At 74.4% G+C, this 56030-nt stretch carries 54 protein-coding genes and 1 pseudogene (2 of these 55 cut by a window edge); 29 read left to right on the forward strand and 26 right to left on the reverse strand.

The window, feature by feature from the left end:
- On the forward strand, positions 1–616 hold the 3' portion of the coding sequence (locus tag JYK04_RS05755; RefSeq protein WP_189742549.1) for a LysR family transcriptional regulator. It extends 308 nt beyond the left edge of the window; only the last 616 of its 924 coding nucleotides appear in the window; its start codon lies off the left edge, out of view; the stop codon is at positions 614–616.
- A gap of 40 nt (positions 617–656) precedes the next feature.
- Here JYK04_RS05755 and JYK04_RS05760 read toward each other — a convergent pair whose 3' ends face one another.
- Complete coding sequence (locus JYK04_RS05760; RefSeq protein ID WP_189742551.1) at positions 657–1397, reverse strand: response regulator; 741 nt, start codon at positions 1395–1397, stop codon at positions 657–659.
- Positions 1394–2233: a sensor histidine kinase gene (locus JYK04_RS05765; protein ID WP_229876274.1), complete on the reverse strand. Its 840-nt coding sequence runs from the start codon at positions 2231–2233 to the stop codon at positions 1394–1396. The genes JYK04_RS05760 and JYK04_RS05765 overlap by 4 nt, the downstream gene beginning before the upstream one ends.
- Positions 2234–2353: 120 nt before the next feature.
- Between JYK04_RS05765 and JYK04_RS05770 the strand changes: the two genes are divergently transcribed.
- The 3 genes from JYK04_RS05770 (at position 2354) to JYK04_RS05780 (ending at position 6969) form a co-directional block, all read left to right on the forward strand.
- The gene (locus JYK04_RS05770; RefSeq protein WP_189742555.1) at positions 2354–3064 is read left to right on the forward strand and encodes an ABC transporter ATP-binding protein; all 711 of its coding nucleotides are present in this window, start codon (positions 2354–2356) and stop codon (positions 3062–3064) included.
- On the forward strand, positions 3061–5370 hold the full coding sequence (locus JYK04_RS05775; protein ID WP_189742557.1) for an ABC transporter permease: 2310 nt from the start codon (positions 3061–3063) through the stop codon (positions 5368–5370). The genes JYK04_RS05770 and JYK04_RS05775 overlap by 4 nt, the downstream gene beginning before the upstream one ends.
- Before the next feature lie 120 nt (positions 5371–5490).
- The gene (locus JYK04_RS05780; RefSeq protein ID WP_189742559.1) at positions 5491–6969 is read left to right on the forward strand and encodes a condensation domain-containing protein; all 1479 of its coding nucleotides are present in this window, start codon (positions 5491–5493) and stop codon (positions 6967–6969) included.
- Positions 6970–7164: 195 nt separating this feature from the next.
- On the opposite strand, the gene JYK04_RS05785 is transcribed toward JYK04_RS05780, so the two are convergent.
- Both JYK04_RS05785 and JYK04_RS05790 read right to left on the reverse strand, forming a co-directional pair.
- Positions 7165–8385: an RNA polymerase sigma factor gene (locus JYK04_RS05785; RefSeq protein WP_189742785.1), complete on the reverse strand. Its 1221-nt coding sequence runs from the start codon at positions 8383–8385 to the stop codon at positions 7165–7167.
- A gap of 68 nt (positions 8386–8453) precedes the next feature.
- On the reverse strand, positions 8454–8810 hold the full coding sequence (locus tag JYK04_RS05790; protein ID WP_189742561.1) for a YciI family protein: 357 nt from the start codon (positions 8808–8810) through the stop codon (positions 8454–8456).
- Positions 8811–9068: 258 nt separating this feature from the next.
- On the opposite strand from JYK04_RS05790, the gene JYK04_RS05795 reads away from it, so the two are divergent.
- Positions 9069–9434: a DoxX family protein gene (locus JYK04_RS05795; protein ID WP_189742563.1), complete on the forward strand. Its 366-nt coding sequence runs from the start codon at positions 9069–9071 to the stop codon at positions 9432–9434.
- Between the two features lie 23 nt (positions 9435–9457).
- Here JYK04_RS05795 and JYK04_RS05800 read toward each other — a convergent pair whose 3' ends face one another.
- Entirely contained in the window at positions 9458–9727 is a 270-nt protein-coding gene (locus tag JYK04_RS05800) for a hypothetical protein (RefSeq protein ID WP_189742566.1), read from the reverse strand.
- Positions 9728–9845: 118 nt separating this feature from the next.
- Here JYK04_RS05800 and JYK04_RS05805 point away from each other — a divergent pair, with 118 nt between their 5' ends.
- Positions 9846–10184 carry a thioredoxin family protein gene (locus tag JYK04_RS05805; protein WP_189742568.1) on the forward strand — a complete coding sequence of 113 codons (339 nt, stop codon included), beginning with the start codon at positions 9846–9848 and terminating at the stop codon, positions 10182–10184.
- Between the two features lie 37 nt (positions 10185–10221).
- On the opposite strand, the gene JYK04_RS05810 is transcribed toward JYK04_RS05805, so the two are convergent.
- The gene (locus JYK04_RS05810) at positions 10222–11241 is read right to left on the reverse strand and encodes a BtrH N-terminal domain-containing protein (protein WP_189742570.1); all 1020 of its coding nucleotides are present in this window, start codon (positions 11239–11241) and stop codon (positions 10222–10224) included.
- 88 nt (positions 11242–11329) lie between these two features.
- Here JYK04_RS05810 and JYK04_RS05815 point away from each other — a divergent pair, with 88 nt between their 5' ends.
- Together JYK04_RS05815 and JYK04_RS05820 are read left to right on the forward strand one after the other, a co-directional pair.
- Positions 11330–11683, forward strand: a complete 354-nt coding sequence (locus tag JYK04_RS05815; protein ID WP_189742572.1) for a DUF1304 domain-containing protein — start codon at positions 11330–11332, stop codon at positions 11681–11683.
- Positions 11680–12309, forward strand: coding sequence for a TetR/AcrR family transcriptional regulator (locus JYK04_RS05820; protein WP_189742574.1), 630 nt, complete (start codon positions 11680–11682; stop codon positions 12307–12309). Before JYK04_RS05815 ends, JYK04_RS05820 begins: the two co-directional genes overlap by 4 nt.
- Before the next feature lie 92 nt (positions 12310–12401).
- On the opposite strand, the gene JYK04_RS05825 is transcribed toward JYK04_RS05820, so the two are convergent.
- Complete coding sequence (locus JYK04_RS05825) at positions 12402–12608, reverse strand: cold-shock protein (protein WP_033213830.1); 207 nt, start codon at positions 12606–12608, stop codon at positions 12402–12404.
- Between the two features lie 170 nt (positions 12609–12778).
- Positions 12779–13147: an HGxxPAAW family protein gene (locus JYK04_RS05830; RefSeq protein WP_189742576.1), complete on the reverse strand. Its 369-nt coding sequence runs from the start codon at positions 13145–13147 to the stop codon at positions 12779–12781.
- Positions 13148–13253: 106 nt separating this feature from the next.
- On the opposite strand from JYK04_RS05830, the gene JYK04_RS05835 reads away from it, so the two are divergent.
- Together JYK04_RS05835 and JYK04_RS05840 are read left to right on the forward strand one after the other, a co-directional pair.
- On the forward strand, positions 13254–13748 hold the full coding sequence (locus JYK04_RS05835) for a MarR family winged helix-turn-helix transcriptional regulator (protein ID WP_189742578.1): 495 nt from the start codon (positions 13254–13256) through the stop codon (positions 13746–13748).
- Between the two features lie 75 nt (positions 13749–13823).
- Positions 13824–15302: a DEAD/DEAH box helicase gene (locus JYK04_RS05840; RefSeq protein WP_189742580.1), complete on the forward strand. Its 1479-nt coding sequence runs from the start codon at positions 13824–13826 to the stop codon at positions 15300–15302.
- A 56-nt stretch (positions 15303–15358) separates the two neighbouring features.
- Here JYK04_RS05840 and JYK04_RS05845 read toward each other — a convergent pair whose 3' ends face one another.
- From JYK04_RS05845 to JYK04_RS05885, 9 genes are all read right to left on the reverse strand, one after another.
- A complete protein-coding gene (locus JYK04_RS05845) occupies positions 15359–16294 on the reverse strand; it encodes a class I SAM-dependent methyltransferase (RefSeq protein ID WP_189742582.1) in 936 nt (311 codons plus the stop codon).
- 261 nt (positions 16295–16555) lie between these two features.
- Positions 16556–16885, reverse strand: coding sequence for a GNAT family N-acetyltransferase (locus tag JYK04_RS05850; RefSeq protein WP_189742584.1), 330 nt, complete (start codon positions 16883–16885; stop codon positions 16556–16558).
- Positions 16886–16901: 16 nt separating this feature from the next.
- Positions 16902–17798: a hypothetical protein gene (locus JYK04_RS05855; RefSeq protein WP_189742586.1), complete on the reverse strand. Its 897-nt coding sequence runs from the start codon at positions 17796–17798 to the stop codon at positions 16902–16904.
- Between the two features lie 78 nt (positions 17799–17876).
- Entirely contained in the window at positions 17877–18410 is a 534-nt protein-coding gene (locus tag JYK04_RS05860) for a hypothetical protein (protein ID WP_229876275.1), read from the reverse strand.
- A gap of 60 nt (positions 18411–18470) precedes the next feature.
- On the reverse strand, positions 18471–19118 hold the full coding sequence (locus JYK04_RS05865; RefSeq protein WP_189742588.1) for a GNAT family protein: 648 nt from the start codon (positions 19116–19118) through the stop codon (positions 18471–18473).
- A gap of 5 nt (positions 19119–19123) precedes the next feature.
- Positions 19124–19858, reverse strand: coding sequence for an SDR family oxidoreductase (locus JYK04_RS05870; protein WP_189742590.1), 735 nt, complete (start codon positions 19856–19858; stop codon positions 19124–19126).
- 138 nt (positions 19859–19996) lie between these two features.
- Positions 19997–20500, reverse strand: a complete 504-nt coding sequence (locus tag JYK04_RS05875; protein ID WP_189742592.1) for an SRPBCC family protein — start codon at positions 20498–20500, stop codon at positions 19997–19999.
- Positions 20501–20564: 64 nt separating this feature from the next.
- Positions 20565–21173, reverse strand: a complete 609-nt coding sequence (locus JYK04_RS05880; RefSeq protein WP_189742594.1) for a hypothetical protein — start codon at positions 21171–21173, stop codon at positions 20565–20567.
- A 55-nt stretch (positions 21174–21228) separates the two neighbouring features.
- Complete coding sequence (locus JYK04_RS05885; RefSeq protein ID WP_229876277.1) at positions 21229–22266, reverse strand: NUDIX domain-containing protein; 1038 nt, start codon at positions 22264–22266, stop codon at positions 21229–21231.
- Positions 22267–22505: 239 nt separating this feature from the next.
- Between JYK04_RS05885 and JYK04_RS05890 the strand changes: the two genes are divergently transcribed.
- The 6 genes from JYK04_RS05890 (at position 22506) to JYK04_RS05915 (ending at position 31839) form a co-directional block, all read left to right on the forward strand.
- The gene (locus tag JYK04_RS05890) at positions 22506–23777 is read left to right on the forward strand and encodes a DUF418 domain-containing protein (RefSeq protein WP_189742596.1); all 1272 of its coding nucleotides are present in this window, start codon (positions 22506–22508) and stop codon (positions 23775–23777) included.
- Positions 23778–23845: 68 nt separating this feature from the next.
- Entirely contained in the window at positions 23846–24328 is a 483-nt protein-coding gene (locus tag JYK04_RS05895; protein WP_189742598.1) for a hypothetical protein, read from the forward strand.
- A 274-nt stretch (positions 24329–24602) separates the two neighbouring features.
- Positions 24603–25460 (forward strand): hypothetical protein, encoded by an 858-nt coding sequence (locus JYK04_RS05900; protein ID WP_189742600.1) that lies wholly within the window; start codon positions 24603–24605, stop codon positions 25458–25460.
- A gap of 74 nt (positions 25461–25534) precedes the next feature.
- Positions 25535–27067 carry a hypothetical protein gene (locus JYK04_RS05905; protein ID WP_189742602.1) on the forward strand — a complete coding sequence of 511 codons (1533 nt, stop codon included), beginning with the start codon at positions 25535–25537 and terminating at the stop codon, positions 27065–27067.
- Positions 27068–27154: 87 nt separating this feature from the next.
- The gene (locus tag JYK04_RS05910; protein ID WP_189742604.1) at positions 27155–28957 is read left to right on the forward strand and encodes an RNA ligase family protein; all 1803 of its coding nucleotides are present in this window, start codon (positions 27155–27157) and stop codon (positions 28955–28957) included.
- The gene (locus JYK04_RS05915) at positions 28957–31839 is read left to right on the forward strand and encodes a poly(A) polymerase (protein ID WP_189742606.1); all 2883 of its coding nucleotides are present in this window, start codon (positions 28957–28959) and stop codon (positions 31837–31839) included. Before JYK04_RS05910 ends, JYK04_RS05915 begins: the two co-directional genes overlap by 1 nt.
- Positions 31840–31889: 50 nt before the next feature.
- Here JYK04_RS05915 and JYK04_RS05920 read toward each other — a convergent pair whose 3' ends face one another.
- Both JYK04_RS05920 and JYK04_RS05925 read right to left on the reverse strand, forming a co-directional pair.
- Entirely contained in the window at positions 31890–32807 is a 918-nt protein-coding gene (locus tag JYK04_RS05920; protein ID WP_308431084.1) for an NADP-dependent oxidoreductase, read from the reverse strand.
- A 169-nt stretch (positions 32808–32976) separates the two neighbouring features.
- The gene (locus JYK04_RS05925; RefSeq protein WP_189742607.1) at positions 32977–34053 is read right to left on the reverse strand and encodes an RNA ligase (ATP); all 1077 of its coding nucleotides are present in this window, start codon (positions 34051–34053) and stop codon (positions 32977–32979) included.
- Positions 34054–34260: 207 nt separating this feature from the next.
- Between JYK04_RS05925 and JYK04_RS05930 the strand changes: the two genes are divergently transcribed.
- Positions 34261–35004, forward strand: a complete 744-nt coding sequence (locus tag JYK04_RS05930; protein ID WP_189742609.1) for an SDR family NAD(P)-dependent oxidoreductase — start codon at positions 34261–34263, stop codon at positions 35002–35004.
- A gap of 19 nt (positions 35005–35023) precedes the next feature.
- Here the strand turns inward: JYK04_RS05930 and JYK04_RS05935 are convergent, their stop codons facing one another.
- Both JYK04_RS05935 and JYK04_RS05940 read right to left on the reverse strand, forming a co-directional pair.
- Positions 35024–35794: a peptidoglycan-binding domain-containing protein gene (locus JYK04_RS05935; protein ID WP_189742611.1), complete on the reverse strand. Its 771-nt coding sequence runs from the start codon at positions 35792–35794 to the stop codon at positions 35024–35026.
- A 380-nt stretch (positions 35795–36174) separates the two neighbouring features.
- Complete coding sequence (locus JYK04_RS05940; protein WP_189742793.1) at positions 36175–37386, reverse strand: MFS transporter; 1212 nt, start codon at positions 37384–37386, stop codon at positions 36175–36177.
- A gap of 266 nt (positions 37387–37652) precedes the next feature.
- Between JYK04_RS05940 and JYK04_RS05945 the strand changes: the two genes are divergently transcribed.
- Complete coding sequence (locus tag JYK04_RS05945) at positions 37653–38111, forward strand: hypothetical protein (RefSeq protein ID WP_189742613.1); 459 nt, start codon at positions 37653–37655, stop codon at positions 38109–38111.
- Between the two features lie 68 nt (positions 38112–38179).
- Positions 38180–39022, forward strand: a complete 843-nt coding sequence (locus JYK04_RS05950) for a MerR family transcriptional regulator (protein WP_189742795.1) — start codon at positions 38180–38182, stop codon at positions 39020–39022.
- Positions 39023–39058: 36 nt separating this feature from the next.
- Here JYK04_RS05950 and JYK04_RS05955 read toward each other — a convergent pair whose 3' ends face one another.
- A complete protein-coding gene (locus tag JYK04_RS05955) occupies positions 39059–39355 on the reverse strand; it encodes a hypothetical protein (RefSeq protein ID WP_189742615.1) in 297 nt (98 codons plus the stop codon).
- 97 nt (positions 39356–39452) lie between these two features.
- On the opposite strand from JYK04_RS05955, the gene JYK04_RS05960 reads away from it, so the two are divergent.
- Positions 39453–39935, forward strand: coding sequence for a hypothetical protein (locus JYK04_RS05960; protein ID WP_189742617.1), 483 nt, complete (start codon positions 39453–39455; stop codon positions 39933–39935).
- On the opposite strand, the gene JYK04_RS05965 is transcribed toward JYK04_RS05960, so the two are convergent.
- Positions 39922–40392 carry a GNAT family N-acetyltransferase gene (locus JYK04_RS05965; RefSeq protein WP_189742619.1) on the reverse strand — a complete coding sequence of 157 codons (471 nt, stop codon included), beginning with the start codon at positions 40390–40392 and terminating at the stop codon, positions 39922–39924. The two genes, JYK04_RS05960 and JYK04_RS05965, sit on opposite strands and share 14 nt — an antisense overlap.
- A gap of 78 nt (positions 40393–40470) precedes the next feature.
- The gene (locus JYK04_RS05970; protein ID WP_189742621.1) at positions 40471–41469 is read right to left on the reverse strand and encodes a helix-turn-helix transcriptional regulator; all 999 of its coding nucleotides are present in this window, start codon (positions 41467–41469) and stop codon (positions 40471–40473) included.
- 101 nt (positions 41470–41570) lie between these two features.
- Here JYK04_RS05970 and JYK04_RS05975 point away from each other — a divergent pair, with 101 nt between their 5' ends.
- Positions 41571–41981, forward strand: coding sequence for a DUF3224 domain-containing protein (locus JYK04_RS05975; protein WP_189742623.1), 411 nt, complete (start codon positions 41571–41573; stop codon positions 41979–41981).
- 223 nt (positions 41982–42204) lie between these two features.
- Positions 42205–42918, forward strand: coding sequence for an alpha/beta fold hydrolase (locus tag JYK04_RS05980; RefSeq protein WP_189742625.1), 714 nt, complete (start codon positions 42205–42207; stop codon positions 42916–42918).
- Between the two features lie 21 nt (positions 42919–42939).
- Here JYK04_RS05980 and JYK04_RS05985 read toward each other — a convergent pair.
- Positions 42940–43530: pseudogene (locus tag JYK04_RS05985) on the reverse strand (transposase); the annotation flags it as partial.
- A gap of 121 nt (positions 43531–43651) precedes the next feature.
- On the opposite strand from JYK04_RS05985, the gene JYK04_RS05990 reads away from it, so the two are divergent.
- From JYK04_RS05990 to JYK04_RS06020, 7 genes are all read left to right on the forward strand, one after another.
- Positions 43652–45070, forward strand: coding sequence for an SWIM zinc finger family protein (locus JYK04_RS05990; protein ID WP_189742628.1), 1419 nt, complete (start codon positions 43652–43654; stop codon positions 45068–45070).
- Positions 45067–47712 (forward strand): DUF7824 domain-containing protein, encoded by a 2646-nt coding sequence (locus JYK04_RS05995; protein ID WP_189742630.1) that lies wholly within the window; start codon positions 45067–45069, stop codon positions 47710–47712. Before JYK04_RS05990 ends, JYK04_RS05995 begins: the two co-directional genes overlap by 4 nt.
- A 250-nt stretch (positions 47713–47962) precedes the next feature.
- A complete protein-coding gene (locus JYK04_RS06000; protein ID WP_189742632.1) occupies positions 47963–49246 on the forward strand; it encodes a phenylacetate--CoA ligase family protein in 1284 nt (427 codons plus the stop codon).
- Positions 49243–50544, forward strand: a complete 1302-nt coding sequence (locus JYK04_RS06005) for an MFS transporter (protein WP_229876292.1) — start codon at positions 49243–49245, stop codon at positions 50542–50544. Before JYK04_RS06000 ends, JYK04_RS06005 begins: the two co-directional genes overlap by 4 nt.
- On the forward strand, positions 50541–51686 hold the full coding sequence (locus JYK04_RS06010) for a GNAT family N-acetyltransferase (protein ID WP_229876295.1): 1146 nt from the start codon (positions 50541–50543) through the stop codon (positions 51684–51686). The genes JYK04_RS06005 and JYK04_RS06010 overlap by 4 nt, the downstream gene beginning before the upstream one ends.
- 14 nt (positions 51687–51700) lie before the next feature.
- Positions 51701–52849: a LuxE/PaaK family acyltransferase gene (locus tag JYK04_RS06015; protein WP_189742797.1), complete on the forward strand. Its 1149-nt coding sequence runs from the start codon at positions 51701–51703 to the stop codon at positions 52847–52849.
- A gap of 2 nt (positions 52850–52851) precedes the next feature.
- Positions 52852–55362 (forward strand): acyl-CoA reductase, encoded by a 2511-nt coding sequence (locus JYK04_RS06020; RefSeq protein WP_189742634.1) that lies wholly within the window; start codon positions 52852–52854, stop codon positions 55360–55362.
- Between the two features lie 64 nt (positions 55363–55426).
- Here the strand turns inward: JYK04_RS06020 and JYK04_RS06025 are convergent, their stop codons facing one another.
- Positions 55427–56030, reverse strand: the end of a protein-coding gene (locus JYK04_RS06025; RefSeq protein WP_189742636.1) for a DNRLRE domain-containing protein. It continues 2129 nt past the right edge of the window; only the last 604 of its 2733 coding nucleotides appear in the window; the start codon falls outside the window, past its right edge — the gene reads right to left on this strand; the stop codon is at positions 55427–55429.

The following is a 56030-nucleotide window of genomic DNA, read 5'->3' on the forward strand; positions in this document are numbered from 1 at the left end:
ACACCTGCTGCCCGCGGCTCTCGCCCGGTTCGTGGAGGCGCATCCGGAGGTGGAGCTGACGGTGCTGGAGAGCGAGCCGGAGGGCGCGGCGGCGATGGTGCGCGGCGGTGCGGCCGATCTCGCGCTGGCCTACCACTTCGACGGGCCGCCGCCCGTGCGCCCGGGTGAGCGCCCGGGGCTCGACTGGGTTCCCCTGATGGAGGATCCGCTGTGGCTGGTGCTGCCGCCCGGCCACCGCCTCGCGGACCGGCCGACGGTGGACCTGGCCGAACTGGGCGCCGACCGCTGGGTGCTGGGCTGCCTCAGGACGGAGGCCTACCTGCGCCGGTACGCGGAGCTCGCCGGCTTCGACCTCCGGGTGGCGGCCTCCACCACCGACTACTTCTTCGCGCAGACCCTGGTCGCGGCCGGGGTCGGGGTCTCCCTGATCCCGCACGTCTCGCTCACCGGGGCAGGGGAGTCGACCGCGGTCCGCGTCGAACCTCCGCGTCCCGCCCGGCACTTCGGGCTGGTCCTCCCCCGCCTGCGCCGCCCGCACCTCCATACCCAGGCGCTGGCCGCCGCCCTGACCGCTGCCGCCACCTCGCCCCACACCCCGACCGGAGAGCGCCCTTGAACCACCTCCTGTGCGGGCCTCGCCGACGAGGAGCGGCGGGTCATCCCGCAGGTGCCGGAGGGGGGCCCGGGCGCGGAGCGGTGGCCGATCCGGGGGTCACCAGGCCCGTCTCGTAGGCGAGGACGACGGCCTGGGCCCGGTCGCGCAGCGACAGCTTCGCGAAGATGCGGGCCACATGGGTCTTCACCGTGGCCTCGCTCAGCGTGAACTCGCGTGCCAGCTCGGCGTTGGAGAGCCCGTGCCCCATCAGGGTCAGCACCTCGCGTTCGCGCGGGGTCAGCGCGGCCAGCTCCTGGTGGACGGCGTCCACGGCGACCCGGTCCGCGGCGGCCGCGCCCGGGCCGCAGCGCTCCACCAGGCGGCGGGTGATCGACGGGGCGAGCAGCGCGTCGCCGGTGCCGACCAGGCGGACGGCGGCGGCGAGGTGTTCGGGGGTGACGTCCTTGAGCAGGAAGCCGCTGGCCCCGGCGGCGAGGGCGGCGTACACGTACTGGTCGAGGTCGAAGGTGGTCAGCATGATCACCCGGCAGTACGGGGCCTCGGCGAGGATGCGGCGGGCGGCCTCCAGGCCGTCCATGTTCGGCATCCGGATGTCGAGCAGCACGACGTCGGGGCGCAGTCGGCGCACCGCGGCGACGGCCTCCACGCCGTCGGCGGCCACGCCGACCACGTCGATCCCGCGGGCGGTCAGGATCAGCCGGAAGCCGGTCCGGACCAGGTCCTGGTCGTCGGCGATCACCACACGGGGCGCGGGCCCGGCCGTCTCGTCCGGCGTGGTCACGGCCGCTCCAGCGGAAGCCGGGCGCGCACCCGGTAGCCGCCCCCGAGGCGGCGGCGGGCGTCGAGGTCGCCGCCGTAGACGGCGACGCGCTCACGCAGGCCGATCAGTCCGCGGCCGGTGCCCTCGGCCTTCGGCCCGGGTGCGCCTCCCGTCAGCACGCTGGGGCCGCCGCCCAGCACCTCCACCCGCAGCGCGTGCTCCTGGTACCGCACCGTCACCTCGGTCCTGCCTCCGTCCCCGTGTTTGAGCGCGTTCGTGAGCGCCTCCTGGATGATCCGGTACGCCGTGACGTCGATCCCGGCCGGGAGCGGGCGCGGCTCCCCGGATATCCGTACCTCCACCCGCAGGCCGGCGAAGGCGAACCGGTCGATCAGCGGGCTCAGCCGGGCGAGGCTCGGCTGCGGCGCCAACCGGGTGGCGCCCGAGGCCTCGTACGGTTCGTCCGCGCCGTCCTGGGCGGGGGCGAGCAGGCCCAGCAGGTGCCGCAGTTCGGTCATCGTGTTCCGCCCGGCCCGCTCCACGGCGCCCATCGCCGCCTCGGCCTCCTCGGGCAGCGTGGCGAGCACCTCGCGGGCGGCCCCGGCCTGGACCACCATCAGGCTCACGTTGTGGCTGACGATGTCGTGGAGCTCCGCCGCGATCCTGGCCCGTTCGGCGTCGACGGCGCTGCGGGCGGCGCCCTCGCGCTCCCGCTCCAGCAGCCAGCCGCGCTCCTCGAGCGCCTGGCGGTGGCCGCGCCGGGCGCGCAGCAGGGCCACGCCGAGCGCGCCGGCCACGGCCGCCGACACGCAGGCCGCGACCGCGGCGATGACCGTCCCCACCTCGAACTCCCCCACCCCGTAAGCCTTGGACGCCATTGTGCCGGACGGCCCGCGTACATCCCCAGGATGACCTGCTCGTACGGTTACATCCGGGGGCCGACGCCGGGCCCGCGGGCTCCGCCTTAGGTTCTGGCCATGACAACTGATCACGACACTGCGCGGCAGGTCGTCGTACGGCTGGACGGTGTGCACAAGGAGTACGGCGACGCCAAGGCCCTGGACGGCCTGTCGCTGGAGATCCGGGCCGGGGACGCGGTGGCCGTGATGGGCCCGTCCGGCTGCGGCAAGTCCACGCTGCTCAACATGGTGGCCGGGCTCGACCGGCCGACCTCGGGCACCGTCGAGGTGCAGGGCCAGGACCTCGGCGGGCTGAACGAGACCGGGCTGGCGCTCTTCCGGCGCCGGCACATCGGCATGATCTTCCAGTTCTTCAACCTGATCGACGACCTGCCGGTCCTGGACAACGTGGCGCTGGCCGCCCAGCTGACGGGCACCCCGGCCCGGCAGGCGCGCCGCCGGGCCCTGGAGCTCCTCGACGAGCTCGGTGTGGCGGACCGCCGCAACAACTATCCGGCGACGCTCAGCGGCGGCGAGCGCCAACGGGTGGCCGTGGCCCGCGCCCTGATGAACCGTCCGGCGCTGCTGCTCGCGGACGAACCGACCGGCGCCCTCGACAGCCGTTCGGGCGAGCAGGTGATGGACCTGCTGATCGACCTCAACCAGATCGGCCAGACCCTGCTGATCGTCACGCACGACCCGCAGTTGGCCACCCGGTGCGCGAGCCGTCTGGTCGAGGTCGCCGACGGCCGGGTCGCCCGGCAGAGCGCGCTGGAGGCGAGCGCGTGAGCGCCGTGTGGCGGGCCTCGCGCGCGGCGGTGCGGCGCCGCCGGCTCCAGACGTTCGTCATCGGACTCGTCGTGCTCTGCTCGACCACGACCGTCCTGCTCGCGCTGGCGCTGCTCGACGCCGCCTCCAGCCCCTTCGACAGGGCGTACGCCGCCCAGCGCGGCCCGCACACCGTGGCGACCTTCGACACGGCGAAGGCGTCGCCGGAGCAGCTCGCGCGGACCGCCCGCCGGCCCGGGGTGGAGGCCGCGGCCGGGCCGTTCGAGCAGCGTGTCCTGGACGTTCCCGCAGGCTGGCTGTGGATGGCGGGCGGCTCGCTCACGGTGGTGGGCCGGGCCGACCCGGGGGGCCCGGTGGACCGGATCGAGCTCCTGGAGGGCCACTGGGCGACGGCGCCCGGCGAGATCGTCGTCGGCTGGAACTCGGGCGGCTCCCCCGAACCCCGGGTGCTGGGAACCAGGCTGGAAGTCCCCGGATCCGCCCCGCTGACCGTCGTCGGGGTCGCGGCCGGGGTGAGCAGGTCGGCGGGCGCCTGGGTCTCGCCCGAGCAGATGACCGCGCTGCGTCCGTCCGCCGCGCAGATGCTCTACCGCTTCACGCACTCCTCGACGGACGCCGAGCTGGCCGCCGCGCTGGCCGGGGCCACCGCCGAACTGCCCGAGGGGGCGGTGACCGGCACGCAGACCCATCTCGCCCTGCAGCAGGCCTTCTCGTCGCTGGCCGACGCCTACCTCCCCTTCATAACGCTGTTCGGTGTGCTCGGCCTCCTGGTGTCCGCCCTGATCGTCGGGAACGTCGTCAGCGGGGCGGTGGTGTCCGGGTACCGGCACATCGGTGTGCTCAAGGCACTGGGCTTCACCCCGAACCAGGTCGTCACCGTGTACCTGACGATGACGGCCGTGCCCGCGGTCGCCGGCGCCGTCCTCGGCACCCTGCTCGGCAACGCACTGGCCGTGCCCGTCCTCAGGGTCGCGTTCTCGGGTATCGAGACGGGCCGGGCCGCCGTCGGCGAGGTCGGTGCGTGGGTGTCCGTCGTCTGCCTGCTGGGGATGCCCGCCCTCGTCCTGCTCACCGCCCTGATTCCCGCGCTGCGGGCGCACCGGCTCCCGGCGGCCCGGGCGATCAGCGCGGGCGGCGCCCAGCGGACCGGGCGCGGACTGCGCGTGCAGCGCCTGCTCGGCGGCACCCGGCTGCCGCGCGCGGTCAGCATGGGCCTGGGCCAGCCGTTCGCCCGGCCCGGCCGCACCCTCATGACGATGGCGGCCATCGTCCTCGGAGTCACCACGGTGACCCTGGCGACCGGGCTGACCAGCACCATGCTCGCGTTCGGCGAGGCCGGCCGGGGCGGCGGCGGTGCCCGGATCCATGTGGAGGCGGGCGGCCCGCTCAACGACCGGCCCGCTCCCGCGCTCGGTGACGGCCCGACCGAGGAACGGCTGAGGTCCCTGCCCGGTGCGACCGGGGTACGGGCCCGCGGGCTGGCCCAGGTGAGCCTGGTCGGGCAGGTCCGGCCCGTCTTCGCCAACTTCTACCGCGGGGACGACCCCGCGGCCGCGGGCCGGATCGCCCGGGGCCGGGAGGTGCGGGCGGCCGGCGAGATCACGGCCGGGCCCGCCTTCCTGACGCAGAACGGGCTGAAGGTCGGCGACCGGGTCACCCTGGAGCTGAACGGCAGGCAGGTGGCGGCGACCGTCGTGGGTGAGCTCGTGGAGGGCAACGCGCGGGCCCTGGACGCCGGCTGGCAGACCTTCCGCCAGCTGTCACCACAGGCCGGCGCCACCGAGTACGAGGTGCGCCTCGCGGCCGGGGCCGACGTGTCGGCGTACGTGGCGGCGGCCGAGGCGATCGATCCCGGCCTGCGCGTGTCGGTGCTGGACAGCGCGAACGCCGGCACCGTCACCGTCGTCGCCTTCTCGTCGGTGTTCACCGTCCTGCTGAGCATCGTGGCGGCGCTCGGCGTCTTCAACACGGTCCTCCTGAGCGTCCGGGAGCGCCGCCGGGACCTCGGCATGCTCAAGTCGATCGGGATGACCCCGCGGCAGGTCGTGGCGATGACCGTGACCTCGGTGGCGGGTGTGGGCGCGGTCGGCGGGCTGCTCGGCGTCCCGCTCGGGCTGGTCGCGCACCGGCTGATCGTGGACAACGTCGGGGTGGTCACCTTCCCGGAGTCGATGAAGGACGTCTGGGACGGCCCGCTCTTGGCCGGTCTGCTGTCGGCGGGGGTCGCGATCGCGGTGCTCGGCGCGCTGGTACCGGCCAGGGCGGCGGCCCGCATGACGATCGCGTCGGCCCTGCACACCGAATAGGGCCGCGCTCCGGGGTGCCGCCGACGACCCGTCCCGGCCCGTCCCGGGTGAATTCGTCACCTCCCCGGGCCGGGGGTCGTTAGGGCCTGGGGGTTGACTCGGGGGCGAAGGGATGACGGAATGCGGCAGTTTCCTCTGGAGATGCACCACATGGCACCCGGCCGGGTGGTCGAGTGGCGGCTCAGGTCCTCGGCGGCGGAGGCCGCCGACACGGGTGACCCGGTGGGCAGGAAGGCGTCCTTCAACCAGGACAAGCACTTCACCGTCGCCGAGGAGAGCAGGGCCGCCGACGACCCGGTCGCGTCCTGGGTCGCGGTGACCTTCGAAGTGACCGGGCTGCTCGACGAGCAGGCCCTGGCGCAGTCCCTGCTCTCCTTCGTGCAGCGGCACGAGGTCCTGCGGTGTGCGTTCCGCCGACTGGCGGGCGAGGTGGCCTGCGAGCCGTACGACCCCGCCGGACTGACCCTCGAACCCCGGCAGGTGGGCACGTTCGAGACCTCCGGCCTGCTGCGCGAATTCCTCGTCGAGCGGTTCAAGCGGAGCATCGACACCCTCTCCTGGCCGCTGTTCATCATGGGTGCGGTGGAGCGCGAGGACTCCGCGACGGTCTACCTCGCCTTCGACCACATCGTCTGCGACGGCATGTCGATGCCGATCGTGGCCCGCGAGGTGTCCACCCGCTACGAGGCCCTGTGCCGCGGCGAGGGCGTCGAACTGCCGCCCGCCCCCAGCTACCTCGACTTCGCGGAGGAGCAGCGCCGCCGCTACCTGTCCATCGACCCGAGCGACGAACGCCTGGGCTACTGGAAGGCGTTCATGGGGCAGGCCGGCGAGTTCTTCCCGCGCTTCCCCCTCGACCTCGGCGTCGAGGAGGGCCAGATGTACCCGATCGTCAACGAGGCCTCCACCCTCCTGGACGCCGCCGAGGCCGAGGTGTTCGAGAAGACCTGCCTGGCGGCCGACGGCAAGCCGTTCATGGGGGTGCTCGCCTCGGTCGCCGTCTGCCTGCGCGAGGCCGGCGGCCCGGGCGTCTACCGCGGCCTCATGCCGGTCAGTGAGCGCGGCCGGGACACCTGGGCGCATTCGGTGGGCTGGTTCGTCAACACCCTGCCCATCGAGTTCGATGCCTCGCCCGGCCGGGACTTCGCCCAGGTCATGGCCTCCGTCCGGGCGGGCTTCAGCGAGATGATGAGCCATCTCGACGTGCCGTTCGTCCGGGCGTGGCAGTTGCTGGCGCCCGAGGAGTTCGCCGCCCGCTCCTGGCCGTACCCGGTGAATTTCTTCTCGTACATCGACATGCGCAAGTGCCCGGGGGCCGAGCGCCACGACGAGTGGCGTCCCACCACCCACGTGTGGTCGGCGCGTGCCAACGGGGCCTGTTCGTGGTTCCAGCGGGACAGGGACGGGATGCACATGAACTCGATCTACGTCGACACCCCGGCGGCCCGCCGGACCATGGGCGACTTCCAGGAGGCGCTGCGCCTCACCGTCCAGGAGATCGCCCGGTCCGGCGGGTTCCGCCGGCCCATCGCGCTGACCACGCCGCGGCGGCCCCTGCAAACCCCGCTGGACGTGGCCGCGTTCGCCCGCCGCGGCTGATCCGCCGCCCCGGCATCAGACCGGCCGGGCCGCCGCCCGCAGACCGGCCGCCGAGGTGCGCCGCAACACGGCGATCCCCACGGCGAAGGCCCAGCAGACGAGGAGGGCGGCGGTCAGCGGACGGGCGGCCGAGTCGGCTTAAACCCACCGGGCGAGGGATGGGGGATCCGGGACGCCCCCGGACTGCCGCGGCGCTCAGAGGCGGGCCGCGCGGCCCAGCAGCAGGGTGCGTTCCTGCGCGTTGTGCGTGAGGGAGGCCGCCCGCTCGAACTCCGCGCGGGCCTCCCCGGTCCGGCCCAGCCGCTCCAGCAGGTCTCCCCGTACGCTCGGCAGCAAGTGGTAGGCGCGCAGGGCCGGTTCCCGGGCCAGGGCGTCGACCAGCGGCAGGGCCGCCTCCGGCCCCTCGGCCATCGAGACGGCCACCGCCCGGTTGAGCTCCACCACCGGGGACGGGACCAGCTGGACGAGCCGCCCGTACAGGGCGGCGATCCTCGGCCAGTCCGTGTCCTCGTAGCGGACCGCCGCCGCGTGGCAGCCGGCGATCGCGGCCTGGACGGAGTACGGGCCGTTCCCCGCGCGGCCCAGCGCCCGGGCGCCCCGGTGGATGAGCATGCGGTTCCATCGGGCCCGGTTCTGGTCGGCGAGCAGCACCGGTTCCCCGTCGGGGCCGGTGCGGGCGGCGATCCGGGAGGCCTGGAACTCCAGCAGCGCGGCCAGCCCGTGCGCCTCGGGCTCCTCGGGCATCAGGGCGGCCAGTACGCGGGCCAGGCGCAGGGCGTCCTCGCACAGGGCGGGGCGGACGAGGTCGTCCCCGGCGGTGGCCGCGTACCCCTCGTTGAAGACGAGGTAGATGACCTCCAGTACCGAGGAGAGCCGGGCTTCGCGCTCGGCGCCGTAGGGGACCTCGAAGGGCACCCCCGCCTTGGCCAGGGCCCGCTTCGCCCGGACGATGCGCTGGGCGACGGTGGCCTCGGAGGTGAGGAACGCGCGGGCGATCTCCTGGGTGGTCAGCCCGCCCATCAGGCGCAGGGTGAGCGCGATCCGGGCCTCGGTGGCGAGGACGGGGTGGCAGGAGGTGAAGATCAGGCGCAGCAGGTCGTCGTCGATGTCCTCGGGGTCGGCCGGCTCGTCGGGCGGCGGCACGTCCTCCAGGCTCCGGCCGACCTCCGCGAGCTTGCGCGCGTAGGTCTCCCTGCGGCGGACGAGGTCGATCGCGCGGTGTTTGGCGGTGGTCATGAGCCAGGCGCCCGGGCGGTCCGGGACGCCCGCCTGCGGCCACTGCTCCAGCGCCGCGACGAGGGCGTCCTGGGCGATCTCCTCGGCGATGCCGACGTCCCGCACGACGCGGGCGACACCGGCGATGATCCTCGCGGATTCGATCCTGAACACCGCTTCGACCGCCTGGGCCGCACTCACTGCCGTCACGGCCACCCATCAGAGCAGCCGTGACGGGGCAGGGCAAACGCGGCGCGGGCGCGCCGGGATCACATCTCCTGGATCTCCCGTACCTCGGCGCTCACCTTCCATTCCACCGGGTGGATCTCGAGGAACCGCCGGGTCCACTCGATGGCCTCGGCCTTGTCCTTGCACTGGGTGAGGGAGTAGCCGCCGACGACCTCCTTGGTCTCGGTGAAGGGGCCGTCGGTGTAGCTGATCTTCCCGCCGGACCAGCTGAGGCGGGTCCCCGCGGAGGTGGGGAGCAGCCCGGCGGTGTCGAGCATGACCCCGGCCTTGGTGATCTCCTCCAGCAGCGCGCCCATGCGCTGCTCGAACTCGGGCGGGAACTCGTCGCTGGGCAGGTCCTGCTCGTCGATGCGGATCATCGTCAGGAAGCGCGGCATGGTGACTCCTCGGTCAGGAGGGCGGGGACTCTCCCCGCCTCTCACCCCTGCGTCGAACGGGAGACGCCCGGATCGACAGCCTCCGCGAAATTCTTCGGAGATTTTCCCGGGGCGGCCACCTCGGTCCCCCATCCGGCCGACGCACCGGGGCGCCGGGCGGCCGGACGGGATTTCGCCGCCGGACCTCACGAAGCCCACCCACACCTCGCTACTCACGAGTAGGATCGCGGGCCCGGACACCTTCGAGAGGATCCCCCGATGCCCCGCGTCTCCTCCCCCCACCTGCTGGCCGGCCTCCTGGCCACGATGGCGGTCGCCCACGCGGCCGTGCCCGGGAAGTTCGACGCGACCATCCCCCGTTCGCTGCCGGGCAGCCCGCGGGCGTGGACGTACGGAAGCGGGGTGGCCGAACTGGCCCTCGCCGCCGGGGTCGCCCACCCGCGCACCCGCCGGGTGGCCGCGCTGGCCACGGCGGCGTTCTTCGTCGGCGTGTTCCCGGCGAACGTGAAGATGGCCGCCGACGCGCGCCGCGCCTCCCCCGCCGTCCGGGCGGTGACACTGGGCCGGCTGCCCCTGCAGGTGCCGCTGGTGCTCTGGGCCCGCAAGGTGAGCCGGGGCGCCTGAGGCCGCCGGGACGGACCTTGCCGTCAGCGGCTGTCGCCCGTCCAGTCCCAGTGGCCCGGGTCCCCCGCGCGGCGGCGGTAGTGGGCGCGGCCGCCCGCTCCGTAGCGCCCTATCTCCGTGGGGAGCCTGGCCTCTTCGGCGAGCTGGGGCGCACTCCAGCCCGTGATGTCCAGGAGGAGCCCGTCGAGCGGCCCGCCGACCAGCTCGCCGTAGGTGTGTCCGGATCGCGGTCCGGGGTCGGTGTCCTCGTGGTCGGCGCCGTAGACCCGGCGCCGGAGCATCCTGTCGTCCATACCGCTCAGCTTCACAGCCACCACTGACAACGGCCCGGGCGGCCGCGGTCCGGTGCGGCGGCGATGATGGGGGCCGCCCTCCCGATCCGGGGAGGCGCACGAGAGAGGAGCGACACGCATGGCACGTCGGGTGCACCAGCCACTGGAGGACCAGGAGTTCGACTTCATCCTCTCGATGACGACCGGGCCCGTTCTCGCGTACTTCTGCGGCTCCTGGCCCAAGGCCGTCGAGGCGTGCCGCGCGATGGACGCCGTCGTCGGGGACCTGGCCGAGGAGTACGGGACGCGGTTCACCGCCGTCCGCACCGACATGACCCGCTGCCCCGGGCCGACCAGGCGTTACGGGGTGGCGGGCGCGCCGACCGCCGTGCTCATCAAGGACGGCGAGGCGGTCGCGAGCCAGGCGGGGCCGATGACGCACGTGGAGTTCCGGGCGTTCCTGGACGCCCACCTCTGAGGGTTCCGGGGTTCTGGAGTTCCGCGGTTCCGAGGGCTCAGAGCAGGGCGACGGCGCGGCGTTCCCGTGCGAGGGAGCCGTCCACCAGGCCGGCGAGCTCGTCGAAGAGGGCGCGCCGCCCCGGGGCGTCCGTGTCCGGGCCGGCCGCGCGCGCCAGTTCCGCGAGCCGGGACCAGTTGCCGGCCGAGTCGCGGAACAGAGCGGCCGCCTGCGGCCGTCCGGCGAGGTCGAGGAAGTCCGCGTAGAGCGGGCGGGTGGCGCCGGGTGCGGTCCACTCCTCCTCCAGGCACGCGTACAGCCGCCGGGTCCCCGCGAGGAAGGCCTCCGGGGAGCCGAAGCGGCGCTCCCAGCCGGTCCGGGTGCGGCCGTCGCGCAGCTGGGCGGCGAGCTTCTCCATCCCGGAGAAGCCGAAGTTGACGTCGAACCTGTTGCCCAGCACCGGGCCGGTGAGACGGGCCGCGGTGGCGGCCACGGCCCCGTCGACGTCGGGGGCGCCGGCGGCGGGGCCGGTGGGTACGAGCATCCGGTGACGGCCCTTGCGGTGGCCGGCCCAGGCCTCGCCGAACTCCCGCGCCGCGATCCGGTACGCGGCCGGGGCCCCGTCCTCGACGTACAGGCTGTCGCCCTCGTACCCGGCGAGGACCACGGTGTACCGATCGGCTCCGGCCCTCTCGTCCGGGGTACCGCCGTGCCAGGGGAGCCGGGACCGGTCGACGGTGCAGAACACCGGCCGGCCCGCGTCGAGGGCGGCGTGCACACGGTCCCAGCGGGGCCGCGCGCCGTGGGTGACCTCGTAGGGGACGCGGAGCCGGTCGAGGGCGGCTTCCACCCAGGGATCGGGGTGGGCCTGCGCGACGATCGTCGGCAGGGGCGGGTGCCCGGCGTACTCGAACACGAAGTACATGAAGCCGATCCCGCCCGCGAGGCCCGCGACCAGTTCCTCCGCGTGCACGCTGCCGAGTGCGTGCCGGACGAGTGAGCTCTCGCGGTGCCGCCCGGTGCCGAAGTCGGCGTACAGGAGTCCGGTGGGCTTCGGCCGGGGTGCCTGCTCGGTCATCGGGCCGGCGAAGCCGCCGGCCCGACAGCGGACTTCCTGTACAGTTGTCCAGGAAATACGCCATCGACCCTGAGAAGTGGAGGCGGCCATGCACACGGTCGCATCGATCCTGATCGGCCTCGTGGCCGCGCTGCACGTGTACTTCATGGTCCTGGAGATGTTCCTGTGGCAGCGGCCCCCGGGCCGCGCGCTGTCCGGCTTCGACGCGGACACCGCCCGTCTCACTGCGCCGCTCGCCGCCAACCAGGGCCTCTACAACGGCTTCCTCGCCGCCGGACTGGTCTGGTCGCTCGTGATCGACTCGCTCGCCACCCAGATCTTCTTCCTCGTCTGCGTGATCGTCGCCGGGATCTACGGCGCCGCGACCGCCAACCGCCGGATCCTCGTGGCCCAGGCCCTGCCCGGCGCCCTCGCCCTCGGCGCGGCGCTGCTGGCCGCGTGAGCCCGGAGGACCCGCGCGCGGACGACCCCCGCGCGCAGGACCCGCGCACGGCCCGGACGAAGGGGCGGCTGCGCGAAAGCCTGCTGGCCGAGTGCGCGGACCGGCCGCTCGCCGAGGTCAGCGTCTCGGCGGTGGTCCGCCGGGCCGGCGTCGGCCGCGCCACCTTCTACCTGCACTACGAGGACCTCACCGCGCTCGCCGTGGACGCGTGCGCGGACGTGGTGCACGCGGCGGTCGACGCCCTGCACGCCTGGCAGACCGGCCCGTCGCCGCTCCCCCCGGCCCGGCCGCCCGCCGCGCTTGCCGGCTTCCTGGCGGCGGCGGCCGACCGGGCGCCGCTCTACCGCACCCTGCTGCTCCCGGGCGGCGGCGGCCCGCTCGGCCGGCGCCTCCACCGGGAGCTGCGCGCCCGGGCGCGTGCGGAACGGGCGGCAGTGGGCGCCCCGCACCCCGAGCTGGTCGCGTCGGCGGTCGCGGCCGCGTTCACCGGCGTCCTCGCGGACTGGCTGCACGAGGACATCCGGGCGGATCCCGAGGCCCTGGCGGACCACCTGTGGCGGCTGCTCCTGGCCCTCCACCGGGCGATCGGACCCGGCGGCGCGCCGGAGGCGGCCAGGACCCGGTAGCGCTCGCCGGGGGCGGCGCGGCCCGGAACGCGCGAAGCCCCGCCGGGCCGACCGGCGGGGCTTCACGTCACGGGCCCGGCCCGTGAAGTGGACTACCTGAGGGGAACCACCTTCTCAGCCTGCGGGCCCTTGGGGCCCTGGGAGACGGAGTATTCGACGCGCGCGTTCTCCTCCAGCGACTTGAACCCGGTGGTCTCGATCGCGGAGAAGTGCACGAACACGTCGGGGCCGCCGTCGTCCTGCTGGATGAAGCCGAACCCCTTCTCCGAGTTGAACCACTTCACGATGCCTGTTGCCATCTGGCTGATCCTTCACAACGTTCCACTGCGGGCCGCACACGCGGCCGTCTCGATCCTGCCCAAGCGTCCCCCGGAGCACACGCCGAACGCGGCCAACCGGGGCGCGGCGCGCATTCGAACTTCTGACCGTCTTGTCAGTGAAAAGAGGGATCGGCTCCGCCCGAAGCCGTTCACGCACCGCCGTCCGCGGCGGGCAGCGATGCGGTCGACCGCGGCCGCGGCGCTGCCGCGAGGGCACGCCGCGGCCCGCTGACGCGGCAGCCGAGGCAGTCGGCGTGCCCCGCACGGGCGCCGGTGTCCCGGGTGCGCCAGTCCCAGTCGGCCTCCGGCCGGGGGCCGCTCGGCTTGCCCCACCCGGCGAGGTGCAGCAGCCAGGTGACGATCCCGGCCACGGCGACGACGCCGAGGCCGATCCAGATCCCGGGGATCCAGGCGGCGCACACGGCTCCGCCCGCTCCCGCGAAGCCCACCAGGGCCAGGGCGGTCCCGGTCCAGCCGGCCACCGTGTGGCCGAGATCTACGTGGCCGTGCGCGCTCATGATTCTCCCTGGTCGGACCGGCAGCAGTACGCTCGGAAGCGGGAAGCTTATTTCGCGAGGTAAGCATCTCACTTACTAAGTAACTTAGATCCTAAGGAGTATGTGGGTGCAGGGCAAGACCCGCCCCCCGGCCACGGCCGGCGAGGCGATTGCGCGCATGGACCAGTACGTCGCCCTGGGCATCGTCGGCCAGCAGGAGGTGGCACAGCTGCTCGGGCTCAACGTCACCGATCTGACCTGCCTGGGGCACATCCTGGGCGCCGGGGACGCCCCGCTCGCCGCCGGTGACCTCGCCGGGCTGCTGGACCTCACCACCGGGGCCGTCACCGGGGTGCTCAACCGCCTCGAACGCGCCGGATACGCGCGGCGCGTCCCCGATCCGGCCGACCGGCGCCGGGTCCGGGTGGTGGCCGACCCCACGGCGGCCGCGCGGGTCGTCGCCGTGTACCAGCCGATGTACGACCGGCTGGCCACCCTCTTCGCCGACTACACCCCCGACGAGATCGCCGTGATCGCCGACTGGTTCGGCCGCGCGGCGGTCGAGATCCGCGCACACTGCGCGCAGGTGCGGTCAGGGGAACTGACCGCCGGGGAGTCCTAGCCCCCGCTGGTACCATGGGCGGTTGACCATCTACTTCTTTCTCCCCCGCTTTCTCTCTGCTTCGAAAGGTCCTGCATGAGGAACCCGTCAGCTCATGGGCGCTTCGGTGTGAAGGGCGGTGCCAAGGCCGGTGCCCGGACCCCCGCCAAGGCCCCCCGGACCCTCGGCCCGCAGGGTGAGTTCACGATGCACGCGCCGAAGGAGCCGGCGCTGGCGCCGGTGGCGTCCTTCGCCGAGCTCGACCTGCCCCTTGAGCTGGTGGAGACCATGGCCTCGCTGGCCGTGACGGAGCCGTTCCCGATCCAGGCCGCGACGCTCCCGAACGCCCTGGCGGGCCGGGACGTCCTCGGCCGCGGCCGGACCGGCTCGGGCAAGACCCTCGCCTTCGGCCTGGCGCTGCTGGCCCGTACGGCGGGGCAGCAGGCGGACCCGAAGCGCCCGCTGGCGCTGGTCCTCGTACCGACGCGCGAGCTGGCGCAGCAGGTGACCGAGGCGCTGGAGCCGTACGCCGCGGCCCTGAAGCTGCGGATGGCCACCGTGGTCGGCGGGCTGTCCATCGGCCGCCAGGTGAGCTCCCTGCGCACCGGCGCCGAGGTCGTGGTGGCCACCCCCGGGCGGCTCAGCGACCTGGTGGGGCGGCGGGACGTACACCTGGAGCGCGTGAAGATCACCGTGCTCGACGAGGCCGACCAGATGTGCGACATGGGCTTCATGCCGCAGGTCACCGAGATCCTGGACCAGGTGCACCACGCGGGACAGCGGATGCTGTTCTCCGCGACCCTGGACCGCAATGTCGACCAGCTCGTCCGGAAGTACCTGAAGGACCCGGTCTCCCACTCCGTCGACCCGCAGGCGGGCGCGGTGTCCACGATGGACCACCACGTGCTGCACATCCACGCGGCCGACAAGGTCTCGGCGGCGACCGAGATCGCGGCGCGGGACAACCGTGTGCTGATGTTCCTCGACACCAAGCACGGGGTCGACCAGTTCGTGAAGCACCTGCGGGCCATGGGCGTGCGGGCGGAGGGCCTGCACAGCGGGAAGTCGCAGCCGCAGCGCACCCGGACCCTGGCGCAGTTCAAGAGCGGGGCCGTCACCGTCCTGGTCGCGACGAACGTCGCCGCGCGCGGCATCCACATCGACGACCTCGACCTCGTGGTCAACGTCGACCCGCCCGCCGACCACAAGGACTACCTGCACCGGGGTGGTCGCACCGCGCGGGCCGGCGAGTCCGGCCGGGTCGTCACCCTCGTCACCCCGAACCAGCGCCGGGACATGGTCCGCCTGCTCTCCGACGCCCGGATCCGGCCGACGATCACGCAGGTGCGCTCCGGCGAGGCGGCACTGACCCGCATCACCGGCGCCAAGGCCCCCTCCGGAGTCCCGCTGGCGGGCTCCGCGCCGACCGACGCCAAGGGCAGGCCCTCGGGCTCGGACCTGGCGTTCCGCGGCATGGGCACCCGCCCGGGCCGCGGCAAGGAGTCCCGCAAGACGATCGAGGCCCGCCAGCAGGCCGAGGCCCGCCGCGCGGCCCGGGTACGCCGGGGCGCCTGACACGCGTACACCCCACCGCGCCCCCGGACCGGCTCGGTCCGGGGGCGCGGTCCGTGTCAGGCCCTGCGGCGGCGGTTCCGCGCCACGATCGCGCGGGTGACCACGGGCGGGAGCAGGTCCTTGGCCAGCTTGCGCCAGCGGACACCGGGCCTGCGCGCGGCGGCGGGAGCGGGGACCGGCGCCGGTTCCACCCGCGGCGCGGGGTGCAGGGGCTGCGGGGACGCCGACGCGACCACGCCCTGGTCCGTGAGGCGCACCAGGGGGCGCCCGTCGATCATGTCCACGTCATGTCGGAGGTCGGTGCGCTCCTCCAGCCACGCGAGCAGCGCCGCCTGGTGGGGCGCCGGGTCGCCCCAGGTCGCGTACAGCTTCATGGCCGAGGTGCATATGGGGTGCAGTTCGCCCGTGACCACCGCGGCCCACACCGCGGCCGCCACGCCGGGGGTGTGCTCGGAGCGGTAGTCGTCGAAGACCACCACGGCATCCGGGGCCGCGACGAGACGCGAGGACGCGATGTCCGTGACGACGTGCTCGTACAGGTGCGAGGCGTCGATGTGCACGAACCGGCAGCTCGCCGGCTTGACCTCGTCGGCGACGACCGAGGTGGGGGCCTGGATCAGCGTCGGCAGCGCCTCGTGGAAGGCCAGGTAGTTCGTCTCGAAGCCGCGCCGCGTGAGCGTGGGGTAGGACTCGCGGTTCTCGGCGATGTTGAAGTCGTCCGTCGCGGGCGAGTCGAAGAGGTCGCACACGGTGAATTCCTCACCGGGCCGGAGGTACCCGCCGAGAAAGATCGCACTCTTCCCCATGAAGGCGCCGAGCTCCAGCAGGTCGCCCAGCTGCCCCTCGCCGCTGTTCTGACGCGTCAGGAACCAGTCGAAGAGCACCTGGTCGTACGCCGAGAACCAGCCTTTGACCTCGTCGTACGTGGTGGGGACGAGCGGAGCGGGCTCACCGTCGGTGGTCGTGACGGAAGCTTGTGAAACGTGCGACACGGAGAGTCATCCTCCAGCGAAGTGGCATCGGTCTTCACGCTGATACCCGGCCGGGTAACGGCACCCTAAGCCCTGGACGGACGTGTGACGAGACGTGCGCGGGATTGGCCAGTTATTTGCTCTGCGTACCCCGTGCGGTGTGCTGGACCTCGCTCCGGCGATGCAGCCGCCCGCCGACGGGCGCCGCGGTGAGCCGGGCGGCGGACCAGGGCTCTCGGCGCCGGTGCCCGGGAGGCGCGGCGTCATCGGAAGCGGATCTCATCACGTGTCGAGCGGCAGCTCCAACAGCTCTTCCGGTGACCGGAAACCGGAGCGCCGGTAGAGCGGGCTGCTGCGGTCCGACGGCCAGACGACCAGGGTGTCGAATCCGGCGCTGCGCGCGTGCAGTTCGAGCGCTTCGAGGAGCGCCGAGCCGATTCCCCCGTTCCGTCGGGGCGGCGTGACGAAGAAGTTCGTCACGGCCTCCTCCAGGGGCCGAACCGGAACCGGCGGCTGCCCCTCGTGGCCCTCCTGCTTGAACGCCCAGCGCAGTTCGGCCAGTCGGCGCGCATCGTCGGGCCTGGCCGGCCGCACGGTGAAGTCCGTGGTCATCGGAGACGTCCCCCCGTCACCCGAGGGGCTTCCCGTCGGGCTCGTCATCGTCGGCGGCCCGGTAGTGGTACGCGTCCGCCCACCAGTCGTCGTCCAAGTCGTCCTCCAGGTCGTCCTCCAGGTCGTCGTCCTCGTCGACGGCACCGCGCCACATTCGGTCGTCGTCGGCGCTCCGGCGGATGCGCAGCCGCTGCCGCTCGTCCAGCGCGGCGAGAGCCGGATGGCACTGCGTACGGACCCGGTCCCCCAGCGGGTCCTCGCAGGCCGTGCGCGCGCGGACCGCCCGGCCCGCGACCTCGGCGTACCCGAGCGCCGCGAGGCACCCGGCGGCCACCACGGCGGCGGCCCACCCCCGGACGCCGTGCGGGCGGGCCAGCACCAGCAGCATGCCCACCGCACACCAGAAACCGACCAGCAGGACGATGCCGACGCAGCCGCAGCAGTTCATCAGCCGCCCGGGCTCCCCCGGATCCCGCGGGATCCGCGGGATCGGGGGCAACAGGGCGTCCTGTTCCCTCTCGTACGCTTGGCGCCGTATCTGGTACTCCGCGTCGTACCGGTTGATCCAGCCGATCGACACCGGCTCGGGATCGTACCGGCGTACGGCTTCCAGCAGGGCGGCGGGCAGCGGGTGGGCCGGCGGCGGCCGGCCGGGCTCGCGGCCCTCCTCGGTCAGCCGCGCCGCCCCGGGCCCGTCGATGTCGAGGTACCCGCCGAGCAGCAGCTCGGCGGCCGCCGCCTCGACCTCCTCGGACTTCAACGCGGAGGCGTGGTACGGCTCCAGGTCCAGGGCGGCGACCAGTGCGAGGACCGCGCGCCGCTTCCGCGCCCGACGCCACCACCGCAGGCCGATGACCGCGTACACGGCGGTGGCCACGGTGAACGCGGATACGGCGAGGACCAGTTGGAGCACGCCCCGAGGCTACGTCCGCGAACGCCGGGGCGGACACGTGTTTTCCGGCGGCCGGCTCATCGGAACGTCCCTTGGTCCTCAGAACGCGGAGCTGCGGCGCAGGCGTTCGGCGGCTGCGTTGCGGACGCGGCGGGTGCGGGCGTCGGTGGCCAGCAGGGTCAGGGCCTCGTACGAGGTCAGCAGGCTGACGGCGGTGCGCTGGCACCAGTCGGAGGCGGCCGCTAGCTCCTCGGCGGACCAGGGCTCGCCGCGGGTGACGGCCTTGAGCAGGTTCCACTCCCGCAGCCGGCGCTCGGGGAAGGCCCGGCCGGCGAGGGCGGCGGCGATGGCCCGGGACCAGGCGGGGAACTCCTCGGCTGCAAGCAGTCGTACGGCTCGCCGGTCGAGGTGGGTGACCACCGCGCTCTCGGCCATCACCCGGTCGGGGTCGCGCAGCACCTCGGCGACGACCTCCGCCTCGGACTCCGCCCCCGGGCCCGGCGCCGCGGCAAGGGACTCCAGGTGGCGGGCGTAGCGCCAGTGCTCGCGGGGCGCGTCCGCATCGGGGCCGCTCATCGCGTCCCGCGCCGGTATGCCTGTGGCGGGTCGCTGCTGGTCGTTTCCACTCCGCATGGCACCCATTCCACACGACCTCCACGCGCGGCCGGCGGTCAGGGTGCCGTCAGGGCCTGTTCAGCGGTGCGGAGCCAGCATCAGGGCCTCCGCACCGACCGGTCGGTAGCCCGCGGCCTGGAAGGCCCGGATGCTGCGCGCGTTTCCGGTGGCCTGCTGGGACCAGACCGGCTGCCCGCCGGGGACGAGGTGGCGGGCGGCGCGGGCCAGTTCGCGGCCCAGTCCGCGGTGGCGCACGCCCTCGTCGACCTCGATCGCCGCCTCCCAGCGGCCCGCGACGCCGCGGCCGAGGACGAGCACTCCCCCGGCCGCCGACCAGACGCGTACGTCGTGACGGCGGCGCAGGGCCCTGCGGACGCGGGGGTGGTCGGGGTCGGTCGTCTCCACGAGTTCCAGTGCGGGTGCGCCGGGCAGCGGGCCGGCGACGGTGAGCAGGTCGATCGTGTCGGTGCCGCGTCCCGTGCGGTCGAGGAGCGCGGCCAGGAACCGGGGGTTCATGGTGGCGGCCAGCGCATCGCAGTCGAGGGCGGCGAGGGTGGCGTGGACCCAGTCCGGGTCCTCGTCGGTGAAGACCACGGAGTGCGCGGTGAAGGCGATGACGCCCGCGTCGCGCCGGTGCTCCTGCGGGACCACGGTCGTGCGGCCGTCAGGTGGCGGGAACCGCCCCTCGGCCGCCGCGTCCAGGATCTCCGTCAGTGTCCGTCCCATGACCGTCAGACCTGCTCGAAGTGGAAGGACTTGATGAAACAGTCGCGGGGCTGGCCGATCGCGAAGAAGATGCAGTCCACCAGCGACTGCGACGTGAGCGGGTCCTTGGCCGTGCGCGGCGCGCCCTCCCAGGACTCCGACAGCGGGTCGTGGTTGTCGAAGTCCGGTGGGTACAGGGAGATCACGCGGACGCCCTGGTCGCGCAGCCTGCGGGAGAGGATCTCGGTGAAACCGGCCTGGGCGCTCTTGGCGGCGTAGAAGGCCGCATGGGCGTCGGACCGGTGGTGGCCGGCGTCCCCGCAACCGGAGACCATGGTGACGATGTCCGGCTTGGCCGACTTCAGGAGCAGCGGGAGGAAGGCCTTGGTGGCCAGGACGGTGCCGGTGGCGCCGGAGGCGAGGGTGTCGGTCACGTCCTCGTCGGAGGCGGACAGCAGGTCCGTGCCGTGCTGGTAGCGGGAGCCGTTGTTGACGAGCACGTCCACGTGATCGGTGCGGGCGGCGACCGCGGCGGCGAACTCCCGTACGGAGGCGGGATCGGTGAGGTCGCAGGCGTAGGCGTGGACACGGTCCGCGTCGTGGCCCTGGGCGCGGATCTCCTCGCGGACGCGCTCGGCGGCTTCGAGCGTGCGGGCGGAGAGGTGGATTTCGGCGCCCCGGCTCGCGAAACGGAGGGCGAGGGTACGCCCGAAGTCGCGGCCGGCGGCGGTGATGACGACGCGGTGGTGCTCCAGTGCCATGTCTGCGCTCCTGATTCGTGGTCTATACACATGATCTCAGGTGCGGTGCGGGGCGGTGCGGGGTGGTCGGACCGGGGGACCGGGGCGCGGAGGGCACGGCCGCGGACGCGGACGCGTACCGGCTCTCCGCGCCCTGCCTCAGGCCTCGCCCGCCTCCTGCTCCGCCTCCGGCAGCGGAGCCCCGGTTTCCAGCAGGGTCTTGAGGCTGGACGCGAGCATCGGCCAGGCCCGTCCGCACATGCCGATCAGGGTGCCGCCGGGTTCGAAGTCCTCGTGCAGGATGGTCAGCCGTGCGAGGGTGTCGCCGACGGGCTCGATCTCGTACGTGACCTTCGTACGGCGCTCCTTCGCCAGTTCGGCCCGCAGCTCCTCGCCGATCCCGACCGAGGCCGCCCACTGCGGGGTGAAGGTGTGCCAGGTGTAGGAGAGCAGGCGGTCCGGGACGCAGCCGAGGACCACCTGTTCGGGGTCGCTGGTACGGGCCCCCCGCTCGACCCAGTCCATCGGCGAGCCCACCGCCCAGTCGGTCTCGAAGCTCAGGCCCCAGTACCGGCGGGTGAAGGCGGGCTCGGTGAGGGCCTGCCAGACCCTGGCGGGATCGGCCTGGATGTACAGGGTGTAGGTGATCGCGCTGTCGCTCATGGCCCCATGCTGCGGGACCGCGGACCGCGGACGCCGGATTTCCCGATCATGGCGGTGGCCGCGGTCACTCCACGTGGAAGGCGAGCCCGCACAGCCCGAGGCCGGCCCGCGCCGCCGCCCGCCAGGCACGGAGCGGGCCGTCCAGGACGCTTTCGCGGGGCTCGGAATCCAGCCAGATCTGCCGCTGCGCCCGCGCCCGCTCCTCCGGGCCGAATCCGAGAGCCCGCTCCACCGCGGGCAGCGCCCCGCGCACCTCGGCGGCGGTCAGCACGAAGTTCCCGCACCAGCCGGGCAGCAGGGCCGCGCGTTCGGGGCCGATGGCGTGGAACAGGGCGCTGACCGGGTACGCCTTGCTGTGCACCGACACGAACATGAGCTCCTGGTCCGGCTGCCGGTCCCAGATCTCGTCCACGAACGGGAACGTGCACAGGTCGTCGACGTGGCGGCCGGGGCGGGTCAGGTCCTGGAAGGAGCGGATCGCCTCGTCCTCGGCCGGGGTGCCGGTCCACCAGGTGCGGTGGTCGGGGAGCGGCGCACGCTGCCAGGCCGCCCAGCGGCGGCGGGCCCGCGGGCAGGTGCGGTCGGCCTCCACGGCCGCCGCGGTCCGCTGCGCGAGGTCCGCGATCACGGAGTCCTCGTGGCAGCTGATCGACCAGGCGCTGGTGAATCCCATGCCGCCGACGGTAGGAGGCGCCACTGACATCGCCGCGGCCGGCGTCACCGGCACCTCACCGGCGGGCGCCCTCACCGGGGAGTTCCGTGGGCGGGGTGCGGACGGGCGCGGGAAGGCCGAAACGGGCGCGGGCGGCGTGGACCGCGGCGAGCTCGTCGTCGCCCGCCCGCCCCCAGTCGCTGAGTTCGCGTACCTGTTCGGGGGTGGCCAGCAGGTGCGCGAACTCCGGGTCCGCGCCCGCCGGGAGGACGGTGGGGCCGGTGAGCCGGGCCGTGGTGCGGGCGTGGACGCCCTGCTCGCCGTGCCGGTAGCCGAGCGGGACGGCGTCCTCGGTGGATCCGGCCGTCGGGGGCGGCAGGTGCGCGGCGCCGGTGGCCCGGGAGACCAGCAGCAGGACCCGGCCGTCCGGGGCGAACAGCCAGGCCGACCGGTCCCGTACGGGCAGCCGCTCCGGGACCGGGCCCGGGTGCCAGGCACCGTGCTGCGGGACCCGCCGGGTGCGCAGGACCCCGAGCCGGTCGAGGGCGGTCGGCGCGGTGGGACGGCCGTCCTCCAGCAGGGCGGCGCCGGAGCCGTTGACGCGGGCACGCAGGGCGGACAGGGCGCGGCGGGCGTCGCCGGGGTCCATCAGGGCGGGCAGGTCGGCCGGTTCGGCGAAGTGGATGCCGGTGATCTCCTGGGCCGGGAGGCGGACGGCACCGATCCGGTCGGGGGTCCAGGTGCCGCCGTCGTAGACGTGCAGGATCTCCCCGGGGAAGCCCATCTCGGGCGGGAAGCCGGGGGTGTCGGCCGGAATCCAGTCCACGGCGAGGCCGCGCGGGTAGCGGCCGTCGACGCCGAGTTCCTCGCGCAGCTCGCGGGCGGCCGCCGCGGACGGCGCCTCGCCGGCGTCCACAGCCCCGCCGGGGAGCAGCCGGTCGGTGCGGTAGTCGACGCTCTGGACGAGGATCCGGCCGCAAATGTCGGTGACGAGGACGACGGCCGCGGTCCACACGGCGGCCCGGGAGGCCCCGTACTCCGCCGGGGTCATCCAGGTACCCGTCCGCTCCCGCTCGTGTTCGTCGATCGCGCCCTGGTCGGTCAGCTGCGGCATCGGACTCCGTTCACCGTGGGTGGACCTGCCGGCCTGTGCAACAGCGGGCACGGCTCCCGGGTTACGGCGACCCGCCCGCCCTCCCCGACACCCCACGTCTTTGCCACCCCTATACCTCCTTATTACTTGGTTATGTACTCCCTGGTACGTTCCAGATGCGGACCGGCAGCGTAAAAGCCGCCGGTCCGACCAGTCTTCACGCACCGACCGGACCTCACGGACCCAGGAGAGACCCACCCATGCGACGCGCCTCCCCCACGCGCACCGGCAGCGGCCCGAGGGGCGCGGAGGAGACGGCCCCGGCCGGGAGGTCCGCGGGGTCCGGGGCGTCCGGCGGCCGCCTGGCCGGGATCGACGCCGTCCGGGGACTGGCCGTCCTCGGCATGTTCGCCGTGCACGTCGGCCCCGGCCCGGTGCCGGAGGGCGCCGGTTATCTCCTCGTCGCGGCCGACGGGCGCGCCCCGGCCCTCTTCACCCTGCTCGCCGGCTTCTCCCTGGTCCTCGCCCAGCGCGGGCCCGACCCGGCACGGCGCCCGCAGGGCTGGGCGCGCCGCTGGCGCCCCCTGCTGATCCGCTGCACGCTGCTGGCCGTACTCGGTGTGTGGCTGGCCTCGTTGTGGCCCGGAATCCTGGTCATCCTGGCCTTCTTCGCCGTGTACTTCCTGGCGGCCGAGCCCTTCACCCGGCTGTCCACCCCGGTGCTCACCGCCGTGGCGGCGGTCTCGGTGGTGGCGGGCCCGCTGCTGTCGTTCCTGCTGGGCCCGGTGTTCGGCTACGGGGCGTCGGGGCGCGGGCTGGTCCCGGAGGCCGCCGATCTGGCCAGTTGGTCCGGGCTGGGCACGGTGCTGCTCGAGCTGCTGCTCACGGGGGCGTATCCGCTGGCCACCTACTTCCCGTACGTGCTGGCCGGGATGGCGCTCGCCCGGCTCTGCGACGTGCGGGAGCGGTCGGTGGCCCGGCGCATGGCGGTGTGGGGCACGGTGGCCGCCTTCGCCGGATACGGCTCCGCGTGGCTCGCGAGCCATGTGTTCGGCGCCCGGCAGCGGCTCTTGGAGGCGATCGCCGTCCACCATCCCGAGGCCCTGTCCGCGGCCGATCCCGTACGGGAGGTGCTGCAGGGTCAGTACGGCGCCGTGCCCAGCACCTCCTGGGACTGGCTGCTGGTGGCCGATCCCTACAGCCAGACCCCCCTGGAGACCCTGGGCAACGCGGGGGTGGGCTGCGCCCTCATCGGCCTGTGCGCGCTCGCCGCGCGGCACGGGGTGGGCGCGCGCCTGCTGCGGCCGCTCACGGTGCTCGGGGCGATGGCGCTGAGCGCGTACGTCGTCCACGCGCTGGTACTGGCGGGCCCGGCGCACGGCGCCGCGTCCTGGTCCGCCTGGCTGGCCTTCAGCGGCGCGGCCCTGGCGCTGACCTGGGCCTGGCAGCTGGTCTGGGCCGACAGCCCGCTGCGCCGCGGCCCGGTGGAACACGTGCTCCGGCTGGCCACCTCGGGGCGTGGCCGGGCCTGAGCGCGCACCGTCACCCGTCCGTGTGATGGGGTTCGGCCGGCGCGGCGCCGGTACGGCAGGGTGAGCGGATGCAGCTGCGTCCCGCCCTGCCCCTGACCCTCGCCTCGCTCGTGCTGGCCACCGGGTGTGTGACGGTGCGTCTCGCCGCTCCGCCGGACGCGCCGCGGTCGGCGGCACCCGCGGCCGCCCGTACGCAGGCCGCGCAACCGACGCCCCTCGCCCTGCCGTTGAGCCCGCTCCCGACGTCCCCCGAACCCGCCACGCCCGCTCCGCCCGTGGTCCCGGAGGCCGGGCCGCGGCCGGTACTGGCACCGGCGCCGGTACCGGCCGCGGCCGAGCGGCCGCGTCGCCCGCGCCGGGCCGACGCGAAGCCCCCGCGCCCCCGGCGGCCCGCCGAGCAGGTGAAGCCCGCGGCCCCGGCGAAGCCCCGCAAGCGGCCGCCCGCGGTGGCCGAGCCCGGGCCGGCGCCGCGGCATCCGTACGGCATGGCCTCCCTGTGCGAGGCGGCCAAGGGCACCGTGCATCCCTCCATCGTCGCCCTCTGCCACTGAGGTCGTCACAGGAGGGTCCGCGCTCCATGTCCAGGTCCGAAATGGGCATCGAACTTGGTTGCGAACCTGGGCATTCGTCGGACATGAGCGTGGCTCCGGCTTGATCCTGTTGCTCCGACCCGGGGATGCGGCCATGTGGTCGAGGACGCGCAGGCGAGTGTGCTGCGACGCTCGGGCAAGAGGGACTGGGGGTGGCGCTGATGCGCCGATGGGCATGGTGGACGACGGCCGGGGGCGGCCGCATCATCGGTACCGGCCCGACCGGACGCCGGCCGTGACCCCGCGCCGCCCTTGGGGCAAGGAGCAGGCAGGACCAGCGGCCGGCGACGGCGACGGCGACGGCGACGACGGCGGAGGGTCCCGGCGGACCGGGGCGTCGACACGGGTCGAGGCATCCCGTGGCGCTTCGGGTGCCGGACGCGACATCACCCATTCCGCCACCGCCGCCCACAGCCGCGTCGAACACAACGAGACACGGGTGGAGCGGATCGAGCACCACACCTACAACGGGCCGACCTATGTGGGCCAAGGATTCCCGGGGCCCTCCCCTTCCCTCCCCACCCAGGCGTCCCGAGCGGAGGGTCTCGCGAGGCGGGATCTGTTCGCCGCGGGTTCCGGCGTCGGATCGAAGATCATCATGGCGCCGCTGTTCGGCTCCCCTTTCGATCCCGCCCACCTGCTCACGGAATTCATCGAGTCCCTGCTCGCCGTCGGGCTGGACGAGGAGGACGTGGCGCCGTTCAGGGAAGTGGTCGACGGGTTCGTCCGGGCCACGTGCTGGGACGAGGCGGTGGCACTCCTCACCGCGTACAACGCTGCCATGTGGAACGTCGACACCCTGGTGCGAGGGCATTGCACGGCGGGTCGGTTGACTTGGTTCACCCTGGGGCAGTTGCTGTTCCAGGTCGCCTACCAGGGCACCTACGCACACGCGTCCCCGGGCGGCGACAGCGGCCTCAGCGACCAACGCGACATGCTGTTCCACTTCGCCGACGGTGTGGAGCTTCCCGCCACACTCCGGAGTGAGCTGCAGAGGTTCGCACGCATGCCGGCCGCCACGGCCATGGACGGACACCTGGTGGACGAGGCGCGCAGGCTCGCGAGGGTCGTCCACAACCTCCTCACCACCTGAGCTCGGGTCATGTGCGGGCGGGCCCCGGGGATACCCTCGGAGCCGCGGAACGGACGACACGGGGAGCCAAGAGGATGTACGAGGCGGGGCCGTCGGCGGTGGATGCCGTGCGGGCGCTGAAGGAGCTGGCGCGGGAGCGGCCGGACGAGCTGGAGCTGTTCGAAGGGTTCACGGACGCGGAGCTGGACGGCTGGGCCGTGGCGGTGCCCGAGGAGGTGCGGGGGGTTCTGCGGGAGATCGGCGGCTTGGAGACCGAGGACCACGAGTACCGTTTCGGGCCGCGCGGCCGCGAGGTGTTCGCGGACGGCTGCTGGACCCTGGGAGAGACGGACTTCGGCGAGGGCTCGCTGATCGTGGGGGTCGGAGCCGCCGGCTGGGGGCCCGTCGTGGCCGTCAACCCGTGGGGGGCCGACCCCGATGTCACCGTCGAGGCACCGGACTTCACCGCATGGCTCGCCGGGTTCGCCGAACGGTTCGCGGACGGCGAGGCGGACCGGCCGCGGGGAAGGTTCTCCGTGTCGGCCATCTCCACCGTCGAACTCGCCGAGGGAGCCGAGCAAGGCGAGTCCGGTGAGCACAGTGAGGGGTGCGACCGCGAGCTCGCCGCGCTCGTCGGGCGCGGCGACCCGCTCACCGATCTCGTCGACCTGCACGGCCTGCCGGGCTATCCGTGCGCCGTGGACTGGGAACCGTACTTCTCCACCTTCCACGAGACGGCCGACACCGGGAGCAGCGAGGTCCAGTTCCAGATCGTCGGTGAGGGCCGGGCCCTCCTGCTGCGCAGCGTGGTCAGCGGGGACTTCCTCGGCCGGGCCGTGCGCCGCCACCGCGTGCCGGCCGATGCCGCCCGGCGTGCGGTGGCCGAGCTGCGGGAACTGGCCGCCGGCTGCCCCGGCCTCGTCGTGCTCGACGCGGGCTGCGCCGACTCCGTCATGGACGGCTGGGCGGTCCCCGTCCCCGAGGAGGTCCGGACCGTGCTCCGGGAGATCGGCGGGGTGGCGATCGCGGGGCTTCCGGCGCTGCGGCTGCTGCCCGGGGCGCCCGAGCACGCGGTGGATCCCGAACTGCACCACATGCTGGGCGGTGACGGTTCGTACTGGCCGCTCGCCCGGATCGGCCACGGGCACGGCCACGCCCTGGCGCAGATCCGCATCGACCCGGCGACCGGCCGGTGGGGGTACGTCGTGTCCGTGCCCGGCGACGGCGAGAGCCTGCGGGAGTACCCGGAGCTGGCCCTGCTCGCCGAGTCCCTGCCGGACCTGCTGCTGACCTTCGCACGGCTGGCCCGGCGGGCCGCGGCGGGCCCCGACTTCGCCGCGCGGATGGCCCGCGACACCCGGTGGCTGTTCCCCAACACCGGGGAGCCGTGGCCGCGTCCCGCCCCGGTCTGCGAGTGGGCCGGTTCGGCGGACCCGCTGCTCGCGGCGGCCACCGAGCTGCCGGACGGGACGCACGCCGCCGACCTGCGGGCCGTACCGATCCCGAGCGACCTGTGCTTCTACCGGGCGGCCGGCTGGCCGTACGCGGCCCGGCTGGAGCGACTGCACTTCGCGGCGGCCGGCCAACTGGCCGCCGCCGTGCCGGTACCGGTATCGGTGCCGGGCTGACAGCCGCGCGGACGGTCTTATTGGGTGGATGCGTCCGGTCGGGTTACCTACAGTGACGAGGCACCCGATGTCGAGCAGGAGCGGACCATGCGCATCCACTATCCCCGTACGCCGCACCTCCCCTGGTCCCCGGGGGCGGCGGCGGACGACGTCCGCGCCGTCGGACTGGCCGGGTTGGCCGGGCGCGAGGTCGTCGTGACGGAGAAGCTCGACGGGGAGAACACCACCCTGTACGCGGACGGCCTGCACGCGCGCTCGCTCGACTCGGCGCACCATCCCTCGCGGGCGTGGGTCAAGGGTCTCCAGGGCCGCATCGGCCCCGGGATCCCGGCCGGGTGGCGGGTGTGCGGGGAGAACCTCTACGCCCGGCATTCGATCCCGTACGAGGACCTGGACAGCTGGTTCTACGGTTTCTCGGTGTGGGACGGGGAGCACTGCCTGGACTGGGACCGGACCGTACGGTTCCTGCGCGGCCTGGGCGTGCCCACCCCGCGCGTGCTGTGGCGTGGCACCTTCGACGAGCGCGCGCTGCGCAGGCTGAAGCTCGACACGGCGCGCCAGGAGGGGTACGTCGTACGGACGGCGGCCGGTTTCACGCGCGAGGACTTCGGCCGGTGCGTGGCCAAGTGGGTGCGGGGCGGCCATGTGCAGACCAGTAATCACTGGATGTTCGCGCAGGTCGTGCCGAACGGGCTCGGACCTGCGGCCCCGTTGTGGGCGGTGCGCTCGGGGGCCGAGGCCGATGTGCCCGGGCTGTCCGCCGCCCTCGGGATGAGCGGGACCGAGACCACTGCAGCGGCCGACGCGGACGAGGTCGCCGAGGTCGCGGCCCGGATCGACGGGGCGGGGCGGACCGGGGAGGACCGGCTGGCCGGTGTCCTGGCGGCGGTACTCCGCCGCGAGCCGCGGGCCCGGATCGCGGCGCGGATCGCGGCGGGCCCGGCCGGGATGGGGCTCGCGCGGCGGGTCGCCGACCTGGTGGGGCTGTACCCGTACCTGCAGCGGCCGTTCCCGGACGAGGACCGGCGGGCCGGGCTGGTCGGGATGGCCGCGGCGGCCGATCTCGGCGTGCTGCACGCGCTCGCCGGGGCACTGGCGGACGGGCCCGGGGAGCGGGAGTGCGCGGAGTGGTCCGCGCTGTGCGCCGAGGAGGCCGGGCTGCTCGGCGCGGATCCGCTGGAGGAGCTGCGGGCCGGGCTGCGCGAGGCGCTCTCCGGTCTGGGCACGGAAGCCGCGGACCGCTGCTGGGCCGAGACACGGCGGGCGTTCGCACAGGGCAGGATCTCGGGATCCGCGGTGGAGGAAGCCGTGGCGGCGACGTGGCAGTGGCGCGAGGGAACGTTTCCCCGGATGGTGCAGCTGTGCGGACCATCGGGCAGCGGGAAGAGCACCTTCGGCCGCGAACTGCCCGGTGTGGACGCGTACATCAGTCTTGACGATCTGCGCACGGCCCGGGGTTCCCGTGCGGACCAGGGGGCCAACGCCGAGGTGTTGAGCGAGGGCCTGGACCGGCTCGACGCGGCCCTGGCCCGCGGCGGGACGGTGGTGTGGGACGCCACGTCGCTCAACGGCCGGCAGCGCGGCCTGGCGGGCTCGGTCGCACGGCGCCGCGACGCGCTGGTCACCCATGCCGTGGTGCTGGTGGAGGAGGCGGAGCTGGTCCGGCGCAACGGCGTGCGCCCGCATCCGGTACCGCCGCAGGTGCTCACCTCGCAGGTGCGCCGGTACAGCCCGCCGTACGCGGGTCAGGCGCACCGTACGTGGTACGTCGGTACGGCCGGGGTCGTCGAGGACACGGCGGGCGGCCTCGCGGCCGGACCCGCGGACACGGGACCGGGGCAAGGACCGGGGCAGGGTCATGGACAAGAACGGGGACAGGGACCGTACTGATGCGTACCAGTGAGGAGCTCTACCACCAGGTCCGCTGGGACTCCCGGTTCGATCCGGCGCGGTTCGTGCTCGGACTGCTCCAGCGCGGGGCCGAGCCGAAGCGGGTCCCGCTGCCCTCGTTCGTGCCCGGCGGCGACATCCCCTGGCACCGGGTGCTGTTCGTCGAGGCGGACGGTGAGCTGGTGTGGGACCGTGCCACGGGCGTGGACCGGATCGATCTCACCTCGGCGGGCCGGGTCCGCGATCCGCGGCTGCTGCGGGCCCCGTTCTTCACCGCCCGGACCCCGCACGCGTGGGACCCGGCGGGCGGCGGCGCCTGGCGGCCCGCCGAGCCGGTTCCCGGGGTCGGGACGGCCGCCGCGCCCTCCTCGGTGCGGCTGCTGACCTGGAACACGCTCTGGGACCGGTACGACGCCCCGCGCATCTCCACCGCCCGGCGCAGGCCGCTGCTGCTGGCCGATCTCGCGGCCGCCGATGCCGATGTCATCGCGCTGCAGGAGGTCGAACCCGAGCTGCTCGGCATGCTGCTGGCGGCGCCGTGGGTGCGGGCCTCGTACACCCTCGGCACGGATCCGGGCGGCCGGGACGTCGCCGAGTGCGGCCTGCTGCTGCTCAGCCGGCTTCCGGTGCGGGAGGCGGGGATGCACCGGCTCCGCCCGCACAAGGCGGTCACCGCCGTCACGGTGGACACCGCGGCCGGCCCCCTGGTCGTCTCGAACACCCACCTGACCAGCGACCACACCGAGAACGGCGACGTCCGCCGGGAGGCCGAACTGACCCGGCTCGCCGAGGGGCTGGGCGGCATCGAGGCCGGGGTGGCGCTGCTGGGCGACTTCAACGACGGCCGCCACGGCGCCTGGGGGCCCGCGGCCGCACTCGGCATGCGAGACGCCTGGAGCGACGTGCACGGGGCGGCGGACGACACGCCGACCTTCGATCCTGCGGCCAATCCACTGGCCGCGGTGGGCTCGCTGTCGGGCCGGGCGGCCCGGCTGGACCGGATCCTGCTGCGGTCCACGACGGCCCGGGTGGCCCGGGCCGCGCTCCGCGGCGACGCACCGGCCCCGGAGGGCCTGTTCATCTCCGACCACTTCGGTGTGGAGGCGACGGTGGAGTTCGGGGAGCGGGGCGGTGCGCCCGCGCGCCTCGACGTACCGGCGACGGCGCGGACGGCCGTGGCATGGCTGCCGCCCGCCCTGCCGGAGGCGGTACGGGAACTGCGCCGCGAGCTCGACCCGCAGGCCGGGCGCTGGCCCGCGCACGTGAACCTGCTCTTCGGCTTCGTACCGGAGTCCTCCTTCGGCGAGGCGGTGCCGCTCCTGGCGGAGGCGGCCGCCGCGACCGGGCCGTTCCCCGTCCGGCTGGAGGGTGTGCACAGCTTCGGGCACCGTGAGGACGCCACCGTCTGGCTGGACCCGGCGGCATCCGGTGAGGCGCCGTGGCAGGAGCTTCGGCGCGCCCTGGCGGAGCGGTTCCCGGGCTGCCAGGGGCGTACGGGTGACCAGAACGGCTACACCCCGCATCTGACGCTGGGGCGCAGCCAGGACCCGCAGCGCGCGGTCGCGGCCTTCGCGGCGCGGCTCGGCGGCCCGGTGGCCGCGCGGGTCGGGGAACTGGCCGTGCTCTCGCGGCGCGGGGACGGACCGATGCGGGTCCGGGCGACGGTGGCGCTGGGGACGGGCGAGGTGCGCTGGGAGCCGGAGGCGGGCCCGGAGCCGGCCGACCGGTCCGGGCCCGCGGTCCGGGACGGGGCCGCCGAGTCGGTCACCGCGCGCGTCCGGGCGGCGCTCGGCGATGCGCAGGTGTACCTGGCCGGGTCGCGCCGCATGGGCTGCGCGCTGCCGGAGGCCGACCTGGACCTGGTGGCGGTGGTGCCGGGGCCGGCCGATGTGGCCCTCGTACGGGACCGGGTGGCGGCGGCGCTGCCCGAGGCGGGGCGGCTGCGCGAGGTGACGGGGGCGCGGGTGCCGGGGCTGCGGTTCCGCGTCGGCGGGCTGTCGGTGGATCTGGTCGTGGTGGCCACCGGCGGGCCGGCTCCGGCGCAGGCGGTGGCACGGCGGGCGGAGCTGGGCGAGGCGGCCGCGCTCGCGCTGAGCGCGGTCAGCGACGCCGATGCCGTACGGGACCGGGTGGGAGCGGACCGGCAGGCCGCGTTCGCCGGGCTGGCGCGGCAGGTGAAGGCGTGGGCGCGGGCCCGGGGGCTGGACTCGGCGCCGTTCGGCGGGCTGCCCGGGCTCGCCTGGGCGGTTCTCGCGGCGCGCACGGTGGAGGAGGCCGGGGCGCTGCCGCCCGACGCCCTGCTGCGCGAGTTCTTCGGCAGGTGGGCCGCCTGGGACTGGCGGGTGCCCGTCTCGCTGTCGGCGGCGGGCGCGGGCGCGGCGGAAGGCGGGCCGGAGGGCGGGCCGGACGCGGTCGCGGTCCTCACCCCCTCGGAGCCGGTGCGCAGTTGCACGGCCCAGGTCGGGCCGGGCCTGCGCGACCTGCTGGTCCAGGAGTTGTACGCGGCCTGGGAACTGCTGGAGTCCGGCCCCGTGGACCGCGCGTGGGCGCCGGGGCCACCTCCGCTGCACCGCCGGCACGCCGCCTGGGCGGTGGTGACCGTACGGACGGCTTCCGAGGCGGAGTTCGAGGAGACCCTGGGCCGGGTGCGCGGGCGGCTGCGGGCCCTGCTCGGCGCCCTGGAGGAGGCCGGTGTCACGGACGCGCACGCCTGGCCCCGGCCCTTCGAGTCGGGTCCGGCCCTGGCCCGCTACGCGATCGGTCTCGGCACCGTGCCGCCGGACGCGGCGCGCCTGGCCGCCCTGGCCGGCCCCTGGCGGACCGGCCTGCCGGGGGTCGAGGTCTCCTGGGCGGCCTGCGGCGAGGTGCCCGACCTGGGGTGAGGCGTGGGGCGTCGGTGGTCAGGGGCGGTGCGTCACGCGGGTAACGCCGGTCACGTGGGCCGGACCTCGATGATGATCTTCCCGGCCGTGTGCCCCGTCCGGCTCAGCTCGAAGGCGGCCGCCAGCTCGCCGAGCGGGAAGGTCGTGGCGACCGGCACCTTGAGCTGTCCGCTGTCGGCGAGCCGGCCCAGTTCGGCCAGGTCGCTGCCGACCGGGCGGACCCACATCCACTCGCCGCCCGCACCGAGCACGCTGGGGTCGGCGATGGAGGCGTGCCGGCCGTCGTCGTGGAGCACCTCGCGGGTGACGGCGCCGACGCCGCCGACGAAGTCCGCGACGACCGTGGGGCCGTCGGGTACCAGGGCCCGTACGCGCGCGGCGAGTCCGTCCCCGTACTCGATGGGTTCGGCGCCGAGTTCGCGTACCCGGTCATGGTTGCGCGGGGAGGCCGTGCCGATGACCCGGGCGCCCAGTGCGCGGGCGATCTGCACGCCGAAGGAACCGACCCCGCCCGCCGCGCCGTGGATGAGGACGGTGTCGTCCTTGCCGGTGCCCAGGCGGGTGAGCAGCTGGTAGGCGGTGAGCCCGGCGAGCGGGAGTCCGGCGGCCTCGGCCCAGGTGAGGGAGGCCGGCTTGTGCGCGAGGGCGCGTACGGGAACGGTGACGTACTCGGCGAAGGTCCCGCCGTGCACGTAGTCCTTGCGGGCGTACGCGATGACCTCGTCGCCCTCGGCGTATTCGGGGGTGTCGATGCCGACCCGCTCGACGGTGCCGGACACGTCCCAGCCGGGGACCACCGGATAGACGACGTCCATCAGGGGGTCGAGCCCGCCCGCCATGATCTTCCAGTCGACGGGGTTGACGGCGGCGCACGCGACCTTGACGAGGACCTCACCGGGTCCGACCTTGGGCATCGGCAGCCGGGTCTCGGAGAGCACCTCCGTCCCGCCGTACGTCTCGTAAGCCATCGCCCGCATGGTTTCCTGGCTGCTGCCGCCCGACTGGGACATGTACCCGACCTCTCCGTGTGCTGGTGGAACCCGCCCCCGGCCCATCCCACCATGCACGAAGCGCCCGCCCCACGAAGCGGGGCGGGCGCGGCGCGGCGCGGGCCAGCTCGGGAGAGCGCGCGGGGGGTCACTCGTACTCGGTGCCGCCCTTGCGGGTCAGGTACGCCGGGCTGACCGCCTTGGCGATGGCCCGCCCGCCCGTGACCGGGCTGTACCGCTCCGCCGACGGCCGGATGACGACGCCCTCCCGCAGGTGCGCGGCCTTCCCGGAGACGGTCTCGCGGCCGCTCGCCAGCTCCAGCACCGTGTCGAGGTCGTACGGGCCCTCGTACAGCCTTGGTACCAGCGGAAGCTGACCGTCCGTCAGGACGTCGGCCGGGTCCAGCCAGCGCGTCTGCCCGTCGATCTCGGCGGAGACGTCGAAGACGGCGTATCCGGGCGGCGAGTCGGCGGTGCGGACGTCGGTCCCGTACGAGAGGTCCTGGACGCCCTTGCCGTACACCTCGCCGAAGATCCCGATCCTGGTCGCACCGAGGCGGTCGGCCAGGGCCGCCGCGACGGCCGCCACGCCGTGCCCGCGTACGGCCCGCCAGTAGAGATTGCGCTCGTCCTCCTTGAGCGCCAGCCCCTTCGAGCCGAACCCCTTGGAGGAGACGAAGGACCGCTCGCCCTCGACCACGTACGTGAACAGGCAGGCGGTGCCGTGCAGTTTCTCGGTGAGGACGACCGGCTCGCCGGGCTCGAAGATGTGCGGGTAGCGCTGGAGGTTCTCGATGTCGACCCACGGCATCAGGTCGGCGGCGGCTTCGACGTCACCGTTCATGGTCGTGGGTATGGGCGGGGCCCATTTGGTGATGCCGAGCAGCTCCGCGAAGTCCGTCCCCTCCTTGGCCGCCTGGGCCAGGTCCACGTCGGCGAGCGCGCGCGGCCTGCACACCAGCCCTTGCGAGAGTTCGCCGCGGAGCCGGACCGCCTTGACCCGGTCGGCGGAGCCGCCCGCGAGCCGCCCGGTGAGGCCGAGCTCCTCGATCAGATCCGCCGGCAGCACGGCCTGTTCGGGGATGTAGACCGCGAACTCTCCCGTGCGATAGGCACCCTTGGCGATCACGGCGCGGTACAGGCCCACCTGGGCCAGTTCCAGCGCATCCGCGTTCGGGTGCTCGTGAACGGTCAGTTCTTCGGCGGTGACGCGCAGGGTCGACATGGGACGGCTCCAACAGTGGTCAGGGACACGGCCGACGCCCGGTGGTGTCGCGGTGCGTCGGTGACGACCACTCTGCTTCCCGCCATTTCCGCTGGTCCAGCGAATATCACGGTGTTAGCCTGCCCGCCCCGGCGCCCCCGGCGCTCGGCTGCCCCGCATTCCGCGTCCGCGTACGCGTCCGCGTTCCACGTCCCGCAGGAGGCTCCCATGTCAGCTCGCCCGGTCACCGTCGTCACCGGCGGCAGCAGGGGCATCGGTGCGGCGACCTGCCTGCGGCTGGCCGCCGACGGGCATGACCTGGCCCTCAACTACACCCGCGACGCGGCGGCGGCCGAAGCCGTCGCCGAGCGGGTGCGGGCCGCCGGAGCGCGCTGTGTCACGGTGCGCGGCGACATCTCCGAGGAGTGCGCCGTCGAGCGGCTCTTCGACATCGCCGGCGCCGAACTCGGCAGGGTGACCGGGCTGGTGAACAACGCCGGGGTGACCGGCCCGCTGGGCCGGCTCGCCGATGCCCGCACCGAGGACCTGCGCCGGGTCGTGGAGGTGAACCTCCTCGGCTACCTGCTGTGCTGCCGCCGGGCCGCCCGGGACATGGCGGAGGCCGACGGCGGGGCGATCGTGAACGTCTCCTCCACTGCCGCCACCCTCGGCAGTCCCGGGGAGTACGTGCACTACGCGGCGACCAAGGCGGCCGTCGACGCGCTCACCGTGGGACTCGCCAAGGAGCTCGGCCCGGACGGGATCCGGGTCAACGCCGTGGCGCCGGGCATCATCGAGACCGACATGCACGCGGCGATGGGCGATCCCGACCGTCCGGCGAAGGCCGCGGCCGGGATCCCGCTCGGTCGGCCCGGCCGGCCCGACGAGATCGCCGGGGCGGTCGCCTGGCTGCTCTCCGCGGACGCCTCGTACACGACGGGCACCGTGCTGCGGGTCTCCGGCGGCCGCTGATCCGCGAGCACCGCGGCGGTCAGCTCATCGCGGCCTGGGTGGCCGGGCCGTAGACACCCGGGGGGTCGCCCTTGATGGAGCGGTCGCGCTGCAGCTGGCCGACGCCGCGTTTGGTCTGGTTGTCGTAGAACCCGGTGACGGAGACGTACGTGAACCCCTGCCCGTGGAGCAGCTCCTGCAGGGCGCGCACCTCGGGGCCGCTGTCGCCCATCCGCAGGGTTCCGGAGGAGCTCGGCGGGCTCGGGACCGAAGCGCTGGGCGAGGAGGGTGGTTTCGGGCCCTGGCTCGCGGACGGGCCCGGCTCCCGGGAGGGGGTGGGCACGGCGGAGGCGGAAGCGGAGGGGGACATTGCGGTCGCGGTCGGGCGGGGTGCGTCGGCCCCGGCGGTGGAGTCCCCGCCGCGCGCCCGGAGCATCGGTACGGACAGCTCGGCGGGCGCCCCCGCCCGGGGCGGCTGCGGGTCGGGGCCGCTCAGGAGGAGCACCAGGGCGCCCACCGCGGTGAGCGCCAGCAGGGTCAGGACGGCGAACGGGAGCCGGCTGCGGCGACCACGGTCGGCTCGGCGGCCCGCGGCCGGGACGGGAGCGGATCCGTGAGCGGGAGCGGAAGCGCGAACGGCGGCGGGAGCGCCGGGTTCCCGGACGTGTGCCGGGCCGGGGAAGGCGAGGGGGCCGGTCTGCGGCCAGGCGGGCGCAGCCGACGGGGGCGGTGGGCCCGAGGGGGCGATGTACGGGCGTACGAGCAGGTGGTCGTCGGGGACGATCCCGTTCTCGTCAGGGTCCTGGCGCATGGTGGTCTCCCGGCGGGGACGGGGGCCGGCGCGGCGGTGCGGTGCCGGCCCCCACCCGGTCGGTCAGGCTCCGTGCCGCCGGGCGGCGGGAGCCGGGGCCGCACCGGCGGCGGGGGCGCCGGGCGTGCCGAGCACGCCGAACGCGCGGTGTGCGCCGTGTGCGTCGTGTGCGCCGTGTGCCGGAGAACCGCCGATTTCGGCCGGTTCGATCGACGGGCGGACGGATATGGGCATCTGACGTATCTCCGAAGTGCGGCTCAAGCTGTGATCCGTGATCGGCGCACTCTTGCCCTCCGGCGGGGGCCGGGTCAAGCCGGCTGTCCGATCCGCCCCCGTCCATCCGATCTGTCGGGCGGGGTCGTTCCCGCCACCCACCGCCATCAGTCGCGGGTGCGGGCGGTGCGGCGGATCGCCGAAACCCACACGGTGGCGGCGGCCGCGAGCATCAGGGCGGCCCCGCCGAGCGGGGCGGCGGGTGCGGAGATGCGGTCGACCGCGAGGCCGCCGCAGAGCGCACCCGCCGCTATGGCGAAGTTGAACATGGCCACCATCAGCGAGGACGCGGCCTCGGGCGCCTCCGGGGCCGCCTTGATCATCCAGCCCTGCACGCTCACCGAGACCCCTCCGTACGCGAGACCCCAGGCCAGCAGCAGCGCGGTGCCGACGGCCGGTCCCGGCAGGACCGCGATCAGCGCGAGGATGACGGTGAGGGAGGAACTCACCACGAGCAGGGTCCGGTACGGGTCTCGGGCCCCGGCAAGGAAGTTCCCCGCGACGCCGGCGACGCCGTAACCGAGCAGCAGGGTGCTGATGTGTTCGGCGCCGACGCCGGAGACCTCCTGCAGGATCGGCCGTACGAACGTGTAGGCGGCGAACTGTCCGGTCACCACGAGGAAGGTGACGATGACCCCGGCCCGCACGGCGCGGTTCTCCCGGAGCAGGGCGGGGAGTTCGGGAAAGGTGGTGTGCCGGGTCGCCGGCAGCGGGGGCAGCAGCAGGAGCAGGGCGGTCAGCGTGACGAGGCCGAGGACCCCGACCGCCGCGAAGGCGGTGCGCCAGCCGCCGAGTTCGCCGAGCAGGGTGCCGGCGGGGACCCCGAGCACGGAGGCGGTGGGGACACCGCCGAAGACGAGCGCGGTGGCCCGGCCGACCTGGCGCTCGGGGACGAGGCGTACGGCGAGTCCGCCGGCGACGGCCCAGAATCCGCCGACGCTGACGCCGACGAGCAGCCGGGCCGCCAGTACGACGGCGAAGTTCGGGGCGAGGGCGGCGACGAGGTTGGCGGCGACCATCAGGGCGATGAGCACGCACAGCACGAGCCGCCGGTCGAGCCGGCCGGCGCCGACGGTGACCAGCGGCGCGCAGAATCCGGCGACGAGTCCGGGCGCGGTGACCATCAGGCCGGCGGTCCCGTCGGACACGCCGAGGGCGGCTCCGACGGGGGTGAGCAGCCCGACGGGCAGCAGCTCGGAGGTGATCAGGCAGAAGATGCCGAGCGAGACGGCGCAGACGGCCGCCCAGCCCCGCCACGGAGCGGCACCGCTCCCCGGTGCGGACCCGGCCCCCGACCCGGCTATGGAGTCGGGCCCCATGGGCGGGCCGGACACGGGCGGACCGGACTCGGAGGGCGGCGCGGGCTCGTTGCCGGGCGCGGCGGCTGAGGTCATGGATCGGTACTCCGTACGGACGATCTGCGGGCAGGACACGGCGGTACGGGGAGCCGGGGGGTCGCGCCTCCCCCTTCATCCGTACTGCCGTTCCAATTTCCCACACGCCCCGGCCATTCCCGCCGGGCCGGTGTCACCCGCACGCGTGAGTGGGACACCGGGCCGGCCCGGCCGTACGGCAAGGTGGTCGGATGCAGTTACGCCGGGCCGTGCCCCTCTCCCTCGTCGTGCTCCTCGCGAGCACCGGCTGTGTCTCCGTCGGGCCGCACGATCCGGCTCCGGCTCCCGTACGGGGATCCGTACCGCCGGCCGAGGCGCCCGAGGTCCCGACACCCCTGGCCCTGCCGCTGGGGGCCCTGCCCGAGGCCGCCACGCCCGCTCCGGGCGCGGCCCGGGACCCTGACGGCGCTGACGGCGCTGACGCGGCTCCGAGACCGGCCCCGAGGCCGGACCCGGAGCCGGAGCCCTCGCGCGAGCGGGCCGCGAAGGCGGCGCCGCCGCCGCGGCGCAAGCGGGTGCCCGGACCGGCGACGGCCCATCCGCGGCGGCGGCCGGCCCCGCCGCCGCGCCTGGACCAGCTGTGCGCGGCCGCGGAGGGAGCGGTGCCGCCCTCCATCGTCGACCTGTGTCTGCGCCAGTACGGCCGCTGACGACCGCGTCCGTCGCCGGTGCCACGCTTGACCCTCCCCCTGTGTCAGACCTTGTAGTGGAGAGCGTCATGTTCACCATCGGAGACTTCGCCAAGCACGGCCGGGTGTCGGTCCGCATGCTGCGTCACTACGACGCCCTCGGACTGCTGCGCCCGGCACGTGTCGACCCCTTCACCGGCTACCGCTTCTACGAGGCCGGGCAGCTCGCCCGCCTCAACCGGATCATCGCGCTCAAGGAACTCGGCTTCTCGCTCGACCAGGTGGGGACGATCCTCGGCGAGCGGGTGGGCGCGGAGGAGCTGCGCGGCATGCTGCGGCTGCGGCAGGCCGAGCTGGAGGCCGCCATGGCCGCCGCGGCGGCCCGGCTCGTCCAGGTCGAGGCGAGGCTGCGGACCATCGAGAAAGAGGGAACCATGCCCGCCGACGACATCGTCGTGAAGAGCCTTCCGCCCGTCCGGCTCGCCGAGCTGACCGGCACGGCCGGGAGTTACGAACCGCAGGACATCGGCCCGGTCATCGGACCGCTCTACGAAGAGCTGTGCCGCCGGATCGAGGCGGCCGGGGTCGTCCCGACCGGCCCCGGCACCGCCTACTACGAGGACGTGCCCGGCACGGGCTCCGCGGCGGCGGTCCTCGTCCACGCCGGACTGCCGGTGGCGGCCTCGGTCCGTGCCGAGGACCTCGGGGGTGAGGTACGGATCGTCACGCTGCCGGCGGTGGAGCGGGCCGCGACCGTGGTGCACCGCGGCCCTATGGACGGCGTGCTGCCGACGTCACAGGCCCTGGCGCGGTGGATCGACGCGCACGGGCACCGCTCGGCCGGGTACGCGCGCGAGCTGACCCTGGCCTGCCCGGAGGACCCGGACCAGTGGGTCACCGAACTCCAGGAGCCCCTGGCCGCCACGTCCTGACACCCCGATCCCCCACTCCCGGGGAGCCCTGGATCCTCAGGGGCGGCGGCCGCAGGCGCGGGCGCACCGCCGGGCCGTGTCGCGCCGGGCCGTGCGCAGCCTGCGCACGGTGTTGTGGCCGCGCCGCTTCCACTCGCCCCGGGGCAGCGCGGCACGCTGGCCGCCGCCCGCGATGAGGGCGTTGACCGGGGTCATCGGGTCGGCGGCCATCGCCTTGGCGAACAGGACGCCGACCACGAGCGGGACCAGGGCCACGGCCAGGGCCGTACCGGCGGTGGTCACGTGCTGCATGCGCGGGTGGGCGGCCCGGCCGTTCGTGGCGTCTGAAGTCATGTCCCCATTCGACCAGCGGCGCGCCGCCGGGGAATCGGGGTGGATACTCAGGCCGTTGGGTGTGAGGTACTCAGACGGGCGGGGCGGGTGGTGGGTGATGGCGGTACCCGGGCAGGGTTTCGAGCCCGCGACCGGCGACGGCCCGGAGGGCGCGCCCGGCGGGCGTGAGGCGGAGCTGCACACCGCGTTCGAGGGGCTGCTGCAGATCCGCCGTCTGGTGAACGGCCCGGCGGGCGCGGCGGTTCCCGCGCCCTGGGAGGTGCGGCAGCTGCCGCGCGCGGTGGCGCTCGTACTGGAGGCGGCGGGGATCGCGCCGTCGGCGCTGGACGCGCAGGGAAGGCGTACGCGGACGGGCTACCGCGTGGCGGCCGGAGCGGAGCCCGGGCGGGCGGAGGTGACCTGGCCGGGCCCGGCGGGCGGCGGCGCGGCCGCTGAGGAGCAGGAGCGGCTGACGGCCTGCGCGGCCGTGCTCGAACGGCTGGGCTGGGTGTGCCTGCTGTACCGGGGCCCTCGGCGGCGCCGCTTCCTGGAGGTGGAGCCCCCGGGCGGGCCGGGCGGGCGCCCGCTCAGCCGAGGGTGAGCAGGACGACTTCCACCTCCTGGCCGCGGGCCATGGCGAAGTCACGGGTGCGGCCGGTGACGGTGAACCCGCACTTCTCCAGCACCCGGATGGAGCCCGCGTTGTCGGCCACCGCCCCGGCGTGCAGGGGCCGGGTGTCCTCCAACCGGATCAGCTCGGCCAGCGCCCGGGTGGCGATGCCCCGTCCCCAGTGCTCGGGTCCGATCACGTACGTCACCTCGCGCTCCTCGGGCGGCCCGAACACGGCGGCGTGGCCGGCCACGACCCGGTCGGCCAGCACGGTGCGCAGGAGCACGGCGGGGTCGTTGCGCACCTTCGCCCAGTGCGTGTCGAAGTGGCCGCGGTCGTAGTGGTACTTCCTGGTGATCGCCGCCATCTGCTGGAGGCCCGGGTGCGTCAGCTGCTCCCAGAAGACGGCCAGGTCGTCGTCGCTCGTCTCGCGCAGCTCGATCTCCATGTGCGCTCTCCCTCTCCCCCGGTGCCCGATCCCGACGGCCCACCCTACGAGGTGCGCGGGGCGGGCCCGGACCCCTCGTCAGGCGTAGCGCCCGGCCAGCGTGGTCACCGTCTCGGCGAGGGCGCGGCGCAGTTCGGGCGGTCCGAGCACCTCGGCCTCCGTGCCCAGGCGCAGCAGGTCGCCGACGGCGACGGCCTGCGACTCGACGGCGATGCGCAGCCGGACCCAGCCGTCCGCGTCGGCCGGGCCGGCACCGGCGAGCGCCCGCGTGCCGGCCGCCCCGAACTGCATGGGCAGCAGCAGCTGTCCGCGCGGGGAGAGCCGTAGTTCGGCGGTCTGCTGGTGGAGCGCGGCGCCCAGGCGGCTGGTGGACTCCTGCCAGTACGCGGCCAGTTCGAATCCGGCGGGCCGTTCGAAGCGCTCCGCCGCGGTGTCCACCGTCAGGAACCGGGAGACCCGGTAGGTCCGTACGGCTCCGCCGGCGTCGGCTGCATCGGCTGCATCGGCTGCACCCGCTGCATCGGCGACGAGGTACCAGATGCCGCTCTTGAGGACGAGGCCGAGCGGTCGGAGCTCACGCCGTACCTCGCCGCGCCAGCGGCGGTAATGGGTGTGCAGCACGTGCTGGTCCCAGACGGCCTGGGCGATCCGCGCGAGGTGCGGGACGGGGTCGGCCTCCCGGAACCAGGCGGGCGCGTCGAGGTGGAAGCGGTCCTGGATCCGCCGGGCCCGTGCGGCGAGGGCGGCCGGCAGCGCGGCCTGGAGTTTGAGCTGGGCGGCGGCCAGATCGGCGCCGAGGCCGAGCTCCCGTGCGGGTCCGGGGGCGCCGGCCAGGAAGAGGGAGCCCGCCTGGGTGTCGGTGAGGCCGGTGAGGCGTGTGCGGTAGCCGTCGGCCAGCCGGTAGCCACCGGCCGGGCCGCGGTCGGCGAGGACGGGGACGCCGGATGCGCCGAGGGCGTCGATGTCGCGGTGGATCGTGCGCACCGACACCTCCAGCTCGGCGGCGAGTTCGGGGGCGGTCGTCCGGCCGCGGTTCTGCAGCAGCAGGAGCAGGGAGAGAAGCCGGTCGGCGCGCATGGCGTCATTGTCCCCCGTACCTGACAGAAGGTGTCAGGTACGGCTGCCAGCCTGGGGGAACGCCGGGCGGAGAGACCGTCCGGCCCGCCGAGAGGACCGCCATGCCCACGCCCGTAGAGACCGGTGGCCGCTTCACCTTCGCCAACTGGGAGGAGAGCCCCGTCGGCGCCGTGGACGCCGTCCCGCGGCTCGCCCACGCCCATGTCAACAACGCCTTCACCGGGGGGATCTCGGCCGCGGAGACCGCCTGTGACTACACGATCGCGTACACCGGGGAGAACCTCGGCTCCTACAGCGGAATGGAACTGGTCGCCGGCAGCGTCGACGGCCGCAAGGGCAGTTTCGTACTGGAGGAGCGCGGCACCTTCGACGCCGGCGGCACGGTCTGCCGTTTCGAGGTGGTCCCCGGCTCCGGCACCGGGGATCTCGCGGGACTGACGGGCTCCGGAGGCTTCACCTACCGCCACGGCGACACCTCCGTCGCCTACACCTTCACCTACGACGTGGGCTAAGGGCTGTCCCGTAATCCGCGGTGGGTCAGCGCGCGGCGTCAGATGCGGTGCATCGCAAGGCGGAGGGTCGTCCTCATACTGGGCGTATTTGGGCGATCCCGACAACGCGGCGAGGTGCCGTAGCTGGCGTCGCGCGCCCGCCGGGGATTACGGGACAGCCCTTAGGGCCTGCATCGACAGTATTTCCCAGAAGATCGTCAGGCTGCCCGGCTACGGTGCGGGCATGGTGAATTTCGTGCTGGTTGCAGGTGCACGGCTCGGGGCGTGGGCGTGGGGCGAAGTGGTGCCGTATCTGCGTGCGGCCGGCCACGGCGTCTATCCGTTGACGCTGTCCGGTCTTGCTGACAAGCAGGGTGTACCGGCGGGGCAAGCGACTCACGTCCAGGACATCGTTGCCGAGGTAGAACGCCAGGGTCTGCGTGACGTAGTCCTGGTGGGTCACAGCTACTCGGGCATCCCGGCCGGTCAGGCCGCGGAGCGGATCGGCGACCGACTGACCCGCGTGGTATTCGTCGACTCAAGTGTTCCAACTGACGGCGAGTCGTTTGTCTCCGCCTGGCCGGACGGCGGGGCGGCAGTGGAGGCATCGATCGCCGAGAACGGAGGGTTTTGGCCGCTCGCGCCAGCTGCTCACTACGACGGCGAAGGTCTCACCGATGAGCAGATCGCACGCCTCGTGCGTGGCTCGACGCCTCACCCGGGTGCCACGCTGACCGAGCCCGCTGTGCTGGCGGGGCCGCTCGGTGAACTTCCGGCGACATACATCCTGTGCGTGATGCCGGGGGCCGAGCCAGACGACGCCGAACCCGACGAAGATGTGGCCGAGCTGCTGAACAGCAAGCGCTGGCGGCTGGCCAAGATGGACACCGGCCATTGGCCGATGTTCTCCCAGCCGCGCGAGCTGGCGCAGATTCTCCTCAACGCTGCCGTGGAGTGAGAGCACATCCATGCCTGCGGGCCATTCGCCGATGGCCGCTATGAGGACGGTCGCCTCGTAGCGGACCGCTGGCTTGTCGTATCGCGTGGCGACGGCCCGGTACCTCTTGAGGCGGTTGATCCCACACCCGACCGCGTGGCGCTCACGGTAGCCGACCGGGTCGAACCTCGGCGGCCGGCCACCGCGAGAGCCGCGCTGCTTGCGGTGACGCGCCTGGTCGACCTTGTCCGGGATGGCGCAGCGGATCCCCCGGCGACGCAGGTAAGCGCGGTTCTTGCGGGAGGCGTACGCCTTGTCAGCACGCACCCGATCGGGACGGACGCGCGGCCGGCCGCGGCCCGATGCGGGGCACGCGGACCTTGCTCAGCACGGGTTCGAACTGCGGCGAGTCGCCGCACCCTTCGCATCGGCCAGCCATCGGCGGAACGAGTCGTAGATCCGGCCCCACGGCCCGTACTCGACGGGCACGTCCCGCCACGGAACGCCCGTTCGGACCCGGAACCGCATGCCGTCGATCAACTGCCGCCGGGACCAGACAGGCGGCCGCCCCGCCTTCGTCCCCATCGGCAACAACACCGCCCACTGTTCATCAGTGAGATCACCCCGCCCCATGAACGGAGATCATTCACGGAGAAAGATCCACTTTCGGTACAGGCCCCAGGGGGTGTCCCGTTGAGGGAGCAGGGAGCCGCCGCGACCGGCGTTGTCAGTGGGTCCCCCTAGCGTCTCGGACATGACGCGGACCGCACATACCTTCGCCTACGCACGCCCTTCCTCGCTGACCGCCGCCGGGGCGGGCCGGACCCTCAGTCTGGAGACGGCGGGGGGTCTGACCCCGGCCGGGGCCGACCCCCACCCCCAGTTCTTCGCCGGGTTCCTGAGTGCCCCTCAGGCAGCCGCGCGGGCCCTGCTCGCCGTCGCGGACGTGGCCGCCGCCCGCTACTACCGGCGCACCCTGCCCGCCTCGCTCGACCCGGTCGTCACGGGCAACGGCGACCGGCTGCGCTTCGAGTCCTTCTCCGGGTGCTGCGGGGTGTACGCCCGGCTCGACGTACTGCCGGACGGTCTGCGCGGCGCCGACACCGGCCACGGCACCACCAACGTCGACGTCAACAACCCGCTGCGCGAGGCGTTGTCCCGGCTGAGCGGTGACGACCCGCTGCACCTGCGCGTCGGCCCCGACGAGATGGCGGTGACGACGCTCGACGGGCCGGTCGTGGAGAAGAAGGTTCCGCTGCCGGAGCGCTGGCTGCGCGGTTTCGCCGAGTCCCAGGCCGCCACCACCGGCTTCGACCTGCGGGCCGAACTGACCGCCGCCGAGGCGGCGCGCTTCCTCCGCTCCCTGCCCCGTACCGCGGTGGGCGGCGGAGCCGCGAGCGGCGCCCTGTGGGTGGTTCCCGCCGGTCGGACGCTGCGCCCCACCACCCGGCCGGTGCCCGGCGCGGTCTGCCTGCCCGGCCCCGAGCGTCTCGCCGCCCTCCAGCGGGTGCTGCGGCACGCCACGGGCCTGCGCGTGTACGGTCCCGCGCCGACCGGGGCGGAGCCCACCGCCTCCGCCTGGGAGGTCGCCCTGCCCGGGATGCGGCTCACGCTCACCCTCTCCCCGGAGGCCTCCCGCGGGTTCTCCGGCGAGGGCGGCGTCCTGGAGGCCCTGGCCACCGACGCGGCGGCCGAGGACGCCGAGCTGATCTCCGTACTCCTCGCCTGGGAGCCGCGCATCGATCCGGCCGATCTGGCCGAACAGTCGGGGCTTGCGGTGGACCGCGTACGGGCGGCCCTGACCCGCCTCGGTACGGCCGGCCGGGTCGGCTACGACATCGCCGAAGCCGCCTACTTCCACCGCGAACTCCCCTACGACGCCCGCCGCGCCGAGCGGCACAACCCGCGGCTGGTCGCCGCCCGCGCCCTGCTGGCCGCCGGAGCGGTCACCCTGGACGGGCCCGGTACCGCCCTGGTGGCCTCCGGTGAACGCCGCTACCAGGTACGCGAGTCCGGCGGCGCGCTCAGCTGCACCTGCCAGTGGTGGGCCGACCACCGGGGCCGCCGCGGCCCCTGCAAGCACGCGCTGGCCACCCGGATGGCCCTGCGGGCCGCCACCGCCACCTCCGCCACCCCTTCCGTCTCGCCCGCCCCTTCCGGAGCCGCACGATGAACACCACCGAGAACGCCACCGACGACGTCCTCGCAGCCGTACGGGCGGGCCGCACCGCCGAGCTGCCGGGTCTGCTCAAGCCGCTGGAACCCGCACGGCGCCGGGCGCTGCTCGCCGGACTGAAGGAACTGCGCCGCGAACTGCGTTCCTCGCGGTGGGAGCGCTGGGAGGACCGCAACCGGACCAACCCGGCCCTGGTGGTCGCCGGAGCCGGCTGCACCACCGGGGCGGCGGCCGCGGCCGCCTGGATCGGGGCCGCCGATCTGCGCCGCTGGAGGCGGCGGCCGCCCACCGCCGCGCTGCTCGACGTACTGTCCGGCCGGGATCCGAAGTGGCTCGGCGACCTCGCCCACCGGCTGGCCGCCCGGTCCGCCACCGCCGAACAGGACTACCCGCTGATCAGCGAACTCGTCCGGCTCGCCGGCTGTCCGATGCCCACCACCGACGGCTGCGTCGAAGGCTGGGCGGCCGCCGTGGGGGCGTCCCGTTCCCCTCTCGTGGTCGCCCTGCGCCGCGACCCCCACCTCGCTGCCCTCGCCCCGCGGCTCTTCGAGACCGCCGAACCGGTCGGTGTCATCACCTGGCACCGGGATCCGGACGGCCCCGACAACTGGCCGACCGCGCTGGCCACCCTGGCCGACGAGGGGCGCCTGGACCGTGCCGTCCTGCTGGACGGATGCACCGCGCGGTTGCTGCGCGGCGGCAAGCCCGCCCAGCTGAAGCCCTACCAGGAGATCCTGGAAGCCCTGCGTCCGACCGCCGAGGAGGAGCGGGAGCGGGCCGCCGACTGGATCGCGCTGGCCGCCGACGCGCCTTCCGCCGTCGCCGGGAGCGCCCAGCAGACCCTCGCCCGGCTCGCCGCAGCGGGTCACCTGAACCCCCGCCGGCTCGCCGAGATGTCGACCGCCGTCCTCTTCCGCCCCGAGAAGAAGCTGGTCCGCTCGCAACTCGTGCTGATCGGCAAGGAACTCACCCGCAATCCGGCCGCCGCCCCCGAACTGCTGCCGGAACTCGCCGAGGTGTTCGGGCACGCGGACACCGACTTCCAGGAGCGGGCGCTGAAGCTGGTCGCCGCCCACCTCACCGACGATCCCGGACTGCGCGCCGAACTCGCCGACCGGGCCCACCTGCTGAGCCCGGTCCACCGGGCCCGGGCGGTGGAGCTCCTCGGAGCGGCCGCCGCTCCCGCCGCGGAATCCGGCCCCTACCGGGAGACCCTGCCACCGCTCCCGGTCCCGGCCCCGCTCGCCCCCGCACCGGAGACGGTCGCCGAGACCGTGGAACTGGTCGCTGCGGTCGTCAACGCGCGCACCGCCACCGTCGAGGAGTTCGAGCGCGCCCTGGACGGGCTGGTACGGCACGCGTACCGGGACCGCGCGGCCCTCGCCGAGGCGCTGCGCCCCGCGCTGGCGGACCGCTGGTGGCTCGACCCCGAGCAGTCCCGCTCCTACACGCACGAGCTGCCCGGTCTGGAGCACGTGGCCGCCTGTGTCCTGGACGCGCCGCCGACGGGCACACCGCAGCCGGCCCTCGTGTCCTGGCGCAGCGACTGCCACCACACCGCGATCGGCGCCGCCACCCATGCGCGCGTGGCCGAGGCCGCGCAGCGCATGGCGTCCCGGCCGCTGCCCTTCCTCCTCGCCACGCCCTCCGTGGAGACGGGCTCGCTGGACCCCCGCGTGCTGGTCGCCCGCCTCGCCGAGTACGGCCGTCTCGGCGCGGACCCCGCGCCCGCGGACTGCGCCCAGGCCCTGCTGCGGGTGCGCCGTGACGCCTCCGCCGTCCCCGAGGCCGCCGCCCTCGGCACGCCCGCGGGCGACCGGCTGGCCGCCTGGCTCGGCGATGCCGGACGGCCCGTGGCCGTCACCCGCCGAACCGCGCCGGCGGTGCAGCACCGGTGGGGCGGCGTGACGCCCGCGCGCCTCGTGCTGGACACGGCGCAGCGGACGACCGTGGTGCGCGAGTTCCCGCACCGGTTCCACGAGCTGGCGAAGGCCCGCACGGCGGCCGACCGCTGCTGGGACGGCCGCGACGACGCGTCGGTGATCGCGGTCCTGCCCGAGGACCGGGAGGCCCTGGCCGCCTGGTGCCTCCCGGTCGTCACGGCCGGTTCCGTCAACGAAGCGCGCGAGGCGGCCGCAGCGCTGCCCCTGCTCGCCGCGGCCGGTGGACCGGCCGGCCCGGCCCTGCACCTGGCGGTCGCCACCGGACTCGGCGCCCGGCACCCCGAGGACCGGCTGAGGGCCGTGGACGCGCTCCTCACGCTCGCCGCCCAGGGTGAGCTGGACGCCGTGGGCCTCGGGTGCGACCTGGCCGAGCTGATCGCCCTGGGCACGGTCAAGCCCGGCCGGCTCGCCGACTCGCTGCGCACCCTCGCCGCGACGGGCGCGTACGCGACGACCTGGGCCGTGCTGGCGGCCGCCCTGCCCGCTCTGCTCACGGGGGCGGCCGATCCCCGTGGCGCCGGGGACCTCCTGTCGACGGCCGCCGAGTGCGTGGAACAGTGCGGGGCGGCGGCGCCCGAACCGGCCGGGCTCGCCTCCGTCGCGGCCCGGGGCGGCTCGTCGCGCCTGGTCACCCAGGCCGCCCGGCTGCGCGACGCCCTCCGCCGCAACGAGGGGGCTCCTGCCACGGGCAACTGAACGGGTTGCCGTAACGGAAAAACTGTTGAACTTTGTCCCACTGTCCGTAAATATGCGGCCAATTTGGCGATGACGGGACTGATGTTTCATCATCGTGACTGCACGTCAGCTTTGGGCGTGCGTCAGAGGGATACGGGGGCGCCGGGGGGTGTCCCCCGTTCACACCGGCCCGACCGTGCAGGCGAGTTCCTTCCCTCGCCGCGCCCCGCCGTGATTCCCGTTCCCGTTCCCGTCATCCAGGCAAAGGCTCATGTCCGCCCAGCAGCTCTCGGACCTCATACGTTTCGCCCGCCACAACTCGCCCTACTACCGGGACCTGTACGCGTCCCTGCCACCGCACGTCGACCGCCTCACCGACCTGCCGGTGGTCGACCAGCAGGACTTCTGGGCGGCCAACGCCCTGCACGACAGCCGTGTGCTGACCGGCCCGCTCAGCGAGGCCACGGTCTACAAGACCGGCGGCACCACCGGGTCCCCCAAGTTCTCCGTCTTCACCCGCGACGAGTGGCGCACGTTCGTCACCGCCTTCGGCGAGGGGCTCGTGGACACCGGTCTGCGCCCGGGGCACCGCGTCGCCGACCTCTTCTACGCGGGGGAGCTGTACGCCAGCTTCCTCTTCGTCCTCGACTCGCTCGCCCACGCACCCGTGGACAACGTCCGCCTGCCCATCGGCGGCGGCGCGCCGCTGGAGTCGACGATCCCCACCCTGCGCGATCTCGCCGCCCAGGTGCTGACCGGCACGACCACCACCTTGTGCCGGCTCGCCGAGCAGGTCGTCTCGAGCGGTGTCCCGCTCGGTTCGGTGGAGTTGCTGCTCTTCGGCGGCGAGGCCCTCTTCGACGACCAACGACGGCTGCTGGCCGCCGCGTTCCCCGGCGCCGAGGTCCGTTCCGTCGGATACGCGAGCGTCGACGCGGGCCTGCTCGGCCGCCCGGTGCCCGGCCCCGACGCCCGGGTGCACCGGGCCTTCACCCCGTACTCGGTCGTCGAGATCCTCGACGACTCCACCGGTGAACCCGTCACCGAACCGGGGCGGCCCGGCCGGGTCGTCGTCACCAGCCTCTTCCGCCGCCTCATGCCGATCATCCGCTACCCGGCCGGTGACCGGGCCGAGTGGACCGGCACCGGGCCCGGCCACTTCAGGATCCTCGGGCGCGCCGAGGAGGGCGTGCGCGTGGGCCCCGTCTCCCTCTACACCCAGGACGCCCAGGACGCCGTGGCCGCGGCGGACACCGAGGGCCGCGTGGTCGGCATGCAGCTCGTCGTCCGCCGCTGGGAAGGCCGCGACGGGCTGGTCCTGCGGCTGGCGACGGCCCCCGGTGACGAAGCCCGCGACCAGGTCGCGGGCGGCCGCGAGGCGCTGGCCCGGGCCGTCGTCGCGGAGCTGGAGACCGTACGGCCGCTGTATCCGGACAGTGTGCGTGCCGGGTTCGTGCACCCGCTGTCCGTGGAGTGGGCCCGCCACCGCGACCTCGCCGTGAACCCGCGCTCGGGCAAGCTCGTCCGCGTCCTCGACGAGAGGCCGACCGCATGACCGCCTCACCCATGGCCGAGACGGATACTCAGCCGCAGCCGCGGACCGGGGCCGACCGCCGGCGCGCCCCGCTGGTCCTGCGCAACCGGGCCTTCGGCGCGGTATGGCTCGGGCAGGTCCTCACCCAGGCCGCCGTACGCATGTTCCAGGTCGGCGTGTCCTGGTGGATCGTCGCCTACGCCGTGCCCGGGGCCCGGGGGCTGGCCTCGGGGCTGTTCATGGCGGTGTGCACGCTGCCCGCCGTGGCGCTGGCGCCCGTCGTGGCCGGCGCAGTCGCCCGCGCCGCGCACCGCTCGGTGCTGCGGACCGCCGCCGCCGTGGCCGGGGCCGCCTCGGCGGCCCTCGCGCTGTGGGCGTACGGCGGCGGCCTGCCGCTGGCCACCGTGTACGCCGCCGGTCTCGCCCTGGCCACCTGCCAGGCGTTCTTCGACCCGTGTCTGACCACGTCGGTCCCCGAGCTCGTCGACGACGCCGACATCGAGACGGCCACCGGCTTCGAGCTGTCCACCCAGTCCCTGGCCGGGCTCTCGGGGGCGCTGCTCGGCGCCCTGGCCGTCGACCGGGCGGGCGTGGCCGGTCTGGCCGCCGGCTGCGCGGCCGCCTACCTCGGCGCCGCCGTACTCGTCGCGAGCGCCCGTTTCCGTACGGTCGCCGCGGACGGCGCGGACGGCGCGGCGGCCCCGCCCCGGCGGCGCCCGCTGCGCCGCATCCTCGCCGAACTGCCCTCCGTACGGCGGATCCTGATCTGCTTCACCGCGGCGAACCTGTTCACCGCCGCCGTGTTCGTCGTCATTCCCCTCTACACCCGGTCGGTCCTCTTCGGCGGAGGCGGCACCGTGGCCCTGCTGGAGGCCTCCCTCGGCACCGGTGCGCTCGTCGGCGCCTTCACCGGCACCCGCGTGCCGGGACGGCCCACGGTCGCCGGCGCCTGGTGCCTGGGCCTGATGGCCCTGGCTCTGGCGCTGCCCGGGCTGTTCGCGCAGCGCCCGGTCTTCGCGGGCTGCCTGGCCGTGGCCGGCTGGTGCGCGGGGGCCGTCAGCGTGCGCTTCGTCGCCCTGTTCCAGCGGATGGTGCCGACGGCGGACAAGCCCGGCTTCTTCGCCGTGATGCAGGCCGTCCTGGGTGCCTCCCTGCCGGTGGCGTCCCTGGTGTTCGGCTCCGCCGGCGACTTCCTCTCCCCGCAGACGCTGTGCCTCGTACAGGGCGTCGGGCTGCTCCCGGCGGCCTGCGCGCTGGCCCTGCTCGGGTCCCGTACGCCCGACCCGGCCGTCGCGGAGCCCGCCGGAGGCGAGCGATGAGCCCCGTGATCACCGCGGCCGTCCGCGCGGACATCGCCGAACTGCGCCAGCTCTACTACGCCGTCTACGGTCCGCACTACCCGGTGGCCCTCGGCACCGACCCGGCCGAGATGGCCCGGCTCATCGCGGACCCGCACTCCCTGTGGCTGGTCACCCGCTGCGCCGCCACGGGGGCGCTGACCGCGTCCGCCGCCATCCACGGCGAGGCGGGCAGCCGCACCGGCCGCCTGGAGGGCATCGCCGTGCACCCCGAGCACCGCTCGGCGGGCCTGGCCGCCGCCCTGACCGAGGCCCTGTGCGCCGGGATGCTGGACACGGGCCGCCTGGACTCGGTGTACGCGACCGTGCGCACCGTCAGCGCCGGTCCGCAGCGCGTCGTCGCCCGCAACGGCTTCCGGCCGCTGGGCATCCTGCCCAACGCGGTGGATCTCAGCAGCCGCGAAAGCCTCGCACTCTACGCGCGTCACGCCGCCGGGGTGCTCGACCGCCGGATCCCCGTCACCGAAGTACCGGCCCCGATGCTGCCGTTGCTGCGCACGGCCGAGTCCGCGCTCGGCATCGGCTACCCCGGGGTCAGGGCCGCCGCCGACCCGCTCCCGGCGCCCGCGCCGCACGCGGCGGCCGAACGGCTGGAGGTGATCGAGGCACCGGCCTTTGTCCGCCGCCGCTTCCGCGAGCGGTTCCCGGGCTCCGGGGGCTGGTTCTACCCGCTGCACACCCCGAACGTGCTGCTCACCCCCGAAGACGGCCGGTTCGAGGTCTACGCCTACCTGAACCGCGCCGGCGGGTACGGCTGCCTGCTGACGGCCCACCCCGACCCGGCCGCCGCGGCGGCCCACCTCGAACCCGTCACCCGGGCCCTGGCCCGCGCGGGCGCCGGCTACGTCGAGGCCCTGGTGCCGCTCGCGCACCACGAGGCCCTCTCGGCCTTCCTCGCCCAGGGGTTCGTGGCCGGGGCCCTGTACCCGGCCATGCGCGCGGACGGCGACGGCTTCCACGACTACGCCGTCCTGTCCCGTTCCGGCGAGCGGATCGACTTCCGCGGCGTCGCCGTCGAACCGCCCCTCCAGCCGTATCTGGACTGCTACGTGTCGGCCTGGGCGTCGGCACACCTGCCCACTTCATCCGAGGTTGCCCCATGAGCCCCACGAGCCCTGTGAACCCCCATCTCGCGCCGGTCGCCGTACCCGACCCGGCCCTGCTGCCGCACGTGCAGGAGCTGTGCGACCTGACCGATCCGTACGCCTTCGGACCCGCGCAGGACGAACTGTTCGCCGCCGCCATGGCGGAGACCAACGCCTGGCACACCGAGCGCTCCGCGTTCTTCCGCTCCCTGTACGAGGCCACTCCCCCGGCCGAGCCGTACCGTACGCCGCTCGTCCACGCGAACTTCTTCAAGCGGCACGAGGTGCTCTCCATCCCCCGCGAGGACGTCGAGCTGCACCTGACCTCCTCCGGTACCACCGGCCAGAAGTCGCAGATGTTCTTCGACGAGTGGACCATCCGCTCCGCCCAGCGCATGGTCGCCCGGATCTTCGAGCGGAACGGCTGGATCACCCCCGAGCAGGAGGTCAACTACCTCCTCTACAGCTACGAGCCGGCCCCCTCGCTGAACCTCGGGACCGCCTTCACCGACAACTACCTGTGCGACTTCGCCCCCGCGCGCAGCGTCGCGTACGCGCTGCGCAACACCGGCGGCGAGCACGAGTTCGACCCGTTCGGCTGCATCGCCGCACTGCGCCGCTTCGAGCGGGAGGACGCCCCGGTCCGCATCCTCGGCTTCCCGGCCTTCCTCTTCTTCACCCTGGAGCGGATGCGGGCCATGGGGCTGCCTCCGCTGCGCCTGCCCGAGGGCTCCCTCGTCGTGCTCGGCGGCGGCTGGAAGGGGCACGCCGACCGGCGCATCGAGAAGGAGGAGCTGTACTCCCGCATCACCGAGCAGCTCGGCATCCCGGGTGAGCGGATCCGGGACACCTTCGGGTCGGTCGAGCACTGCATCCCGTACATCGAGTGCGACCACCACCGGCTGCACGCCCCGGTCTGGTCCCGGGTGACGATCCGCTCCACCCGCACGCTGGAACCGCTGCCCTACGGGGAGCGGGGCTATCTGCACCTGGTGTCGCCGTACATCACCTCGGTGCCGGCGCAGAGCGTGGTCATGGGCGACCTCGCGTCCCTCCAGCCCGGCAGCGCGTGCGGGTGCGAGCTGGAGACCCCCTGGTTCACCGTCCACGGCCGTGCCGGGGTGAGCCGCAACCGCAGCTGCGCGGTGGCCGCAGCGGAACTGATGAAGGGAATGGTGTGACCGTGAGCGGGCACCAGCACTACTGGCAGGGCGAGTTCATCGGCGACGAGGAGGCGGGCCGCCGGCTCGCCGGGCTGCCGGGCGCCGTCGAGGCCGCGCTCGCGGAGGGCCTAGAGACCGAGACCGTCCTGGCCGCGTGCGACGCGCTCGCCACCGCGCTGCGCGACCCCGGCCATCCCGTACGGGCCCGGCTCGCCACGCACCTGCCCGAGGGGGAGGACCCGGCCGTCCTGGCCGAGCTGGGCGGCCTCCTCGGCCGGCGGGAGCTGACCCGCAAGCTGCGCCGGGAGCTCGGCGGCGCGACGCCCGGCCGGCTGAACCGGGCGGATCCGCGCGAGACGGTGTACGAGGCGTGGGCGCCGGTCGGCCTGGTCGCCCACATCGCGCCGGGCAACGCCGCGACGGTCGCACCGCTGAGCATCGTCGAGGGCCTGCTCGCCGGGAACGTCAACGTGCTCAAGACCAGCAGCGACGACACCCTGCTGACCCAGCAGCTGATGGCGGAGCTCGCCGGCCTGGACCCGAGCGGGGCGCTGGCCGCGCGGATCGTCGTGCTGCGCTTCCCTTCCTCCCGCCAGGAGTGGCTGCGCCTGATGTGCGCGCCCGCGGACGCCGTCGCCGTATGGGGCGGGGAAGCGGCCGTCGAAGGGGTGGCCGCCCATGTGCCGGCCGGCTGCAGGCTGGTGGAGTGGGGGCACCGGATCTCCTTCGCGTACCTGACGGCCGACGCCTGGTCGGACGCCCGCACGCTCGACGCCCTGGCGGACGACGTCTGCCTGCACGAGCAGGAGGCGTGCTCCAGCCCTCAGGTGGTCTACCTCGACACCGAGGACGAGGACGAGGTCTTCGGTTTCGCCGAGCGGTTCGCCGCGGTCCTCGCCACCCGGCCGCCGGCCGCGGCGGGCGCGGCCGCGGGCGAGCCCGACCCGGCGGAGGCGGCCGAGCTGACCACCACCGAGCTGATGGCCCGGCTGGAGGAGCACCTGGGCCTGACGCGGGTGTTCGCCGCTCCCGACGGCTCGTGGCGGGTCATGGCCGACACCCGGTCCCCGCTGACCGCCTCGCCGCTGCACCGCAGCGTGTGGGTCAAGCCGCTGCCCCGCAAGCGGCTGATCGCCACCCTGCGGCCGATGCGCCGCTATCTGCAGACGGCGGGCCTCGCGGGCAGTCCGACGGACATCGCCGAGCTCTCCCGTACCGCGCTGGCGGCGGGCGTCACCCGGGTCACGCCGGTCGGCGCCATGCTGGAGAGCTACGCGGGTGAGCCGCACGACGGGGTCTACGCCCTGCAGCGCTACAGCCGCCGCGTCGCGGTCCAGGCCGATCCGGCCGCCTTCGCCACCACCGCCTGCCTGGACGACCTGGTCCGGCCCGTGGTGCTGCCGCTTCCCGAGGGGCCGCTGCTGGGCAAGGAGGACGTACAGGAACCGGCCCGCCGGCTGGCGCGGGCCGATGCCGAGCTGTACTTCCGCAGCGGCGGCAGTACCGGGGCGCCGGCGCTGTCGGTGTTCAGCTACGACGACTACGACACGCAGATGCACGCCGCCGCCCGGGGCCTGCTGGCCGCCGGGTACGACCCGGCCTCGGACCGGACCGCCAACCTGTTCTACTGCGGCGCCATGTACGGCAGCTTCATCAGCTTCTTCTCCGTGCTGGAACGGCTCGGCGGGGTGCAGTTGCCGCTGTCGGCGGGCCCCGACCACCGGGCCACGGCGCAGGCGCTGATCGACCACGGGGCCGACACCCTCTTCGGCATGCCCTCCTACCTGTGGCAGCTGCTGCACGCGGAGGAGGAGGCGCTGCGCGCCTACGGCGGCCTGCGCAAGGTGTTCTACGGCGGCGAGCACTTCACCGAGGAGCAGCAGCGCACCCTGAAGGACACCTTCGGCATCGAGGCCGTCCGCTCGATCACCTACGGCAGCACCGACCTCGGCCCGCTGGGCTACCAGTGCACCGAGAGCTCCGGCGGTGTCCACCACCTGCACGCCGACCTCCACACGATGGAGATCCTGGACCTGGCCGAGGACCGCGCGGTGGTCCCGGGCGAGACGGGCCGGCTGGTCTTCACCACGCACGCCCGGCGCGGCCAGCACCTGGGCCGGTACGTGATAGGCGACCTCGGCCGGGAGGTCCCGGGCCGCTGCCCGTGCGGGCGGCACGCGCCGCGCTTCGAGCTGCGGGGGCGCACCGGCGACGTGATGCGCGTGGCGACGTACTTCCTGAACCACCGCCGCTTCCTGGACCTGGCCGAGGAACAGGGCGGGCACCGGGGTGAGGTGCAGATCCGGCTCGACTCCGCCGGCGCGCGCGAGCGGCTGACCGTACGGGTGGAGCGGGCCGCGGCGACGGATCCGGAGCGGCTGCGGGAGGTCTTCCTGGCCGGCTACCCGGAGCTGCGCTCGGCGGTGGCGGAGCGGCTGCTGGAGCTGGTGGTCGAGGCGGTGGACGGCGCGTCGCTGGACCGCAGCCCGACCAGCGGCAAGCTCCTCGCCGTGGTGGACGCGCGCGGCTGAGACGGGAGGGGCGCGGGTCGGCCGTCAGGCCGTCCCGCGCCCCTTTGTCCGTCGGGCCGTCAGGTCACGGCGCGCCGAAGGTGAGCGTCAGCTGCGGCGTCCCTTCGTTCGCCTGTGCCTCGGAGGACCACAGCCACAGGGCGTCCGTACCGGTGCTGCTGAGCGCCAGGCCGTAGCCGCCGCCGAGGGCCGCCGCGACGCTCGCGGTGGTCAGCCCGGTGGTGTGCACCGCCGAACCGTCCGGGATCCCGGCGAAGGTGCCGAGTGCCGGACCGCCCAGCGCGGGTCGGTTGTTGTACGTGGTCCCGGCCTCGCTCCACGAGCCGGTGACCGGGAGGACCGAGACGGTGTCCGTGGTGCCGGCACCGCTCTGGGTGCTCGTCTTCACGCTGAGCGCGGCCGCCTTCAGCACCGTGCCGGCGGGTGCGGCGGGCAGGTCGAAGCGCAGGTAGCTCGCGTAGAAGGAGGTGCCGCGCACCGCGAGCGAGCCCGAGGTGCCGTAGTTGGTGGCGGGCGCCCCCGCGTTGGCGTAGGTGTCCTCCGCGGCGGGCACCTGGACCACCGAGTCGGCCGGGGCGGTGGCGAGGGCGTAGTGGTTCTGCACCTGTGCCGGGCTGAGCACCGTCGGGTAGACGGCGGTCTCGTCGAGCCGGCCCGCCCAGTACTCG

Source organism: Streptomyces nojiriensis (assembly GCF_017639205.1).
Taxonomy (GTDB): Bacteria; Actinomycetota; Actinomycetes; order Streptomycetales; family Streptomycetaceae; genus Streptomyces; species Streptomyces nojiriensis.

Coding starts and splice junctions, on each gene's coding strand:
- JYK04_RS05770 (WP_189742555.1), top strand. CDS start 2,354: ATGACAACTGATCACGACACTGCGCGGCAGGTCGTCGTACGGCTGGAC.
- JYK04_RS05780 (WP_189742559.1), top strand. CDS start 5,491: ATGCGGCAGTTTCCTCTGGAGATGCACCACATGGCACCCGGCCGGGTG.
- JYK04_RS05790 (WP_189742561.1), bottom strand. CDS start 8,810: ATGCCGCGCTTCCTGACGATGATCCGCATCGACGAGCAGGACCTGCCC.
- JYK04_RS05795 (WP_189742563.1), top strand. CDS start 9,069: ATGCCCCGCGTCTCCTCCCCCCACCTGCTGGCCGGCCTCCTGGCCACG.
- JYK04_RS05800 (WP_189742566.1), bottom strand. CDS start 9,727: ATGGACGACAGGATGCTCCGGCGCCGGGTCTACGGCGCCGACCACGAG.
- JYK04_RS05805 (WP_189742568.1), top strand. CDS start 9,846: ATGGCACGTCGGGTGCACCAGCCACTGGAGGACCAGGAGTTCGACTTC.
- JYK04_RS05810 (WP_189742570.1), bottom strand. CDS start 11,241: ATGACCGAGCAGGCACCCCGGCCGAAGCCCACCGGACTCCTGTACGCC.
- JYK04_RS05815 (WP_189742572.1), top strand. CDS start 11,330: ATGCACACGGTCGCATCGATCCTGATCGGCCTCGTGGCCGCGCTGCAC.
- JYK04_RS05825 (WP_033213830.1), bottom strand. CDS start 12,608: ATGGCAACAGGCATCGTGAAGTGGTTCAACTCGGAGAAGGGGTTCGGC.
- JYK04_RS05830 (WP_189742576.1), bottom strand. CDS start 13,147: ATGAGCGCGCACGGCCACGTAGATCTCGGCCACACGGTGGCCGGCTGG.
- JYK04_RS05840 (WP_189742580.1), top strand. CDS start 13,824: ATGAGGAACCCGTCAGCTCATGGGCGCTTCGGTGTGAAGGGCGGTGCC.
- JYK04_RS05850 (WP_189742584.1), bottom strand. CDS start 16,885: ATGACCACGGACTTCACCGTGCGGCCGGCCAGGCCCGACGATGCGCGC.
- JYK04_RS05860 (WP_229876275.1), bottom strand. CDS start 18,410: ATGCGGAGTGGAAACGACCAGCAGCGACCCGCCACAGGCATACCGGCG.
- JYK04_RS05865 (WP_189742588.1), bottom strand. CDS start 19,118: ATGGGACGGACACTGACGGAGATCCTGGACGCGGCGGCCGAGGGGCGG.
- JYK04_RS05870 (WP_189742590.1), bottom strand. CDS start 19,858: ATGGCACTGGAGCACCACCGCGTCGTCATCACCGCCGCCGGCCGCGAC.
- JYK04_RS05875 (WP_189742592.1), bottom strand. CDS start 20,500: ATGAGCGACAGCGCGATCACCTACACCCTGTACATCCAGGCCGATCCC.
- JYK04_RS05880 (WP_189742594.1), bottom strand. CDS start 21,173: ATGGGATTCACCAGCGCCTGGTCGATCAGCTGCCACGAGGACTCCGTG.
- JYK04_RS05885 (WP_229876277.1), bottom strand. CDS start 22,266: ATGCCGCAGCTGACCGACCAGGGCGCGATCGACGAACACGAGCGGGAG.
- JYK04_RS05890 (WP_189742596.1), top strand. CDS start 22,506: ATGCGACGCGCCTCCCCCACGCGCACCGGCAGCGGCCCGAGGGGCGCG.
- JYK04_RS05895 (WP_189742598.1), top strand. CDS start 23,846: ATGCAGCTGCGTCCCGCCCTGCCCCTGACCCTCGCCTCGCTCGTGCTG.
- JYK04_RS05905 (WP_189742602.1), top strand. CDS start 25,535: ATGTACGAGGCGGGGCCGTCGGCGGTGGATGCCGTGCGGGCGCTGAAG.
- JYK04_RS05910 (WP_189742604.1), top strand. CDS start 27,155: ATGCGCATCCACTATCCCCGTACGCCGCACCTCCCCTGGTCCCCGGGG.
- JYK04_RS05915 (WP_189742606.1), top strand. CDS start 28,957: ATGCGTACCAGTGAGGAGCTCTACCACCAGGTCCGCTGGGACTCCCGG.
- JYK04_RS05920 (WP_308431084.1), bottom strand. CDS start 32,807: ATGGCTTACGAGACGTACGGCGGGACGGAGGTGCTCTCCGAGACCCGG.
- JYK04_RS05925 (WP_189742607.1), bottom strand. CDS start 34,053: ATGTCGACCCTGCGCGTCACCGCCGAAGAACTGACCGTTCACGAGCAC.
- JYK04_RS05930 (WP_189742609.1), top strand. CDS start 34,261: ATGTCAGCTCGCCCGGTCACCGTCGTCACCGGCGGCAGCAGGGGCATC.
- JYK04_RS05935 (WP_189742611.1), bottom strand. CDS start 35,794: ATGCGCCAGGACCCTGACGAGAACGGGATCGTCCCCGACGACCACCTG.
- JYK04_RS05940 (WP_189742793.1), bottom strand. CDS start 37,386: ATGGGGCCCGACTCCATAGCCGGGTCGGGGGCCGGGTCCGCACCGGGG.
- JYK04_RS05945 (WP_189742613.1), top strand. CDS start 37,653: ATGCAGTTACGCCGGGCCGTGCCCCTCTCCCTCGTCGTGCTCCTCGCG.
- JYK04_RS05950 (WP_189742795.1), top strand. CDS start 38,180: ATGTTCACCATCGGAGACTTCGCCAAGCACGGCCGGGTGTCGGTCCGC.
- JYK04_RS05955 (WP_189742615.1), bottom strand. CDS start 39,355: ATGACTTCAGACGCCACGAACGGCCGGGCCGCCCACCCGCGCATGCAG.
- JYK04_RS05960 (WP_189742617.1), top strand. CDS start 39,453: ATGGCGGTACCCGGGCAGGGTTTCGAGCCCGCGACCGGCGACGGCCCG.
- JYK04_RS05965 (WP_189742619.1), bottom strand. CDS start 40,392: ATGGAGATCGAGCTGCGCGAGACGAGCGACGACGACCTGGCCGTCTTC.
- JYK04_RS05970 (WP_189742621.1), bottom strand. CDS start 41,469: ATGCGCGCCGACCGGCTTCTCTCCCTGCTCCTGCTGCTGCAGAACCGC.
- JYK04_RS05975 (WP_189742623.1), top strand. CDS start 41,571: ATGCCCACGCCCGTAGAGACCGGTGGCCGCTTCACCTTCGCCAACTGG.
- JYK04_RS05980 (WP_189742625.1), top strand. CDS start 42,205: ATGGTGAATTTCGTGCTGGTTGCAGGTGCACGGCTCGGGGCGTGGGCG.
- JYK04_RS05990 (WP_189742628.1), top strand. CDS start 43,652: ATGACGCGGACCGCACATACCTTCGCCTACGCACGCCCTTCCTCGCTG.
- JYK04_RS05995 (WP_189742630.1), top strand. CDS start 45,067: ATGAACACCACCGAGAACGCCACCGACGACGTCCTCGCAGCCGTACGG.
- JYK04_RS06000 (WP_189742632.1), top strand. CDS start 47,963: ATGTCCGCCCAGCAGCTCTCGGACCTCATACGTTTCGCCCGCCACAAC.
- JYK04_RS06005 (WP_229876292.1), top strand. CDS start 49,243: ATGACCGCCTCACCCATGGCCGAGACGGATACTCAGCCGCAGCCGCGG.
- JYK04_RS06010 (WP_229876295.1), top strand. CDS start 50,541: ATGAGCCCCGTGATCACCGCGGCCGTCCGCGCGGACATCGCCGAACTG.